Annotated in this window: 57 protein-coding genes (2 of these 57 only partly in view); 17 read left to right on the forward strand and 40 right to left on the reverse strand. The window is 70.2% G+C overall.

Annotation, left to right across the window (positions count from 1 at the left end; genetic code table 11):
- The 7 genes from carB to A5730_RS11410 all read right to left on the reverse strand — a co-directional run.
- Positions 1-481, reverse strand: the start of a protein-coding gene (gene carB, locus A5730_RS11380; RefSeq protein WP_067899826.1) for a carbamoyl-phosphate synthase large subunit. Its footprint begins 2,885 nt before the window's first position; the window shows 481 of its 3,366 coding nt (coding positions 1-481); the start codon lies at positions 479-481; its stop codon lies off the left edge, out of view.
- Positions 481-1,614 carry a glutamine-hydrolyzing carbamoyl-phosphate synthase small subunit gene (gene carA / locus A5730_RS11385; protein WP_067899829.1) on the reverse strand — a complete coding sequence of 378 codons (1,134 nt, stop codon included), beginning with the start codon at positions 1,612-1,614 and terminating at the stop codon, positions 481-483. Before carA ends, carB begins: the two co-directional genes overlap by 1 nt.
- Complete coding sequence (locus tag A5730_RS11390; RefSeq protein WP_067899974.1) at positions 1,611-2,120, reverse strand: transporter; 510 nt, start codon at positions 2,118-2,120, stop codon at positions 1,611-1,613. Before A5730_RS11390 ends, carA begins: the two co-directional genes overlap by 4 nt.
- Positions 2,117-3,409 carry a dihydroorotase gene (locus tag A5730_RS11395; RefSeq protein ID WP_067899834.1) on the reverse strand — a complete coding sequence of 431 codons (1,293 nt, stop codon included), beginning with the start codon at positions 3,407-3,409 and terminating at the stop codon, positions 2,117-2,119. The genes A5730_RS11390 and A5730_RS11395 overlap by 4 nt, the downstream gene beginning before the upstream one ends.
- Complete coding sequence (locus A5730_RS11400; protein WP_067899837.1) at positions 3,406-4,350, reverse strand: aspartate carbamoyltransferase catalytic subunit; 945 nt, start codon at positions 4,348-4,350, stop codon at positions 3,406-3,408. The genes A5730_RS11395 and A5730_RS11400 overlap by 4 nt, the downstream gene beginning before the upstream one ends.
- The gene (gene pyrR / locus A5730_RS11405) at positions 4,347-4,919 is read right to left on the reverse strand and encodes a bifunctional pyr operon transcriptional regulator/uracil phosphoribosyltransferase PyrR (RefSeq protein WP_067899838.1); all 573 of its coding nucleotides are present in this window, start codon (positions 4,917-4,919) and stop codon (positions 4,347-4,349) included. The genes A5730_RS11400 and pyrR overlap by 4 nt, the downstream gene beginning before the upstream one ends.
- 150 nt (positions 4,920-5,069) lie before the next feature.
- Positions 5,070-5,495, reverse strand: a complete 426-nt coding sequence (locus A5730_RS11410) for a cellulose-binding domain-containing protein (protein WP_067899842.1) — start codon at positions 5,493-5,495, stop codon at positions 5,070-5,072.
- Between the two features lie 170 nt (positions 5,496-5,665).
- Between A5730_RS11410 and A5730_RS11415 the strand changes: the two genes are divergently transcribed.
- The 3 genes from A5730_RS11415 to A5730_RS11425 are packed head-to-tail and all read left to right on the forward strand — an operon-like array spanning position 5,666 to position 7,786.
- A complete protein-coding gene (locus A5730_RS11415; RefSeq protein WP_067899977.1) occupies positions 5,666-6,031 on the forward strand; it encodes an STAS domain-containing protein in 366 nt (121 codons plus the stop codon).
- 5 nt (positions 6,032-6,036) lie between these two features.
- Entirely contained in the window at positions 6,037-7,242 is a 1,206-nt protein-coding gene (locus A5730_RS11420; RefSeq protein WP_067899845.1) for a serine hydrolase, read from the forward strand.
- Between the two features lie 4 nt (positions 7,243-7,246).
- On the forward strand, positions 7,247-7,786 hold the full coding sequence (locus A5730_RS11425) for a GNAT family N-acetyltransferase (protein ID WP_067899846.1): 540 nt from the start codon (positions 7,247-7,249) through the stop codon (positions 7,784-7,786).
- 13 nt (positions 7,787-7,799) lie between these two features.
- On the opposite strand, the gene A5730_RS11430 is transcribed toward A5730_RS11425, so the two are convergent.
- The 7 genes from A5730_RS11430 to A5730_RS11460 form a co-directional block, all read right to left on the reverse strand.
- Entirely contained in the window at positions 7,800-10,499 is a 2,700-nt protein-coding gene (locus tag A5730_RS11430) for a fumarate reductase/succinate dehydrogenase flavoprotein subunit (protein WP_067899849.1), read from the reverse strand.
- Positions 10,496-11,233 carry an ABC transporter ATP-binding protein gene (locus tag A5730_RS11435; protein WP_067899851.1) on the reverse strand — a complete coding sequence of 246 codons (738 nt, stop codon included), beginning with the start codon at positions 11,231-11,233 and terminating at the stop codon, positions 10,496-10,498. Before A5730_RS11435 ends, A5730_RS11430 begins: the two co-directional genes overlap by 4 nt.
- Entirely contained in the window at positions 11,230-12,087 is an 858-nt protein-coding gene (locus A5730_RS11440) for an ABC transporter permease (RefSeq protein WP_055403689.1), read from the reverse strand. Before A5730_RS11440 ends, A5730_RS11435 begins: the two co-directional genes overlap by 4 nt.
- Positions 12,084-13,472 carry an ABC transporter substrate-binding protein gene (locus A5730_RS11445; protein ID WP_067899853.1) on the reverse strand — a complete coding sequence of 463 codons (1,389 nt, stop codon included), beginning with the start codon at positions 13,470-13,472 and terminating at the stop codon, positions 12,084-12,086. Before A5730_RS11445 ends, A5730_RS11440 begins: the two co-directional genes overlap by 4 nt.
- Positions 13,473-13,486: 14 nt before the next feature.
- Positions 13,487-13,717, reverse strand: coding sequence for a ferredoxin family protein (locus A5730_RS11450; RefSeq protein WP_067282619.1), 231 nt, complete (start codon positions 13,715-13,717; stop codon positions 13,487-13,489).
- Positions 13,714-14,448 (reverse strand): GntR family transcriptional regulator, encoded by a 735-nt coding sequence (locus A5730_RS11455; RefSeq protein WP_067899857.1) that lies wholly within the window; start codon positions 14,446-14,448, stop codon positions 13,714-13,716. The genes A5730_RS11450 and A5730_RS11455 overlap by 4 nt, the downstream gene beginning before the upstream one ends.
- 123 nt (positions 14,449-14,571) lie before the next feature.
- Positions 14,572-15,846, reverse strand: coding sequence for an MFS transporter (locus tag A5730_RS11460; protein WP_082946801.1), 1,275 nt, complete (start codon positions 15,844-15,846; stop codon positions 14,572-14,574).
- 290 nt (positions 15,847-16,136) lie between these two features.
- Here A5730_RS11460 and A5730_RS11465 point away from each other — a divergent pair, with 290 nt between their 5' ends.
- Together A5730_RS11465 and A5730_RS11470 are read left to right on the forward strand one after the other, a co-directional pair.
- A complete protein-coding gene (locus A5730_RS11465; protein ID WP_067899860.1) occupies positions 16,137-16,913 on the forward strand; it encodes a hypothetical protein in 777 nt (258 codons plus the stop codon).
- A 46-nt stretch (positions 16,914-16,959) separates the two neighbouring features.
- Entirely contained in the window at positions 16,960-17,220 is a 261-nt protein-coding gene (locus A5730_RS11470) for a hypothetical protein (protein ID WP_231994673.1), read from the forward strand.
- Position 17,221: 1 nt separating this feature from the next.
- Here A5730_RS11470 and A5730_RS11475 read toward each other — a convergent pair whose 3' ends face one another.
- The 6 genes from A5730_RS11475 to A5730_RS11500 all read right to left on the reverse strand — a co-directional run bounded on the left by A5730_RS11475 (position 17,222) and on the right by A5730_RS11500 (position 23,109).
- Entirely contained in the window at positions 17,222-20,077 is a 2,856-nt protein-coding gene (locus tag A5730_RS11475; protein WP_067899864.1) for an aminotransferase class I/II-fold pyridoxal phosphate-dependent enzyme, read from the reverse strand.
- A 78-nt stretch (positions 20,078-20,155) separates the two neighbouring features.
- The gene (locus tag A5730_RS11480) at positions 20,156-20,554 is read right to left on the reverse strand and encodes an antitermination protein NusB (RefSeq protein ID WP_067899867.1); all 399 of its coding nucleotides are present in this window, start codon (positions 20,552-20,554) and stop codon (positions 20,156-20,158) included.
- A complete protein-coding gene (gene nusB, locus A5730_RS11485; protein ID WP_067899870.1) occupies positions 20,551-21,033 on the reverse strand; it encodes a transcription antitermination factor NusB in 483 nt (160 codons plus the stop codon). The genes A5730_RS11480 and nusB overlap by 4 nt, the downstream gene beginning before the upstream one ends.
- Positions 21,030-21,593, reverse strand: coding sequence for an elongation factor P (efp, locus tag A5730_RS11490; RefSeq protein ID WP_067899875.1), 564 nt, complete (start codon positions 21,591-21,593; stop codon positions 21,030-21,032). Before efp ends, nusB begins: the two co-directional genes overlap by 4 nt.
- Before the next feature lie 104 nt (positions 21,594-21,697).
- A complete protein-coding gene (locus A5730_RS11495) occupies positions 21,698-21,955 on the reverse strand; it encodes a hypothetical protein (protein ID WP_082946802.1) in 258 nt (85 codons plus the stop codon).
- Positions 21,956-21,999: 44 nt separating this feature from the next.
- Complete coding sequence (locus A5730_RS11500; protein ID WP_055403675.1) at positions 22,000-23,109, reverse strand: Xaa-Pro peptidase family protein; 1,110 nt, start codon at positions 23,107-23,109, stop codon at positions 22,000-22,002.
- A 33-nt stretch (positions 23,110-23,142) separates the two neighbouring features.
- Here A5730_RS11500 and A5730_RS11505 point away from each other — a divergent pair, with 33 nt between their 5' ends.
- On the forward strand, positions 23,143-23,835 hold the full coding sequence (locus A5730_RS11505) for a B-4DMT family transporter (RefSeq protein WP_197506231.1): 693 nt from the start codon (positions 23,143-23,145) through the stop codon (positions 23,833-23,835).
- 7 nt (positions 23,836-23,842) lie between these two features.
- On the opposite strand, the gene aroQ is transcribed toward A5730_RS11505, so the two are convergent.
- From aroQ to A5730_RS11555, 10 genes are all read right to left on the reverse strand, one after another.
- The gene (aroQ, locus tag A5730_RS11510) at positions 23,843-24,283 is read right to left on the reverse strand and encodes a type II 3-dehydroquinate dehydratase (RefSeq protein ID WP_067899989.1); all 441 of its coding nucleotides are present in this window, start codon (positions 24,281-24,283) and stop codon (positions 23,843-23,845) included.
- Positions 24,284-24,291: 8 nt separating this feature from the next.
- The gene (aroB, locus tag A5730_RS11515) at positions 24,292-25,383 is read right to left on the reverse strand and encodes a 3-dehydroquinate synthase (RefSeq protein WP_067899882.1); all 1,092 of its coding nucleotides are present in this window, start codon (positions 25,381-25,383) and stop codon (positions 24,292-24,294) included.
- Complete coding sequence (locus tag A5730_RS11520) at positions 25,380-25,925, reverse strand: shikimate kinase (RefSeq protein WP_067899884.1); 546 nt, start codon at positions 25,923-25,925, stop codon at positions 25,380-25,382. Before A5730_RS11520 ends, aroB begins: the two co-directional genes overlap by 4 nt.
- Positions 25,925-27,130, reverse strand: a complete 1,206-nt coding sequence (gene aroC / locus A5730_RS11525) for a chorismate synthase (protein WP_067899888.1) — start codon at positions 27,128-27,130, stop codon at positions 25,925-25,927. The genes A5730_RS11520 and aroC overlap by 1 nt, the downstream gene beginning before the upstream one ends.
- Positions 27,131-27,162: 32 nt before the next feature.
- Positions 27,163-27,582, reverse strand: coding sequence for an A24 family peptidase (locus tag A5730_RS11530; RefSeq protein ID WP_067899892.1), 420 nt, complete (start codon positions 27,580-27,582; stop codon positions 27,163-27,165).
- Between the two features lie 11 nt (positions 27,583-27,593).
- Entirely contained in the window at positions 27,594-28,400 is an 807-nt protein-coding gene (locus tag A5730_RS11535) for a shikimate dehydrogenase (RefSeq protein ID WP_156745768.1), read from the reverse strand.
- A complete protein-coding gene (gene mltG, locus A5730_RS11540; protein WP_067899894.1) occupies positions 28,378-29,619 on the reverse strand; it encodes an endolytic transglycosylase MltG in 1,242 nt (413 codons plus the stop codon). Before mltG ends, A5730_RS11535 begins: the two co-directional genes overlap by 23 nt.
- On the reverse strand, positions 29,612-30,121 hold the full coding sequence (gene ruvX, locus A5730_RS11545) for a Holliday junction resolvase RuvX (protein WP_067899897.1): 510 nt from the start codon (positions 30,119-30,121) through the stop codon (positions 29,612-29,614). Before ruvX ends, mltG begins: the two co-directional genes overlap by 8 nt.
- Complete coding sequence (alaS, locus tag A5730_RS11550; protein WP_067899900.1) at positions 30,122-32,827, reverse strand: alanine--tRNA ligase; 2,706 nt, start codon at positions 32,825-32,827, stop codon at positions 30,122-30,124.
- Positions 32,828-32,911: 84 nt separating this feature from the next.
- Positions 32,912-33,301, reverse strand: a complete 390-nt coding sequence (locus tag A5730_RS11555) for a secondary thiamine-phosphate synthase enzyme YjbQ (protein WP_197506233.1) — start codon at positions 33,299-33,301, stop codon at positions 32,912-32,914.
- A 175-nt stretch (positions 33,302-33,476) separates the two neighbouring features.
- Between A5730_RS11555 and A5730_RS11560 the strand changes: the two genes are divergently transcribed.
- Positions 33,477-34,100, forward strand: coding sequence for a hypothetical protein (locus tag A5730_RS11560; protein WP_055404772.1), 624 nt, complete (start codon positions 33,477-33,479; stop codon positions 34,098-34,100).
- An 82-nt stretch (positions 34,101-34,182) separates the two neighbouring features.
- Here the strand turns inward: A5730_RS11560 and A5730_RS11565 are convergent, their stop codons facing one another.
- Together A5730_RS11565 and A5730_RS11570 are read right to left on the reverse strand one after the other, a co-directional pair.
- A complete protein-coding gene (locus tag A5730_RS11565; protein ID WP_067899906.1) occupies positions 34,183-34,518 on the reverse strand; it encodes a hypothetical protein in 336 nt (111 codons plus the stop codon).
- Complete coding sequence (locus A5730_RS11570; RefSeq protein ID WP_067899910.1) at positions 34,515-35,867, reverse strand: replication-associated recombination protein A; 1,353 nt, start codon at positions 35,865-35,867, stop codon at positions 34,515-34,517. Before A5730_RS11570 ends, A5730_RS11565 begins: the two co-directional genes overlap by 4 nt.
- Positions 35,868-35,958: 91 nt before the next feature.
- Here A5730_RS11570 and A5730_RS11575 point away from each other — a divergent pair, with 91 nt between their 5' ends.
- The 3 genes from A5730_RS11575 (at position 35,959) to A5730_RS11585 (ending at position 43,030) form a co-directional block, all read left to right on the forward strand.
- Complete coding sequence (locus tag A5730_RS11575; RefSeq protein ID WP_067899913.1) at positions 35,959-36,939, forward strand: hypothetical protein; 981 nt, start codon at positions 35,959-35,961, stop codon at positions 36,937-36,939.
- Between the two features lie 89 nt (positions 36,940-37,028).
- Positions 37,029-40,349 carry a DUF2126 domain-containing protein gene (locus A5730_RS11580; protein ID WP_067899916.1) on the forward strand — a complete coding sequence of 1,107 codons (3,321 nt, stop codon included), beginning with the start codon at positions 37,029-37,031 and terminating at the stop codon, positions 40,347-40,349.
- Positions 40,349-43,030 (forward strand): circularly permuted type 2 ATP-grasp protein, encoded by a 2,682-nt coding sequence (locus A5730_RS11585; protein ID WP_067899918.1) that lies wholly within the window; start codon positions 40,349-40,351, stop codon positions 43,028-43,030. The genes A5730_RS11580 and A5730_RS11585 overlap by 1 nt, the downstream gene beginning before the upstream one ends.
- A gap of 39 nt (positions 43,031-43,069) precedes the next feature.
- Here A5730_RS11585 and A5730_RS24685 read toward each other — a convergent pair whose 3' ends face one another.
- The 4 genes from A5730_RS24685 to A5730_RS11605 form a co-directional block, all read right to left on the reverse strand.
- Positions 43,070-44,434: an HNH endonuclease signature motif containing protein gene (locus A5730_RS24685; RefSeq protein WP_067899921.1), complete on the reverse strand. Its 1,365-nt coding sequence runs from the start codon at positions 44,432-44,434 to the stop codon at positions 43,070-43,072.
- A 75-nt stretch (positions 44,435-44,509) separates the two neighbouring features.
- Positions 44,510-45,193 (reverse strand): DUF6629 family protein, encoded by a 684-nt coding sequence (locus A5730_RS24690; protein WP_067899924.1) that lies wholly within the window; start codon positions 45,191-45,193, stop codon positions 44,510-44,512.
- Between the two features lie 8 nt (positions 45,194-45,201).
- Positions 45,202-46,257, reverse strand: coding sequence for a putative zinc-binding metallopeptidase (locus tag A5730_RS11600; protein WP_067899927.1), 1,056 nt, complete (start codon positions 46,255-46,257; stop codon positions 45,202-45,204).
- Positions 46,250-47,191: a transglutaminase family protein gene (locus tag A5730_RS11605; RefSeq protein WP_197506232.1), complete on the reverse strand. Its 942-nt coding sequence runs from the start codon at positions 47,189-47,191 to the stop codon at positions 46,250-46,252. The genes A5730_RS11600 and A5730_RS11605 overlap by 8 nt, the downstream gene beginning before the upstream one ends.
- Before the next feature lie 92 nt (positions 47,192-47,283).
- Here A5730_RS11605 and A5730_RS11610 point away from each other — a divergent pair, with 92 nt between their 5' ends.
- Positions 47,284-47,673 carry an MmcQ/YjbR family DNA-binding protein gene (locus A5730_RS11610; RefSeq protein ID WP_067899930.1) on the forward strand — a complete coding sequence of 130 codons (390 nt, stop codon included), beginning with the start codon at positions 47,284-47,286 and terminating at the stop codon, positions 47,671-47,673.
- A 6-nt stretch (positions 47,674-47,679) separates the two neighbouring features.
- Here A5730_RS11610 and A5730_RS11615 read toward each other — a convergent pair whose 3' ends face one another.
- Genes A5730_RS11615 through aspS form a run of 3 tightly spaced genes read right to left on the reverse strand, consistent with a single transcriptional unit; the run spans position 47,680 to position 50,961 of the window.
- Positions 47,680-48,747 (reverse strand): aromatic acid exporter family protein, encoded by a 1,068-nt coding sequence (locus A5730_RS11615; protein ID WP_067899933.1) that lies wholly within the window; start codon positions 48,745-48,747, stop codon positions 47,680-47,682.
- A gap of 4 nt (positions 48,748-48,751) precedes the next feature.
- Positions 48,752-49,183: a nitroreductase family deazaflavin-dependent oxidoreductase gene (locus tag A5730_RS11620; protein WP_067899938.1), complete on the reverse strand. Its 432-nt coding sequence runs from the start codon at positions 49,181-49,183 to the stop codon at positions 48,752-48,754.
- The gene (gene aspS, locus A5730_RS11625; protein ID WP_156745769.1) at positions 49,180-50,961 is read right to left on the reverse strand and encodes an aspartate--tRNA ligase; all 1,782 of its coding nucleotides are present in this window, start codon (positions 50,959-50,961) and stop codon (positions 49,180-49,182) included. Before aspS ends, A5730_RS11620 begins: the two co-directional genes overlap by 4 nt.
- A 56-nt stretch (positions 50,962-51,017) precedes the next feature.
- On the opposite strand from aspS, the gene A5730_RS11630 reads away from it, so the two are divergent.
- The 4 genes from A5730_RS11630 (at position 51,018) to A5730_RS11645 (ending at position 55,001) form a co-directional block, all read left to right on the forward strand.
- Positions 51,018-51,905: an oxidoreductase gene (locus tag A5730_RS11630; RefSeq protein ID WP_197506234.1), complete on the forward strand. Its 888-nt coding sequence runs from the start codon at positions 51,018-51,020 to the stop codon at positions 51,903-51,905.
- 9 nt (positions 51,906-51,914) lie between these two features.
- Positions 51,915-52,418, forward strand: a complete 504-nt coding sequence (locus A5730_RS11635) for an SRPBCC family protein (RefSeq protein WP_067899942.1) — start codon at positions 51,915-51,917, stop codon at positions 52,416-52,418.
- A gap of 9 nt (positions 52,419-52,427) precedes the next feature.
- Complete coding sequence (locus A5730_RS11640; protein ID WP_067899944.1) at positions 52,428-53,300, forward strand: neutral zinc metallopeptidase; 873 nt, start codon at positions 52,428-52,430, stop codon at positions 53,298-53,300.
- A gap of 87 nt (positions 53,301-53,387) precedes the next feature.
- The gene (locus tag A5730_RS11645) at positions 53,388-55,001 is read left to right on the forward strand and encodes an MFS transporter (RefSeq protein WP_067899947.1); all 1,614 of its coding nucleotides are present in this window, start codon (positions 53,388-53,390) and stop codon (positions 54,999-55,001) included.
- A 43-nt stretch (positions 55,002-55,044) separates the two neighbouring features.
- Here A5730_RS11645 and A5730_RS11650 read toward each other — a convergent pair whose 3' ends face one another.
- Positions 55,045-55,488 (reverse strand): hypothetical protein, encoded by a 444-nt coding sequence (locus A5730_RS11650; protein ID WP_067899951.1) that lies wholly within the window; start codon positions 55,486-55,488, stop codon positions 55,045-55,047.
- A 63-nt stretch (positions 55,489-55,551) separates the two neighbouring features.
- On the opposite strand from A5730_RS11650, the gene A5730_RS11655 reads away from it, so the two are divergent.
- Together A5730_RS11655 and A5730_RS11660 are read left to right on the forward strand one after the other, a co-directional pair.
- The gene (locus A5730_RS11655) at positions 55,552-56,397 is read left to right on the forward strand and encodes a patatin-like phospholipase family protein (RefSeq protein WP_067899954.1); all 846 of its coding nucleotides are present in this window, start codon (positions 55,552-55,554) and stop codon (positions 56,395-56,397) included.
- A gap of 36 nt (positions 56,398-56,433) precedes the next feature.
- A protein-coding gene (locus A5730_RS11660) for a metallophosphoesterase family protein (RefSeq protein WP_067899957.1) crosses the window boundary here: on the forward strand, positions 56,434-56,548 show its 5' portion. It continues 1,454 nt past the right edge of the window; only the first 115 of its 1,569 coding nucleotides appear in the window; its start codon is at positions 56,434-56,436; its stop codon lies beyond the right edge, outside the window.

The following is a 56,548-nucleotide window of genomic DNA, read 5'->3' on the forward strand; positions in this document are numbered from 1 at the left end:
GCACCTCTTCCATGGTGAAACACACTCGGCTGCGGGCGGATTCACCGCCCACCTTGGCCACGATGTCCTTGAACATCTGTCGATCCTCGCCGCGCTGGATGGCGTCGATGTCCGCCCCGATCAGCTCGACACCGTGGCGCTCGAGCGCCCCGTTCTCGAACAGCGCGACCGCGGTGTTGAGCGCCGTCTGCCCGCCCAGCGTGGCCAGCAGCGCGTCGATCTTGTTGCCGCGCTCGGCCTGCTGGGCGATCACCCGCTCGACGAACGCCGGGGTGATCGGCTCGACGTAGGTGTGGTCGGCGTACTCGGGGTCGGTCATGATGGTGGCCGGGTTGGAGTTGATCAGGCTGACCTGCAGCCCCTCCGCCCGCAGCACCCGGCAGGCCTGGGTGCCCGAGTAGTCGAACTCGGCGGCCTGGCCGATCACGATCGGCCCCGAGCCGATCACCAGCACGTGGTTGAGGTCGGTGCGACGTGGCACTAGCGGCCCCTTCCGCTTTCTCGGGAAGCCATCAGCTCGATGAATTGGTCGAACAGGTATTCCGCGTCGTGCGGACCGGCGGCGGCCTCCGGGTGGTACTGCACCGAGAACGCCCGGCCGTCAGCGAGTTTCACGCCCTCGACCACCCCGTCGTTGGCGCACGTGTGGCTGACGACGGCCGCGCCGAACGGCGTGTCGAAGGACTGGCCCGCCTCGCCTTCCAGCGCGAAGCCGTGGTTCTGGGCGGTGACCGCCACCCGCCCGGTGGCGTGGTCCATCACCGGGATGTTGATGCCGCGGTGCCCGAAGACCATCTTGTAGGTGGACAGCCCCAGCGCCCGGCCCAGGATCTGGTTGCCGAAACAGATGCCGAACAACGGGATCCCGGCCCCCAGCATCTCGCGGGTGAGCGCGACGACCTGATCGGCGGTGGCCGGATCGCCGGGGCCGTTGGACAGGAACACGCCGTCGGGGGAGATGTCGGCGATCTGCTCGAAGCTCGCGGACGACGGCAGCACGTGGCTGCGGACGCCGCGGCGGGCGAAGTTGCGCGGCGTGTTGGTCTTAATCCCCAGGTCCAGCGCGACCACCGTGAACCGCTGCGGCCCTTCGGGTTCCACGATGTAGCGCTCCGGCGTGCTGACCTCGCCGGCGAGGTCGGCGCCCAGCATCGACTGCTGGCCCCGCACCCGCTCCACCAGCTCGGCCGGGTCGGCGAGCGCGTTGCCGGAGAACACCCCGGCCTTCATCGAGCCGCGGGTGCGCAGGTGGCGCACGACCGCCCGGGTGTCGATACCGGCGATCCCGACGATGTGCTGGCGCACCAGCTCGTCCTCCAGGGTGCCGGTGGCGCGCCAGTTGGAGGCGCGCGGCGACGGGTCGCGCACCGCGTAGCCGGCGACCCAGATCTTGTCGCCCCGGCTCTCGGCGTCCTCGGTGTTCCAGCCGGTGTTGCCGATCTGCGGCGCGGTGGCCACCACGATCTGCCGGTGGTAGCTGGGGTCGGTCAACGTTTCCTGGTAGCCGGACATGCCGGTGGAGAACACGGCCTCGCCGAGCGTTTGGCCGACCTTGCCGAACGGCGTGCCGGTGAAGACGCGGCCGTCCTCCAAGACCAGTAGCGCCTTGTTCACGCGGCTCCCTTCTCGTCGGATTTCAGCCAGGGGTCATAGTCGTCGCGGTGGTTGGCCCGAAAGCCGGTGTCGATCTCGGCGCCCGATGGCAGCCGCCACCGAATCGCCAATATCCCGATCCGGGCCACCGCCCTGCCGCCCATGCTGCGCTCCATCCGGATGCCGGTAATCGAGTCTTTCGGAATCCAAATCGGTTGGGCGCGTACGCGTTCCACCATAATTCCGCCGGCATAGCGGGTCAGCACCCCCTTGCTGCGGAACCCGAGATCGCCGGCCGCGATCCGTTCGTGCCAGCCCGGCGCCAGCATGGAACCGCAGTAGTGTCCGCGGGTGGTGATCAGGGCCGCGCCCACCTGGTCGGGAATGTCGGGCAGGTCACCGACCAGTTCATCCTGCCGCTCCGAGCGCCGCCGCCAGCTGCGCATCATCAGCTGGATCACCACCGCGATCACCACCACCAGCACAGCCGCGAAGATCAGCGATCCCACCAGCGTGCCCGAATTCATGCCGGGCACTTCCCGTCTCGAGCGGTGAGCTTGCCGCGCAGCAGCGTCGCCGTCACCGTGGCCGGCAGGGCCATCGACTCGAAAGGCGTGTTCGCCGACCGGCTGGCCAGATCGGAGCCGGCGACGGTCCAGGTGGCGTCCGGGTCCACCACCGTCAGGTTGGCCGGCTCCCCCACCTCCAGCGGGCGGCCGTGATCGGGCAGGCCGACGATCCGCGCCGGGTTCTCGCTCATCACCCGGGCGACGTCGCGCCAGCTCAACAGGCCCGGCGTCACCATCGTCTGGACCACGACGGACAGGGCGGTCTGCAGGCCCAGCATGCCGGGACGCGCGGCGGCGAACTCCACGCACTTCTCGTGCTCGGCGTGCGGGGCGTGATCGGTGGCCACGCAGTCGATGACGCCGTCGGCCAGGGCCTGCCGCAGCGCCTCGGCGTCGGCGGCCTCGCGCAGCGGCGGGTTGACCCGATTCACCCCGTCATAGCTGGCCAGCCGGCCGTCGTCGAGCAGCAGATGGTGCGGGGTGACCTCGGCGGTGATCGAGATGCCTTGTCCCTTGGCCCATTTCAGAAGCTCGACGGTGCCGGCGGTGGACGCGTGGCAGATGTGGATGCGGGCGCCGGCGTCACGGGCCAGCAGCGCGTCGCGGGCGACGATCGATTCCTCGGCGGCCCGCGGCCAGCCCGAGAGCCCCAGCCGGGCGGCGTTGGGTCCCTCGTGCGCGACGGCGCCGACGGTCAGCCGGGGCTCCTCGGCGTGCTGGGCGATCAACACGCCCAGGCCGGTCGCGTACTCGAGGGCGCGGCGCATCACCAGCGGGTCGTGCACGCAGACGCCGTCGTCGGAGAACATCCGCACCTGTGCGGCGCCGGCCGCCATCATGCCCATCTCGGTCAGCTCGACCCCGCCCAGCCCCACGGTGACGGCGCCGACGGGGTGCACGTCGACCACCCCCACCTGCTGGCCGCGGTGCCAGACGTGGTCGGTCACCACCGGGCTGTCGGCGACCGGATTGGTGTTGGCCATCGCGAACACCGCGGTGTACCCGCCCAAGGCCGCTGCGGCCGAGCCGGTTTCGATGTCCTCGGCGTATTCGCGGCCCGGCTCGCGCAGGTGGGTGTGCAGGTCGACGAACCCGGGCAGCAGCACCTGGCCGGTGGCGTCGATGACATCGGCCGTATCCGGGATGGCGAGGCCCGCTCCGATTTCGGCGATCTGGCCGTCATCGACCAGCACGTCGACGCGATCCCCCTCGCCGTACAACCGGGCCCCGCGGATGAGCACGCTCACGCTGCGATCTCCTCTGCCCCCACCAGCACATGGAACAGCACCGCCATCCGCACGTGCACGCCGTTCGAAACCTGTTGCAGCACCGCCGATTGCGATGAGTCGGCGACCGAGGAGGAGATTTCCATGCCACGCAGCATCGGACCCGGGTGCAGCACCACGGCGTGGCCGGGCAACATCGCCTGGCGGCGATCGGAAAGCCCGTAGCGGGACGAGTATTCGCGCACCGACGGGAAGAAGCCGCCGTTCATCCGCTCGGCCTGCACGCGCAGCATCAGCACCGCATCGGCGGCGGGCAGCTCGGCGTCGAAGTCGTTCGAGACGGTGACGGGCCAGCCCTCGACGCCGACCGGCAACAGCGTGGGCGGCGCCACCAGCACCACCTCGGCGCCCAGCGTGTGCAGCAGCATGACGTTGGAGCGGGCCACCCGGCTGTGCAGGATGTCGCCGACGATCACGATGCGCCGGCCCTCGATGCCGCCGAGGCGCTGGCGGATGGTGAGCGCGTCGAGCAGCGCCTGCGTCGGATGTTCGTGCGTGCCGTCGCCGGCGTTGATCACCGAGGGGCCGTCGTTGGCGGTGCCGGTCCATTCGGCCAGCAGGTGCGCGGCGCCCGAGGCCGGGTGCCGGATGATCAGCGCGTCGGCGCCGGCCGCGCGCAGCGTCAACGCGGTGTCGCGCAGCGACTCCCCCTTGCCGACCGAGGATCCGGCCGCGCTGACGTTGATCACGTCGGCGCTCATCCACTTGCCGGCGACCTCGAACGACACCCGGGTGCGGGTGGAGTTCTCGTAGAACATCGTGATGACGGTGCGCCCGCGCAGGGTCGGCAGCTTCTTGATCTCGCGGCCGACCAGGGCCTGGGCGAACCGGTCGGCGTCGTCGAGGATGGCGGTGGCGTCGTCGCGGGTCAGGTCGCCGGCGGCGAGCAGGTGCCGTGTCATCGGGAGATCACCACCGCGTCGCGGCCGTCCTGCTCGCTCAGCAGCACGTGCACGCTCTCGCTGCGGGAGGTGGGGACGTTCTTGCCCACGTAGTCGGCGCGCAGCGGCAGCTCGCGGTGGCCACGGTCGACCAGCACCGCCAGCTGCACCACCCGGGGGCGGCCGACGTCGCGCAGCGCGTCCAGCGCGGAGCGCACCGATCGCCCGGAGTACAGCACGTCATCGATGAGGATCACCAGCGCGTCGTCGATGCCACCGGCCGGAATCGAGGTGGCCTCCAGCGGCCGCGGCGGCTTCTGCATGAGATCGTCGCGGTAGAGGGTGATGTCGAGGGCGCCGTGGCCCACTTCCACCCCGCTGTACTCGGCGATGTTGGTCGCCAGCCGCCCGGCCAGGGTGACGCCGCGCGTCGGGATGCCCAATAGGACCACCCGCGGCGCGTCCGGCCCGTCCAGCGCGGTCTTTTCGATGATCTGATGCGCGATGCGGGAAATGGTGCGACCGACGTCGGCCGCCGACATCAGTTCCCGGGCTCCGCGGTCCACGCCGCTCTCACCCACAGCACCCATGCGAGACTTGACCTCCTTCTCCGCCTCGCCGGACGGATCGTTAAAGGATGTCGACTGCCCGGCAGCGTAGCACCTATCTCACGCGGGGTCGGATGCGAGGCACGCGCGCGCCGCCGTCGGGGCGCGCCGAAGGTCAGTGCGCCGTAGCGGCTACGTGCACGGGATCTGCCCGTTGAGCACGCAATTCGACGGCGGCGTGAAGGAACCGATCACCACACCCCGCATGCCACCCGTGGCCGAACCACCGGGGGGAATGCTGCGATTCCAGTTGGCGGGGGTGAGCACGTAGTGCGTGCCCGATTGGGTGATGGTGCTGTTCCACGTGTGCAGGACGGATTGTCCCGCCGGCATGTCGAAGTCGATCCGCCAATCGGTGAGCGGCACCATGCTCGCGTTGGTGACGGCGAAGTTGGCGATGAAACCGGTCTGCCACGCATGTTCCACCGACAACGTCGCCGAGGCCGCGGCCGCCTGGGCCGCGGGGGCGACGGCGAGGCCCGTGGCGACCAGCAATGCCGACACGGTGACGTGCAGCGCCGTGCGCCAGCGCTGCACGCGATTGATCAGTGCGGCCATGGCAGCCACATTAGGGGCGTACAGGCGGCGCGGGCCCTCGCGCCGCGGGCACGCTGCAGGACCTTTGCCCAACCGAAACCGTCGTGAAATTTTGCCCTCGGCACACCGGGGCGCCGCCGGTGTGTCGGACCGGGTGTCGGCCGCCGCGGAGCAGAAAGTAGGTTCGGGTGGTGAGCGAGGAGTTCTGGGTCAACCGCCGCGACGCCGGGGATGCGGTGGTGCTGCAGGTCAGCGGCGTGGTCGACATCATCACCGCGCCCTCGCTCGCCACGCACATCGACGTCGCGCTGGCCGGCACACCCGCGGTGCTGGTCATCGACCTCACCGAAGTCGATTTCCTATCGTCCGCGGGCATCACCGTGCTGGTCGAGGTGCATCGCCTGACCGAGAACAGCCCGACGTCATTGCGGGTGGCGGCCGACGGCTCGGCCACCAGTCGGCCGCTGCGGATCGTGGGCCTCGACGAGTTCATCAACCTCTACCCGACCGTGGACGAAGCCTTGGCCGGAGCTCCCCCGGGCCCGACGCTAACCTGATTCGGGTGAATCTCGACGCCAACGCGGCCTCCATCCGCGAAGTCTGCGACGCGGGCCTGCTAGCCGGTGCGCTGACGGTGGTGTGGCAGCGCGGAGAAGTGTTGCAGGTCAACGAGATCGGCTATCGCGATGTGGACGCGCACCTGCCGATGCGGCGGGACACGCTGTTCCGGATCGCGTCGATGACCAAGCCGGTCACCGTCGCGGCCGTGATGAGCCTGGTGGACGAGGGCAAGCTGACGCTGAAGGACCCCGTCGTGCGCTGGGCGCCGGAGCTGGCCGACCTGCGGGTGCTCGACGACCCGCGCGGCCCGCTGGACCGGACCCACCCGGCGCGGCGCGCCATCCTGATCGAGGATTTGCTCACCCACACCAGCGGAATGGCCTACGGGTTCTCGGTGTCCGGGCCGATCGCCAAGGCCTACGTGCGGCTGCCCTTCAACCAGGGCCCGGACGCGTGGCTGGCCGAGCTGGCCAAGCTGCCGCTGGTGCACCAGCCCGGCGACCGCCTCACCTACAGCCACTCCATCGACCTGCTGGGCGTCATCGCCTCGCGTATCGAGGACAAGCCGTTCCACGAGGTTCTCGACGAACGGGTGCTGGGCCCGGTGGGCATGCCCGACACCGGGTTCTTCGCCTCCCCCGACACCCGCCGCCGCGCCGCGACCATGTACCGGCTCGACGACCGGGGGCAGCTGCACCACGACGTGATGGGCCCGCCCCACATCAAGCCGCCCTCCTTCCCCAACGCGGGCGGCGGGTTGTGGTCGACGGCCGACGACTACCTGCGGTTCGTGCGCATGCTGCTCGGCGACGGAACGATCGACGGCGTGCGGGTGCTCTCGCCCGAGTCCGCCCGCCTGATGCGCACCGACCGGCTCACCGACGAGCAGAAGCGCCACGACTTCCTGGGGGCGCCCTACTGGGTGGGCCGCGGCTTCGGGCTGAACCTGTCGGTGGTGACCGACCCGGCGAGGTCGGCGCCGCTGTTCGGGCCCGGCGGGCTCGGGACGTTCAGCTGGCCGGGCGCGTACGGGACGTGGTGGCAGGCCGACCCGACGGCCGACCTGGTCCTGCTGTATCTGGTGCAGAACCTGCCCGACATGTCCGCGGACGTGGCCGCGGCGATCGCCGGCAACACCTCGTTGGCGAAACTCCAATCGGCGCAACCCAAATTCGTCCGCCGCACCTATTCCGCGCTCGGCCTCTAGCACCGTGGCCGACTACCCGCCCGATCGCATCACCGGCCCCCGGCTGGTGCTGCGCCGGCCCGTGCTCGACGACGCCGGCGCGCTGTACCAGCGGGTCGCCCGCGATCCCGAGGTCACCAAGTATCTGATGTGGGCGCCGCATCCCGACGTGGCGGCGACGCGGCGGGTGATCACCGAGAAGCTCAACGCCACGCCCGACGAGCGAACCTGGGCGATCGAATTGCGCCACAGCGGCGAGGTGGTCGGCCTCACCAGTTGCCGCCGCCCGGTGCCGCATTCGGTCGAGATCGGGTACTGCCTGGGCCGGCGGTGGTGGGGCAAGGGCTTAATGCGCGAGGTGCTCGAGATGCTGCTCGACGCGCTCGACGGCGACCGGGCGGTGTATCGGGTGTGGGCCACCTGCAACGTCGACAACGAGCGCTCCGCGCGGCTGCTGGAGCGCGCCGGCTTCGTGCTGGAGGGCCGGCTGGCCCGCCACGCCGTCTACCCCAACCTGGGCCTCGAGCCGCAAGACAGCCTGCTCTACGCCAGGATCCTGCGGTGATCCTCGGCGAACCCTAGACCGCAGGCGACCCGGCCTCCTCCAGCGCCCGGCGCGCGTAGGCGCGCACGTCGGCGTCGGTGTCCTTGAGCGCGATACCCAGCGCGTCGCGCGCGGCGGGCTCGCCGGCCCAGCGCGTCAGGCTCAGCACGGCCGCCTTGCGCACGTCGAGATGCGCGTCGGCGAGCGCCTCGGCCAGCGCCGGCACCGCGACGCCGGCTGTGGCGCCCGCCAAGGCCCGCGCCGCGCCCTGGCGCACCTGCCAGGCCGGCGCCCGCAAGGCCGCTTCCACGGCGGCGACATTCTCTGGGCCACAGCCTATTTCGCCCAAGGCGGCCAGCGCCGCCGCGCGGACCAGCGGGTCCGGGTCGGCGGTCAGCGCGCCGACCGCCTCGGCGCCGCCGCGCAGCGTCGCCAGGCCGGCCGCGGCCGCGATCCGGACCTCCCGGCTCTCGTCCCCGGTCGCGGCGACCACCCCGGCCACGTCGTCGACCGACACCAATGCCCGCACGGCCTCGATCCGCACCCGGTGGTCGGGATCGCTCAGCGCGCGGCGGTAATCCTCGGCATCGCCGACCCGCCGCGCGGCCAGCACGTAGAGGGCGGCCGCGCGCACCACCACGTCGCCGGACTCCAGCCGCGGCTGGACGTCGGCGGGCTCGGGTAACACCTCGACGAGCTCGCGAATCCCGTCGGCGCCGGTGCGGCGCACGGCGGCGTCGGTGTCGTCCAGCGCGGCGATCAGGGCGGGCGCGTAACCGTCGGGGATGTGCTCGGTGAGCGTGGCCACCGCGGTGCGGCGCACCCCCGGGTCGGGATCGACCAGAAACGGCCGCAGTCCGGCGATCGTCGGCTCCTCGAGGGCGAGCACCTCGGCGATGCGCGGCGACGGTGGCTCGAACGCCGTTGCGCCCGAGCCGATCCGGGACCGGGTGGTCGCCGGGGCCTGGCCGCCGACCAGCGGCGGCTGCTCCACCCGCTGAATGGTCTGGTCGACGGGCGGCAGGCCGTCCAGCTCCGGGACCGGCACGAAGTACGGCGCGACCGGCCGCTTCAGGAACGCCATCCCGCCGTCGGCGTCCTTGCGCAGGTTGAGGTGATAACCCCACTGACCGTCGTCGCGGCCGGGCAGGTCGGCCCGGTCGTGGTAGAGGCCCCAACGGGATTCGGTCCGGGTGAGCGAGGACCGGGCGGCCATCTCGGCGCAGTCCCGGATGAAGGACACCTCTACGGCGCGCATCAGCTCGTGCGGATTGCGCGCCCCCATGTCGGCGATTTCGTCGCGCATCCGATCGAAGGTGCGCACGGCGATGGACAGCTTCGCCGCCGTCTTCGGTGGGGCCACGTAGTCGTTGACGAACCGGCGCAGCTTGTACTCGACCTGAGGTTGGGGTGGCCCGTCGGGATGCCGCAGGGGCCGGTAGATCAGCTCGTGCGCCTCGCGCAGCTGGTCGTCCGGGAGTTGTTGCGGCGCATCCACGCCCGCGCAGGCGGTCGCCGCGTCGCTGCCGGCGAGGTCGCCGAAGACGAACGCCCCGATCATGTAGTTGTGCGGGACGCAGGCCAGGTCGCCGGCGGCATACAGGCCCGGCACCGTCGTGCGGGCGTGCTCGTCGACCCACACCCCCGACGCCGAATGGCCGCTGCACAAACCGATTTCGGAGATGTGCATCTCGATGTCGTGGGTGCGGTAGTCGTGACCGCGGTTGGCGTGGAAGGTTCCCCGGGTCGGCCGTTCGGTGGTATGCAGGATGTTCTCCAGCGCGGTCAGCGTTTCGTCGGGCAGGTGGGAGACCTTGAGATAGATCGGCCCGCGGGCGGAGTCGATCTCGCTTTTCACCTCGGACATCATCTGACCCGACCAGTAGTCGGAGTCCACGAACCGCTCGCCGTGCGCGTTGACCTGGTAGCCCCCGAACGGGTTGGCGACATAGGCGCACGCCGGGCCGTTGTAGTCCTTGATCAACGGATTCACTTGGAAGCACTCGATTCCCGAGAGTTCCGCGCCGGCGTGAAACGCCATCGCGTATCCGTCGCCGGCGTTCGTCGGGTTCTCGTACGTGCCATACAGATAACCCGATGCCGGCAGCCCCAGCCGCCCGCAGGCGCCGGTGGCCAGGATCACCGCCTTGGCGCCGACTGCGACGAATTCGCCGGTGCGCGTGTGCAGCGCGGCCGCGCCCACCGCGCGACCATCCTGAACCAGCACCCGCACCGGCATCAGCCGGTTCTCGATGCGGATCCGCTCCCGCATCGAGCGCTGCCGCAGCACCCGGTACAACGCCTTCTTGACGTCCTTGCCCTCCGGCATGGGCAGCACGTAGGAGCCGGAGCGGTGCACCCGGCGCACCGCGTATTCGCCGTGCTCGTCCTTCTCGAACTTCACGCCGTAGCGCTCCAGCCGCTGCACCATCGCGAAACCGCGGCTGGCGGTCTGATAAATGGTGCGCTGGTTGACGATTCCGTCGTTGGCGCGGGTGATCTCGGCGACGTAGTCCTCGGGTTCGGCCTTGCCGGGGATGACGGCGTTGTTCACGCCGTCCATCCCCATCGCCAACGCGCCGGAGTGCCGCACGTGTGCCTTCTCCAGCAGCAGCACCTGCGCGCCGCGCTCGGCGGCCGACAGCGCCGCCATGGTGCCGGCCGTGCCGCCGCCGATGACCAGCACGTCGCAGTCGAGGCGGACGGGCGTCGCCGGGTCCGGGATCTGGATCATGCCGCCACCGAATGGTTTAGGGCGGCAATGATTTCGGAGCGCAGTCGGTCCCTGGGCAGTTCGCCGCGGGGATCGGGCACGTCGATCGACGCGCGCAGCGGCTCGCCGGCGCGGCCGAGCACCACGATCCGGTCACCCAGCGCCAAGGCCTCGTCGACGTCGTGCGTGACGAAGACGATCGTCGTCGGATGCGTGCGCCAGGCGTCGATCAACAGCCGCTGCATCGCCGCCCGGGTCTGGGTGTCCAGCGCGCCGAACGGCTCGTCCATCATCACCGCGCGCGGCGCCCCGGCCAGGCCGCGGGCCAGCTGGACCCGTTGACGCATCCCGCCGGACAGGCTCTTGGGCAGGTAGTGGCCGAAGCCGGCCAGCCCGAGCTCGTCGATCCAGCGCTCCGCCTGCGCGCGCCGGGTGGCGCGCGGTTCGCCGCGCAACCGCAGCGCCAGCTCGATGTTGGACCGCACCGTGCGCCACGGCAGCAGGGCGTTGTCCTGGAACACCATGCCGCGGTCCCGGGAGGTGGCGGTGACCTCGGCCCCGTCGGCCAGCACCCGGCCCTCGTCGGGCCGCAGCAGCCCGGCGAGGGCACGCAGCAGCGTCGACTTGCCGCAACCCGACGGACCGGTCAGGACCAGGATCTCCCCCGGGCGCACCGTCAGGCTGAGCCCGTCGATCACCGGGGTTCCCGTGTAGGACAATCGAACTCGGTCCAGTTCGAGACCGACTGCTTTCATCGCGAGCCCTCCTGCGCGCGGGGCAACCAACGGGTCACCCGCCGGCCGACCACTTCCACGGCCGCCGACGTGGCGAACCCGAGGACGCCGATCGTGATGATGCCGACGAACACCTGCGGATAGGCCAGCATCGTGTAGTCCTGCCAGGTGCGGTAGCCGACGCCGAGACGGCCCGAGATCATCTCGGCGGAGATGACACAGATCCAGGCCACCCCCATGCCGACCGATAGCCCGCCGAAGACGCCGGGAAGGATGCCCGGCAACACCACCTGGGTCAGCACCTCCCAGCGTCCCCCGCCCAGGGTGCGCACCGAGTCCTCCCACAGCGTGGGCAGCGCACGCACCGCGTGCCGGGTGCTGACCATGATCGGGAAGTAGGCCGCGAGGAAGGTGATGAACACGATGCCCGCCTCGTCGGTGGGGAACAGCAGGATCGCCACCGGCACGATCGCGATCGCGGGAATCGGTCGGGCCAGCTCGGCGAGCGGCCCGAACAGGTCGGCGAACAGCCGGGAGCGGCCCAGCAGCACACCGGTCGCCACCCCGACCACCGCGGCCAGGCCGAAGCCGGTGAGGATGCGGATCAACGACTGGGCCAGGTCGAGCCAGTACTCGTACGCGCCGAGCCGGCGCTGCAGCGCGTGCACGATCTGGGTGACGGTGGGCAGCGTGTCGAATCGAAGCAGCAGTCGCACCTTGCCGGCGGTGAGCAACTGCCACAACCCGATTGCGGCCGCGACCGACGCCAGCCGCAGCAGCCGTGACCGCCACGGCGAGGGCAATTGCCGCGGCCGGGTGAGCGTGGGCGTCGAGACCACGCCCAGGACCTGGTCGGCCACCACTTCGGCGGTCATACCGAACCTCCCAATGCCTGTTGATAATTCACGACGACGCCGTCCGGGTGCGCGGCCAGATAGCGCCGCGCCCCGGCCTGGGTGCCGAATGGCAGATAGTTCTGGCCGTATTTGACCCAGACCGCCTTGTCGGCGAACCATCGGGTGCCGAGCTCGGCGTCGGGGACGTAGGCCGCGCGGACCTTGCCGCCGCGGGCGGTGGCGTCGGCGATCGCCCGCAGCAGCGCGGTGGGGCTGGCGACCGTCTGGGTCGTGTCGGCCCCGTCCAGCCACAGCTCGCCGGCCAGCGCGGGGTCGCCGGCGAGGGCCGACGGGTTGGTGGTGCGCGCGCGGGTCGCGGCGTAGTCCAGCCCGCGGGCGGCGAACACCGCGCGCAGCGGGTCGTCCACGGTGAACTTCGTGACGTCGAGGTCGGCGAAGTCGCCGATCGACTTCAGGTACGGCACATCGCTTTTCAACGCGTCGACGAGCGACGGCTTGAGCGTGGTGTCGAACGACGTCCCGCCCGGCCCGTTGTAGAGGTACACCACCTCCTGCGGCAGCCCGCTGGCCTGCGCGACGATGCGCGCGGCCTCCAACGGCTTGTCGTTCAGGAGATCGGTGGCGTCCAGTTGCGCCTGCAGGAACGCCGCCAGCACCTCCGGGTGCGCGGACGCGTACGAGCGCCGCACCACCACACCGTGCAGCGTCGGAAAATTCAGCTCGGCCCCGTCGTAGAGCAGCTTGGCCTTGCCCTGGTACACCAGCAGCCCCGGCCACGCGACGAACTGCGAAAGGCCGTTCACCTGACCGGATTCCAGCGCGGAGGCACCCACCTGCGGCTGCTGGTTGAGCACCTCGACGCCGGTGATCCCGGCCCGGCCCAGCGCGCGCACCAACGTGCCGTGGCCCGCCGAGCCCACACTGGCCGACACCTTGCTGCCGGCCAGGTCGGCCAGCCCGGTCGCCGACGAATCGGGCGCCACCACCACCATGTTCAGCGCGCCCTTGGGGTTGTAGCCGGTGATCGACACCAGCTCGGTGCGGGCCAGCGGGTTGGCCTGCGTCTTGGATCCGTTGATCAGCATCGGGTAGTCACCCATCGACCCGATGTCGATCTTCTCCGCGAGCATCTGCGCGGTGATCGGGGCGCCGGTGTCGTAATCCTGCCAGCGCACCGCGTATTTGGTGCCGGTGCGCGCGGTGATGTCGGCCAACCGGTGCTCGAGGTAGCCCTGCGCGCGCAGCAGCGTGCCGGCGGTGACGGTGTTGATGGTCTTGGACTGGTATCCGACCACGACGTTGACCACACCGGAGGATTGCGAGAACGATTCCAGCGAGCACCCGGTGGCGAACACGACGACGGTGAACGTCACCGAAAGCAGCCGGAGGGCATGCTTTTTCATGATGGCTTCGGGTTTCAGCGGAGTAGATAGGGCATGTTGACCGTCACGGCGCCGGTCGGACAGCGGGCCGCGCACGGGCCGCAGTACCAGCACTCGTCGACGTGCATGTACGCCTTGCCGGTGTCGGGGTTGATGGCCAGCGCGTCGAGCGGACAGACCTCCACGCACAGGGTGCAGCCGTCGATACACAACGACTCGTCGATCGTCACCGGCACGTCGGCGCGAGTGTTGTTGACCAGCGTCATGTATCGCTCCTTATCAGGCTGCCGCGCATGGTGATTCGATCACCGCGCATGCGGATGTACTCCAAATCGACGGGCGTGCCGTCAGCGAGGCTGGTGAGCCGCTCCAGCATGAGCAGCGCCGCGCCGTCGGGCACCTGCAGGGTGGCCGCCGAATGCGCGTCGGCGGGGATGGCCTCCAGGGCCAGCGCCGCCGACCCCAGCCGCTGGCCGCTGACCTGTTCGATAAGCGCGAACAGATCGTTGGTCTCCAGCGGGTGGTCCAGCACCCGCGCTCCGATGTCCGGGGTCAGGTAGGTCAGGTCGAGGCTGAGCGGCAGATCGCCGAGGTATCGCAAGCGTTCGATGAACACCGCCTGCTCGCCGGGTTGCAGCCGCAGCCGGCGGGCCACCGACGGCGGCGCGGTGACGGCCATCGCGGCGCGCACCTCGTTGCGCACCTCGCCGCGGTTCTTGAACGTCTCCTTCAACCCCAGCAGCGTGTCCAGGCCGTGGTCGTACTTGCGCTGGGCGACGTGCGTGCCGACCTTGGGTCCGCGGTCGATCAGCCCCTCATGCTTCAGCACCGCGAGCGCCTCACGAATCGTGTTGCGCGACACCAAGAATTCGGCCGCTAACTCGTGTTCGGCCGGCAGTCCGCCGGGGTAGGCGTCGGCGTGGATCTGCTGGCGCAACACGTCGGCCACCCGCCGGGCGCGGTCGGCCCGTGGTCGGCTGCTGATCGGTTGCGCCACGCGGCCACGCTAACGCAGCTCAGGGGCGTTATTTGGGTGCCCGAAAACGGTCCGCCGGGGCGTCCGCGCGCATTGCGCCGGGGCGTATTCGAAGACGACCAGCGCAAACAACGGCCGCCGGCGCTATTGCGCCACCCCGGACACGACGCCGTCTTTCCAATCCCCGTGAGCGGAACGGTGCTCGGGCTCATGGGGCGCCGCCGTTCGGTGCCCGGACTCGAGCGGCACCAGCGACACGGCCGCCAACGGGAACAGCGCGCAAAGCGCCCATGCGGCCGGGTATTCGGCCGCCGTGATGAGTGCACCGAAGACCGGGGGCGCGGCGGCGGCCGTCAACCGTTGGGTGGTGTTCTGCAGCCCCAACGCCCGGCCGCTCCAGAACGGCCCGGCGTACTCGGTGATGGCGGTGGCCTCCAGCCCGTTGTCGAGCGCCGCGATAACCGCGATCGCGACCATGAGCAACACGTCGTAGCCCGAACCCGTGTTGTCGGTCAGGGCGAGCAGGAACAGGGCCAGCGCGGCGGCGATGGCGATTATGCGGACCGGTCGCATCCGCGAGCCGACGAGATCCGACCAGCGCCCGACCGCGATCCGCCCCGCCGCGCCCAGCAGCTGGCACAGGGTGACGAGCCCGCCGGCGGCCGCGACCGACCAGCCGTGGCGATTGATCAGCCAGACGAGCATGAACGTCACGGTCAGCGCCTGCGGGATCATCAGCAGCGCGCTCACCGCGTGGATCCGCCACAGCACCGACGATCCGCGATAGGGACTGGCCAATTCCGCGCCGGTGGCCAGTGTGCGCGGTTTCCGCGGCGGATCGGCGATCCCCAGCACGGCGGCCACCGCGGCCACGGTGCACATGAGGGCCAGGAACATCAGCCCGCGGCGGGGGCCGCGCTCGGCCAGCTCCGGTATCACCAGCGCGCCCAGGGCGATGCCCAGGGGTTGCGCGGTCTGCCGGATCCCCATCGCCAGGCCCCGTTGATGCGACGGGAACCAGGCGGACACCAGCCGGCCGCCGGCGGTGTTGCAGCCGGCCGCCGCCATCCCGCCGAGAAACAGGAAGACGCCGATCTCGGCCATCGAATGGGCGGACGCCGCGGCGTAGGCCGCCGCCGCCGTCAGGGCCGATCCGGCGGTCAATACCACCCGCTCACCGACCCGGTCCAACATCCAGCCCCAGAGCACGAGCGTGACGACCATGCCCCAGCTCGGCATCGACGCCAGCAGGCCGGCTTCGATCAACGTGATGCCGCGGCGCGCCTGCAGCGAAGGGATGAGGAACGCAACGCCATTGATGAAGAGGAAGGACGACGCCGTCACCCCCAAGGAGACGACCATGACCGACCAGCGCGCGCCCGCGCCGAGTTGGCCGGCGCCGCTGACCTCGGGATGCATGCAATCCATAGTGGCACGGCGATTGCCGTGCACCGGGCGCCGTGACGCGTCCGAAATCCGTAACTTATTGAATGCTAAGGTATTTCATACTTCATGTTAAGTGCGGCAACGCCTCTTGTCGCCGCTTACGGCTCGGAATACGTTGTGCGCGTGCCGTTTTAGCGATTCGGCAAAAGGGCTCCGCGAGAGTACGATTCACAGCCGGCGCATAACGAAAACTTATGCGCATACTCAGAGTTTCTCAGCGCCGCTACCCTGGAGCGCATCGGCAACCGGACCGGGGGGTGCGCATGAGTGACGTGTCGCGGCAGGCGTTGACCAAGGTGCCCGCGGTCACCCTGGGTTTCTGGATCATCAAGATCTTGGCCACCACCCTGGGCGAGACCGGCGGCGACACCGTCACCATGACCCTGAACTGGGGCTACGCGGCGGGGGTCGCGCTGTTCGGCGTCGCGCTGGTGGTGTTGGTGGCCGCCCAAATCCTGGCCAAGCGTTTCCACGCCAGCCTCTACTGGGCGACGATCGTGGCCTCGACGACGTTCGGCACGACGCTGGCCGACTTCGCCGACCGATCGCTCGGCATCGGCTACACCGGCGGGTCGCTGGTGCTGCTGGCCTGCCTGCTGGCCACCCTGGGCCTTTGGCGCTGGTCGCAGGGCACCGTCTCGGTCACCACCGTCTCGACGCCGAAAGTCGAGGCCTTCTACTGGGCGACCATAACCTTCTCGCAGACCCTGGGCACCGCGCTCGGCGATTGGCTGGCCGACACCCGCGGATTCGGTTACGAGCGTGGGGCGTTGGTGTTCGCGGCCGGTCTGGCCGTGGTGATCGCCCTGTACTACTGGACCGCCATCTCGCGCGTCGCGTTGTTCTGGGTCGCGTTCATCCTGACCCGGCCGCTCGGCGCGACGATCGGCGACTTCATCGACAAGCCGGTGGCCGACGGCGGCCTGGCAATGAGCCGCCCGCTGGCCTCGGCGGTGCTCGCCGCGGTCATCGTGGCCCTGCTCGTCGTGCTGCCGCAGCGGCCGGGACGCCACCCCGGCGCGGCCCGGGAAGACGCCTGACCGCTCTCAGCGGGTTCCCAGCGACGCGACCTACGCTGAAGTAGTCATGTCTGATACCGCACGCCCCGCGCGTCGTCAGAACGGCGCGCTCACCCCACTGCTGATTTTCGCCGCCACGGTCCTCGGCTCCGCCCTACTGGCGGCCGCGCCGGCCAACGCCGATCCCAGCCCGTTCAACACCCTCAATTGCACCTGCCCGACGACCGCTCCGGCCGGCAGCCCGGCCCGGCACGACGCGATCGCGAATGGGATCCGGCTGGGTGAGCTCGGCTGGCCGCCGCCGACCACGCCGGAGCAGGCCGGCTAGCTCAAGCGTCCTCGCTGACGACCTGCGCGGCGCCGTCGCCGTTGAGCGCCCCGTTCAGCCCGGAGGCGTCCGAGGGCAGCTCGAAGGAATGGAACGCCGAACCCACCGCGGCCAACGCCGCGTTGCGCTGGGCCTCCATCCGCGCCAGCGCGGCCTCGGTGAACACCGACAGCCCGAGGTCGGGGTTGTACCCGTGGATCTCTTTGACGTCGAGCTGGGCCAGGAAGTAGATGATCTCCTTGGAGACCACCTGGCCGGGAACCAGCACCGGGAACCCCGGCGGGTAGGGCACCACGAACGTGGTGGACACCAGCGTCTTGCCCTCGGCCAGCCGTCGTCCCGCCATGCCGATCAGGACGTGCTCGCGGTCGGACTCCTCGTATCCGGCGTAGAAGGCCGACCGCATGTCGCCGAACATGCACGCGTCGACGGGCCGGAAGGCCATGTCGAACTCGCTGAAGTCGGGCAGGTGCGGCAGGTCCTGGGTGATCTCCTCGACGTGCCGCTCCTGCAACGCCCGGTCGGCGACGCTGGCCGCCTTCTCGACGCGATCGAAATCGATTGCCACCCTGCGCAACACGTCGAGCAGGTAGTGCACGCTCGACCACGTGACCCCGATGGTGAAGATCAACAGCACGCTGTTGATCGATGTCTTGTTGATCTGGATGCCGAACCGCTCCATCAGGATCTTTTCGCGGAAGTCGTAGCCGTTCATCCCGGTCTTGCCGACGAACAGGGTCACCCGCGTCGCGTCCAGCACGAACTGATCCGACCGCCACGCCTCGTTCCACTCGGCCAGCGCACCCTGCCTGACCTCCCGGTACGAACTCACCGACGACGCCCGGAACTCCTCGGGCACCAGGTCGGACTCGTCGAGAATGCGAAACCACCTGCTGATCAACCGGTCTCGGCGCACCCGGTGCCGGAAGACCAGCGCCATGTCGTAGGTCTGCCGGACCAGCTGGAAGCCCTCGATGTCGACCTGACGGCGGGCCAGGTCCAGCGAGGCCAGCAGCTGCTGGTTGGGCGAGGTCGACGTGTGGGTCAAAAACGCCTCACCGAACGCGTCGCGCGTCAGCGCGTTGAAGTCCTGGTCGCGGATGTGGATCATCGACGCCTGGCGAAGCGCCGACAGCGACTTGTGCGTCGAGTGCGTCGCGTAAACGCGGACCCGCGCCTTGGCGGGGTCGGGCAACAGCGGTCGCTCCACCCACTCCGACCGTTCGACGCCTTCCATCTCCGCCGCCCAAACCCGGTGCTCCGCAGCGTATTCCGACGAGGCCAGCATCTTCTCGAGACGCTCGGCCGCCACCATCGCGGTCCGCTGCCGGGCCCACGGCACGGCCGTGGCGAACGCGTACCAGGCCTCGTCCCACAAGAAGACGATGTCCGGCTTGATCGCCAGCACCTCCTTCATCACCTGCAGCGGGTTGTAGACCACGCCGTCGAAGGTGCAGTTGGTCAGCAGCAGCATCCGCACCCGGGACAACTGACCGGCGGCCTCGAGATCCAGCAGCGTCTGCTTGATCGTCCGCAGCGACACCGCCCCGTAGATGGCGAACTGCGGCAACGGATACGCGTCGAGGTACAGCGGGTACGCGCCTGCCAGCACCAGCCCGTAGTGGTGCGACTTGTGGCAGTTGCGGTCGATCAGCACGATGTCGCCCGGCCGGGTCAGGGATTGGACGACGATCTTGTTGGCGGTCGAGGTGCCGTTGGTGACGAAATACGTGTGGTCGGAATTCCACGTGTGCGCGGCCTTGTCCATCGCCTTCTTGATGTTGCCGTGCGGGTCGAGCAACGAGTCCAGGCCGCCGGACGTGGTCGAGGTCTCGGCCATGAAGATGTTGCGGCCGTAGAACTCGCCCATGTCCTGCAACGACTTCGAGTTGAAAATGCTGGCACCACGCGCGACGGGCAGCGCGTGGAACTGGCCCACCGGCGCCGCCGCGTACGCACGCAGCGCATCGAAAAACGGTGTGGCGTAACGGTTCCGCAGCCCGGCAAGCACCGTGCTGTGCAGGTCGGTGACGTCGTTGAGCCGGTAGAACGTCCGGTCGTAGACGTCGGGCTCGGTGTCGTCGCCCGCCGCGATCGACTCGTCGGTGAGCAGGTACAGGTCGATGTGGGGCCGCAGCTCGCGGATCCACTCGCCGCACTCCACCCAGTCGTTGGCGTGGTCGGGAATGGCGCCGCCCTCCGCGGCCTCATTGGGCCCGAGCAACGTGTTCATCAGCGGCAGCCGGTCGCGGGACCGCAGCGGCAGGTCGTCGCGGATGATCGCGGCCTGAATCTCGCCGTTCAGCGCGACCGCGGTGATGGCGTCTTCGACGCTGGGCACCACCAGGATTTCGAACTGCACGTCGTCGGACGCGTTGCGCAGGGCCCGCAGGCACTCGGCCAGGCAGTCGGGCGCCGTGGCCGGCGCGTCGTCGGCGAGCAACACGGTGTAGAACTGCTGCTGTTTGGCCTGGGCCACCAGCTCCTGGTCGCCCAGCGGTGCCGAGGTGTCGAAAAGCCCTGCCCGATCCCCGTATTCGCTCAGCAGTCGCACGGCCATGGACACCTCTTCGGTAAGCCGCACCGTGGAAAGGCTCTCGAGGTGCGCCCGGAAGCTCGCCAGGTTCGCCGCGCCGGGATACAGCCAGTACCGCTCGTAGGCCGCGATTCGGTCCATCAGCCGCTTGACCCGGGCCACGTCGTGCGTCTTGTCGAGCCCGGCCAGGTCGACCTCGGCGAGGTGACGGCACGCGTCGTCGAGCAGGTTCCAGGTGTCGACGCGGGCGTAGGACGGGTTGGCCACCGCCGCCAGCGCGGAGACCCGGAGGCGTCGCGGCTGGGTGGTGTATCGAGTCATGATCTCACCTGTTCTTCTGGGCGACTTGTATTCTCACCCCGCCGCACCGCACGCGTCATCGTTTCGCGTGAGGTCCCCTCAGCTGTTCAACTCGTCGTCATCCTCGTCGGCGTCCACGACGCGCCGGTTGCCGCGCGTGGTTTCCACCCAGCGCAGCACCGGAAGCTCCCAGCGGCGGGCCGGCAGCTCGGTCACGTCGGACAGCGACCGCACCACGGATTGCGTCAGGCCCATCAGCGCGGCCATCACCGGCAGCAGCGGTTGCAGCGGCTTGGCGGCCTGCCGCACGGTGCTGATGCGGTTGGCCATGATCACCCGCTCGACGCAGTGGTACAGCCAGGCGCCGACGCCCAACGCGAAGATCGCGAGCACCGACGCGACGATGGCGAGCCCGAACGCGGCGCACACCACGGCGCCCACGACGACCGTCGCGGCCAGAATGGCGGCGACGAGGAGACGCGCCTCCAACCGGGTCACGGCTCGGGGGCTTTGTTGGCGGTCGCGCGCACCGCCGCGGCGGCCGCCCGGATCTGCGGTGTCACCAGCATGACCTGGCCCAAGACGCCGTTGACGAAGGCCGGTGAGTCGTCGGTGGACAGCTCCTTGGCCAGCTGGACGGCCTCGTCCACGGCGACCGGCTCGGGGACGTCGTCGGCGTAGAGCAGCTCCCACACCGCGACGCGCAGGATGGCGCGGTCGACGGCGGGCAGCCGGTCCAGCGTCCAGCCCTGCAGATGCGAGCTGATCAGTTCGTCGATGTGGGCGGCGTGCTCGCCGACCCCCCGCGCCGCCGCGACCGAGTACGGCTGCAGCGGTGCCACATCCGGGTTCGCCGCGGCCAGCGACGCGCGCCCGTCGACGACCTCGGCCGCGCCCAACCCGCGGGCCTCGGCCTCGAACAACAGGTCAACGGCACGCTTGCGGGCCTGATGGCGCCCCCTGACGGGCCTGCTCACGCGTTGACGCGCCCCAAGTAGCTGCCATCGCGCGTGTCCACCTTCAGCTTGTCGCCGGTGTTGATGAACAGCGGTACCTGGATCTCGGCCCCGGTTTCCACGGTGGCGGGCTTGGTGCCGGCGCTGGACCGGTCGCCCTGCAGGCCCGGCTCGGTGTGGGTGACCTCCATCTCGACCGACACCGGCAGTTCGATGTACAGGGGCGCCCCGTTGTGGAACGCCACCTGCACCGGCAGGCCCTCGAGCAGGAAGGGGGCGGCGTCGCCGACCAGCGACTCGGGCAGCGGGTGCTGCTCGTAGTCCTGGCTGTCCATGAACACGAAGTCCGACCCGTCGCGGTACAGGTAGGTGGTGTCGCGCCGGTCGACGGTGGCCGTCTCCACCTTCACGCCGGCGTTGTACGTCTTGTCGACGACCTTGCCGGAGAGCACGTTCTTCAGCTTGGTGCGCACGAAGGCCGGGCCCTTGCCGGGTTTGACGTGCTGGAACTCGACGATCTGCCAGAGCTGGCCGTCGATCACCAACACCAGTCCGTTCTTGAAATCGGCGGTGCTTGCCACGGTTCGGTGTATCTCCTAGGGGAATGGACGGTCGTTCGCCGACCGCCCGCAATTTGTCCGTCAGTCTAGAGCGCGGCGCGACCCGGCCTCGCGCGTCGGGGGACCTAGGACCGGCGGGACGCCGGCCGGTCCGTGCCCTGTTCCGGGCGGCCGCCGGCGGCCTCGCTCGGCGAGGACGGCAGCTGCTTGATCATCGTCAGGAAGGGGACGTTCAGCTTGGCCCCGCCGGCGAAGGGCACCGGGACCGCGAAGTAGACGATCTGGAGCTCCAGCCGCAGCTCCCGCAGGGGCTGGGCGTGCAGTTCCCACCGAAAATCCCGCAGGCGCGCCAGGCCGCGTTCGATTGGCTCCACCCCGTTCACGCACCCGACTGTACCCTCGGCGGCGCGCCGCCGATCGGCGCGGCCTAGCTCAGAACCGCCAGCTCCTTGGGGAACCTGGTCAGCAGCTCGGGTGTCCGTCCGCGCTTCTCGTCGGGCACGACCAGCGTGTCCTCGATGCGGACGCCGCCGCGGCCCGGCAGGTAGACGCCGGGCTCGACGGTCACCACCGAACCCGCCAGCAAGGTGCCGGTGGAGGTGGCGCCGATTCCCGGCGCCTCGTGGATCTGCAACCCCACGCCGTGCCCCAGGCCGTGGCCGAACTGCTCGCCGTAGCCCGCGTCGACGATCAACTGGCGCGCCGCGCCGTCGACGTCGCGCAGGCTCGCACCCGGGGTCAGCGCCTCCCGGCCGGCCCGCTGCGCGTCGGCGACCAGCTGGTAGATCTCCAGCTGCCAGTCGGCGGCCTTGCCGAGCACGAAGGTGCGGGTCATGTCGGAGTGGTAGCCGGCCACCAGCGCGCCGAAGTCGATCTTGACGAAATCGCCCGTGGCCAGCGCCGCGTCGGTGGGCCGGTGGTGCGGGATCGCCGAATTCGGCCCGGCGGCCACGATGGTCTCGAACGAGATCGCGTCGGCGCCGTGGTCGAGCATCAACGCCTCGAGCTCCCGGCTCACCTCGCGTTCGGTTCGCCCGGGCCGCAGCCCGCCGCGCTCCACCAGGTCGGCGAGCGCGGCGTCGGCGGCCTCGCAGGCCAGCCGCAGCAGCGCCACCTCGCCGTCGTCCTTGACCTCACGCAGCGCCTCGACGGTTCCGGCCGCCCGGACCAGCTCGGTGGCGGCCTTGCGCTCGCCCAGTTCGCCGGTCAGGACGTCGAAGGCGTCGACGGTCACCACGTTGCTTTCGAAGCCCAGCCTGCCCACGCCCGCCTCGGCGGCCCGGCCGACCAGATGGCGCCCGAGGGCGCGTTCGATGGCGATCTCGAGGCCGGGCGCCTGCTCCGCCGCCTGGGTGCGGTACCGGCCGTCGGTGGCCAGCACGGGGCCGCGATCGTCGGCGAACACCAGCAACGCGCCGTTCGAGCCGGTGAAACCGCAGAGGTAGCGCACGTTGTTCAGGTCGCTGACCAGCATCGCGTCCAGTCCACTGGCACTGATTTGCGCTTTCAGGTTGTCCCGGCGCTGAGAATGTGTCACGACCCTTGACGGTACTCGCTACGCTGATTGCCCATGAGGAGCTGGATGGTGCGCGGATTGGTCTATGCCGCCGTGATGATCGTCGTCCGTTTGGTGCAGGGGGCGCTCATCAACGCGTGGCAGACGCAGGCAGGACTCTTCAGCGTGGTGCTGCTGCTGTTGTTCATCATCGCCGTGGCCGTGTGGGGGGTGTTCGACGGCCGGGCCGACGCGATCGCCAACCCGGACCCCGACCGCCGCGGGGACCTGGCGATGACCTGGTTGCTGGCCGGGCTGGTGGCGGGCGTCCTGTCCGGCGCCGTCTGCTGGCTCATCGCGCTGGTGTACAACGGGCTCTACACCGGTGGGCTGATCAACGAGGTGACCACGTTCGCCGCGTTCACCGCGCTGTGCGTGTTCCTGCCCGGGATCATCGGCGTGACCATCGGCCGCTGGCGGGTGGACCGCAATCCCCCGCCCCGGCGGCAGGGAACCGACGAGGAGCGCGCCGACACCGACGTCTTCTCCGCGGTGCGCGGTGACGACGCGCCGACCGGGGAGATCCCCGCGGCGGGTGCGCAGCACGAGGAGCGGACCGCAGCGGTCGCCACGGCCGAGCGGGAACAGGCCACGGACAAGGTGTCGACCGCCGAAGCCGAATCGCCCACCGAGACGATCCCCAAGAGCGAGGACGACCCCAAGACCGAGGTGATCCGTAAGCCGGGCACCGAGGCCGGCAAGGACTAGCGCGGGACTACTTCGGGGCGGCTTCCGCCAGGTAGCGCAGGGCGAGCATATAGCCCTGGACACCCAGCCCGACGATCACCCCGGTCGCCACCGGGCTGAGGTATGAGTGGCGGCGAAACTCTTCGCGGGCATGCACATTGGAGATGTGCACCTCGATCAGGGGCGCGCGCAACTCGGCGCACGCGTCGCGCAGCGCCACCGAGGTGTGGGTCAGGCCGCCGGCGTTGAGGATCACCGGCTCGCCCGCGTCGGCGGCCGAATGGATCCAGTCCAGCAGCTGGGCCTCGTCGTCGCTTTGGCGCACAACGGCTTTCAGGCCCAGCGCGGTGGCCTCCCGCTCGATGAGCGCGGCCAGCTGGTCGTGCGTGGTGTCGCCGTAGACGTCGGGCTCGCGGCGGCCCAGCCGGCCCAGGTTGGGGCCATTAATGACTTGCACGTTGACTTGCATGGCCACGGTCATCGGGCCCCCTCTTCGCCGGACACTCCCGCGTACGCGGCCGCCAGCAGCGCCGGGTCGGGGCCGGCCAGCCGTCCCGGCTTGGCCAGCCCGTCGAGGACCACGAACCGCAGCACGCCGGCCCGCGACTTCTTGTCCTGCGCCATGTATTCCAGCAGCTGCGGCAGCGCGTCGGCGTCGTAGCTGACGGGCAGGCCGAGCGCCGACAGCACGGTGCGATGGCGCCGCGCGGTCGCGTCGTCGAGCCTGCCGGCGAGCCGGCCCAGCTCCGCGGCGAACACCAGGCCGACCGACACCGCGGCGCCGTGGCGCCACTCGTAGCGCTCCCTGCGCTCGATCGCGTGCGCCAAAGTGTGGCCGTAGTTGAGGATTTCGCGCAGCTCCGACTCCTTCTCGTCGGCGGCGACGACGTGTGCCTTGACGGCGATCGAGCGCCGGACCAGTTCCGGCAGCACGTCCCCCGCGGGGTCGACGGCGGCGTCGGGGTCGGCCTCGATGAGATCGAGGATCACCGGGTCGGCGATGAATCCGGCCTTGACCACCTCGGCCATGCCGGCGACGAGTTCGTTGTGCGGCAACGTTTCCAGGGTCGCCAGGTCGACCAGCACTGCCAGCGGTTGGTGGAACGCGCCGACCAGGTTCTTGCCCGCGTCGGTGTTGATGCCCGTCTTGCCGCCGACGGCCGCGTCGACCATCCCGAGCAACGTGGTGGGGACGTGGACGATGTCGACGCCGCGCAGCCAGGTGGCCGCCGCGAATCCGGCCACGTCGGTGGCCGCGCCGCCGCCGAGGCTGACCACCGCGTCTTTGCGGTCAATCCCGATGCGGCCCAACACTTCCCAGAGGAACCCGACGACGGGCAGGTCCTTGCCGGCTTCGGCGTCCGGGATTTCGATGCGGTGGGCGTCAACACCCTTGTCCGCCAGGCGGCTTCGAATCGCCTCGGCGGTGTGCGCCAGGGCCGGTTGGTGCACGACGGCCACCCGGTGCCGGTCGCAAAGCAGTTCGACGAGCTGGTCGCCCAGGTCGGTGCCGATGACCACCGGGTACGGCGGGTCGACGGCCACCTGCACGGTGACCGGCGCGCTCATGTGGCGGCCTCCGCGTGCGCGTTCTCCGGCGTCTGCAGCCGGGACACGATGTAGCGCACCACCGCCCCGGGATTGCGGCGGTTGGTGTCCACCCGGATCGTCGACACCCGCCGGTACAGCGGGGCCCGCTTGGCCATCAGCGCCTTGTATTTCGAGTATTTCTCGGCGTCGTCCGCCGCGGCGAGCAGCGGGCGCACCGTGTTGCCGCCGGTGCGGCGCACGCCTTCGTTGGCGCTGATCTCCAGGTAGATGACCGTGTGCCCGGCCAGCGCCTCGCACACCCCCGGGCTGGTGACGGCGCCGCCGCCCAGCGACAAAACGCCGTCGTGGTCGGCCAACGCGGCACGCACCGTGTTCTCCTCGATGCGGCGGAACTCCTGCTCCCCGTCGGTGGCGAAGATGTCGGCGATGCTGCGCTGAGTCTGCTGTTCGATGGCGGTGTCCGTGTCGAGGAATCCGACGCCGAGCGCCTTGGCCAGGCGCCGCCCGATGGTGGATTTGCCCGACCCCGGCAACCCGACGAGTACCGCCCTGGGTGCCATCAGGCGGTACCCCGGGCGGCCGGCGCTTCGCGGTCGGCGACCGCGCGCTGGTACGCCTCGATGTTGCGGCGGGTCTCGGTGAGCGAATCGCCGCCGAACTTCTCCAGGGCCGCCCGGGCCAGCACCAGCGCCACCATCGCCTCGACCACGACGCCGGCGGCCGGCACCGCGCACACGTCCGAGCGCTGGTGGATGGCGACGGCCTCGTCGCCGGTCGCCAGGTCGACGGTGGCCAGCGCCCGCGGCACCGTGGAGATGGGTTTCATCGCGGCGCGCACCCGCAGCGGCTGGCCGTTGGTCATGCCGCCCTCGAGCCCGCCGGCGCGGTTGGTCGAACGGACCACGCCGTCGGGTCCGGGATACATCTCGTCGTGGGCGCGGCTGCCGCGGCGGCGCGCCGTCTCGAAGCCGTCGCCGATCTCCACGCCCTTGATGGCCTGGATGCCCATCACCGCGGCGGCGAGCTGGCTGTCGAGCCGGTTGTCGCCGCTGGTGAAGGAGCCCAGCCCGACCGGCAGGCCCAGCGCCACCACCTCGACGACGCCGCCGAGGGTGTCGCCGTCCTTCTTGGCGGCCTCGATCTCGGCGATCATCGCCTCCTCGGCGGCCTTGTCGAACGCGCGTACCGGGCTGTCGTCGATCGCGGCCAGGTCCTCCGGCCGCGGCGGCGGGCCGTCGTAGGGCGCCGACGGCCCGATCGCGACGACATGAGAGAGCACGTCGACGCCCAGGGCCTGGCGCAGGAACGACCGGGCGACCGTGCCCACCGCCACGCGGGCGGCGGTCTCGCGCGCGCTGGCCCGCTCCAGAACCGGGCGGGCGTCGTCGAAGCCGTACTTGAGCATGCCGGCGTAGTCGGCGTGGCCGGGCCGCGGCCGCGTGAGCGGTTCGTTGCGCGCGACGTTGGCCAGCTCCGCCGGGTCGACCGGGTCGGTGGCCATCACGGTTTCCCACTTGGGCCACTCGGTGTTGCCGATCTCGATGGCGATGGGGCCGCCCAGCGTGACGCCGTGGCGCACCCCGGACAGCACGGTCACCGCGTCGCGCTCGAACTTCATCCGCGCGCCGCGGCCGTAACCGAGCCGGCGGCGGGCCAATTGGTCGGCGATGTCGGTGGAGTTGACCTCCACGCCGGCGACCATGCCCTCGAGCATGGCCACCAACGCGCGGCCATGCGACTCCCCGGCGGTGATCCAACGCAACACCCGGACATTCTCCCATGGGGTCCGGCGCGGGCTTAAATCCCGAGAACCAGGCCGATCGCGCCGGCGGTGGCCACGCACATCGACGGGCCGTGCGGCACCGCCCGCGCACCGCACAGCGCGGCGAGCAGCGCCGTCAGCAGCGGCGCGGCCAGCGCGGCCAAAAACCACGCCCCCACCCCGAAACAGCCCGCCAGCGCGCCCAGCCCGATCGCCAGCTTGACGTCGCCGCCGCCCATCCCCGCCGGGGCGATGCAGTGCACCAACAGGTAGACCGCGGTCAGCGCCGCCGCCCCGGCGAGCGCGGGCCCGCCGCGCCCGCTCGCCGCGGCCGCCAGCAGGATCGCGCCGGCCCCGGGCAGCGTCAGCAGGTTGGGCAGCCGGCGTTCGCGGACGTCGTAGCCGCTCAACGCCGCCAGCCAGGCGAGCACTGCCACGGCCGCTCCAAGCCGCATGCCGCGAAACGCTAACGCAGGGCGGCGGCCATGGCCTCTCGCGGCGCCGGCAGCCCTGTGAACAACTCGACTTGGGTGAAGGCCTGGTGCAGCAGCATCTGCAGGCCGCCGATCACCCGGCCGCCGGCCGCGGCGACCGCGGCGGCCAGCGGCGTGGGCCAGGGGTCGTAGACGGCGTCGAGCAGCACCGGGATGGGCGCGAAGGTGTCCGCGTAGCGCGCCGCGACGTCCGCGGGGATGGTGCTGACCAGCACCTGTGCCCCGCGCACCGCACCGGCCAGCTCGTCGCTGTCCAGGGCCACGAACCGCGTCGGCAGCCCGGCGCCCGAGCCGAGCTGCACCAGCCGGGCCGCCTTGTCCGGGTCGCGCGCGACGACGGCGATATCGCTGACGCCCAGTTGGGCCAGCCCGAGGATGGCCGCCGGCGCGGTGCCGCCCGATCCACAGACCAGCGCGCGTCCCGAGGCCGACCCGAGCGCCCCGCTCACCCCGTCGATGTCGGTGTTGTCGGCCCGCCACCCCGAGGGCGTGCGGACCAGGGTGTTGGCCGACCCCACCCGATCGGCGCGCTCGGTGCGCTCGTCGGCGAACCGCAGCGCGGCGAACTTGCCCGGCATGGTCACCGACACCCCGACCCACTCGGGCCCGAACCCGCCGACCAGGCCGGGCAGTTGCTCGGCGTCGCATTCGATGCGCTCGTAGGTCCAGCCGTCCAGGCCCAGCGCCCGGTAGGCCGCCAGATGCAGTTGCGGGGATTTCGAGTGGGCGATCGGCTTGCCGAGGACGGCCGCCCTTCTAGCGCGTGCTGTCGAGGACACCGTTGCGCTTAGCCAGCTCGATGTTGGCCAGATGCTGCTGATAATCCTTGGTGAACAGCGTCGTCCCCTGGGCGTCGATGGTGACGAAGTACAGCCAGTCACCGGGCTCGGGGTGCTCGGCGGCGCGCAGCGCGTCGACGCCGGGCGAACAGATCGCCGTCGCGGGCAGACCCTGCGACACGTAGGTGTTCCAGGGCGTCTTCTGGGCCCGGTCGGCGTCGGTGGTGGCCACCTCCCGGCGGTCCAGCGGGTAGTTGACCGTCGAGTCGAATTCCAGCGTGTGGTGCGCGTGCAGGCGGTTGTAGATGACCTGGGCCACCTTCGCGAAGTCCTGCGACTTGGATTCCCGCTCCACCAGCGAGGCCACCACCAGGATGTCGTAGGGCGACAGACCCATGGCCTGGGCGGTGTCCACCAGCCCGGACTTCACGTACTCGACCGCGCCGGCGCTGATCAGGCCGGACAGGATCGTCTCGGCCGGCGCGGAGGGGTCGACGTTGAAGGTTCCAGGCGCGATCAGCCCCTCGATCCGGCGGTGGTCCTTGCCCAGCTCGGTGAACGGTTCGACGGCCCAGGGCGGGACGGCCAGTGCGGCGGGCGTGCCGTTGGTGGCCGCCGCCCGCAGCTCCTCCACCGCGACGCAGTGCTGATCCCCGTCGAGGGTCACGCAGGTGGCGCGGGAGATCAGCGTGAGGATCCCCGGGGTCACCACGTTGGTCTTCATGTCGGTGGTGTCGTCGAGCTGGCGGCCCTCCGGAATGACCAGCCGGCCCACGCGGCTGTTCGGGTCGGCCAGCCGCGCGACGGCATCGGCCGCCGGGATCTCGGTGCGCATGCGGTAGAAGCCGGGCTGGATCGAGGAGATCTTGCTGTTGCCGTGCGCGGCGTTGACGAATGCGCGGACGGTCTTGATCACCTGTTCGTGCTGCAGCGTCTCCCCCACCATCGTGGTCGAGTCGCCGTCCTTGATCTGAATCACGATGTCGCGCTTGCCGTTTCCGGTGTAGTCATCGCCGGCCCCGAAGACCGTGTGCCACAGCTTGGCCCCGACGAAGACCCCGACCAGCACGACGACGGCGACGATCGCGAGCACGATCTTGCCGGCGAACCGCCGCCGGCGACGGCCCCGCTCGGACTGATTCCGCGCCACGCGACTGCGCTTTCGCGATGGGCCGACGGCCTCGGGCTCGGCGCGTTCCCGCCGTGCGCTGTCAACCATCGGCCGGCTCCCGCGCGGTCAGGGTGGCGCGGCGTTGGTCGAGCCAGCTCTGCAGGATGGCGACCGCGGCCGCCTGGTCGATCACCGCCCGCTGTTCCCGGGCGCGGACGCCCGCGGCGCGCAGCGATCGCTGCGCGCTGACCGTGGTCAGGCGCTCGTCGGCCAGCCGCACCGGCGTGGGGGCGATCCGCTGGGAGAGCTCGTCGGCCAACCCGATCGCGTCGATCGCCGACGGCCCGGTCCGGTCGGCCAGCGTCCGCGGCAACCCGACGACCACCTCGACCGCCCCGAGCTCGGCGACCAGCTCGGCCAGCCGCCGCACGTGTTTGCCGGAGCGGTCACGGCGCACGGTCTCGACCGGGGTCGCCAGGATGCCGTCGGGGTCGCTGCAGGCGACGCCGATGCGCACGCTGCCGACGTCGATGCCGAGCCGTCGCCCCCGCCCCGGATCCTGATCGGGGTCGCCGGGCCGGTCGGGCGCGCGATGCTGGGTGGGGACCACTCAACCGACCCGCGCTATCTGGGAGCGGATCGCCTCGAGCGCCGCGTCGATGCGGCTCGGATCCTTGCCGGAACCCTGCGCCAGGTCGGGCTTGCCGCCGCCGCGACCGTCGACCGTCGCAGCCAGCTGCTTGATCAGGTCGTTGGCGCGGATTCCGAGGTCTTGGGCGGCCGGGTTCGCGGCGACCGCGTACGGCACGCTGCCGCCCTCGCCCTCCGCGATCAGCGCCACCACGGCGGGTTCGCTACCCAACTTGCCGCGGATGTCGCCGACCAGGGAACGCAGGTCACCGGCCGTCATCCCCGCCGACATGCGTTGCGCCACCACACGGACGTTACCGATCCGCTCCGCGCCGGCCGCGGCGTTGGTCGCGGCGGCCCGCGCGCCGGCCAGGCGCACGCGTTCGAGTTCCTTCTCGGCGGCCTTGAGCCGCTCCACCAGGCCGGCCACCCGGGCCGGCACCTCTTCGGACGGCACCTTCAGCGACGACGCCAGCCCGGCCATCAGCGCGCGCTCCTTGGCCAGGTGGCGGAACGAGTCCAGCCCGACGTAGGCCTCGACCCGGCGGACCCCCGACCCGACCGACGATTCGCCCAGGATGGTCACCGGCCCGATCTGGGCCGAGTTGTGCACGTGCGTTCCCCCGCAGAGCTCCAGCGAGAACGGCCCGCCGATCTCCACCACCCGCACCCGGTCGGGGTAGGCCTCGCCGAACATCGCCATCGCGCCCATCGCCTTGGCCTTCTCCAGCTGCTCGGTGAACGTGTGCACCTCGAAGTCGGCCTGGACGGCCTGATTGGTGACCTCCTCGACTTGGGTGCGCTGCTCGTCGGACAGCGCGCCCTGCCAGTTGAAGTCGAAACGCAGGTAGCCGGGCCGGTTCAACGATCCCGCCTGAACGGCGTTGGGCCCCAGGACCTGTCGCAGCGCGGCGTGCACCATGTGGGTGCCCGAGTGCCCCTGGGTGGCGCCGCGGCGCCACTGAGGGTCGACGGCCGCCACGACGGTGTCGCCCTCCACGAATTCCCCGGATTCGACGTTGACCCGGTGCACCCACAGGGTTTTGGCGATCTTCTGCACGTCGGTGACCGCCGCGCGGGCGCTCTCGCCGGTCCCGGTCCCGCTGATCGTGCCCTCGTCGGCGATCTGCCCGCCGGACTCGGCGTAGAGCGGGGTGCGGTCCAGGACCAGCTCGACCTGTTGGGCCCCGGCCCCTTCCGTTTGCGACCCGTGGGCGACCACCGGCACCCGCTTGCCGTCGACGAAGATGCCGAGAATCCTTGCCTCGGAGGATAATTCGTCAAAGCCGGTGAATTCGGTGGGACCGGCGTCGACCAGTTCCCGGTAGGCGCTCAGGTCGGCGTGCGCGTGCTTGCGGGCCGCGGCGTCCGCCTTGGCGCGACGGCGTTGTTCGGCCATCAATTCCCGAAAGCCGATCTCGTCCACCTGCAGGCCGGCCTCGGCGGCCATCTCCAGGGTCAGCTCGATCGGGAAGCCGTACGTGTCGTGCAGCGTGAAGGCGTCAGAGCCCGAAATCGATTTCGCCCCAGCGGCTTTGGTGGTTCCCGCCACCTCGTCGAACAGCTTGGATCCGGCCACCAGCGTGCGGTTGAACGCGGTCTCCTCGGCGACGGCGATGCGCCTGATCCGGTCGAAGTCGTCGACCAGTTCCGGATACGACGGCCCCATCGCGTCGCGCACCGTGCTCATCAGGTCGCCGACGATGGGGCCCTCGATGTCGAGCAGCTTGGCCGACCGGATCACCCGGCGCAGCAAGCGGCGCAACACGTATCCACGCCCGTCGTTGCCGGGGGTGACGCCGTCACCGATCAGGATCGCAGCGGTGCGGCTGTGGTCGGCGATCACGCGGTAGCGCACGTCGTCTTCGTGGTTGCCGACGTCGTAGGGACGGGGCGCCCGGCTGGCCGCGGTGTCGATGACGGGCCGCAGCAGGTCGGTCTCGTAGACGTTGTGCACGCCCTGCAGGATGAACGCGACCCGCTCGACGCCCATGCCGGTGTCAATGTTCTTGCGGGGCAACGGCCCCAGGATCTCGAAGTCGGTTTTACCGGTGCCCTCGCCGCGTTCGTTCTGCATGAACACGAGGTTCCAGATCTCGATGTAGCGGTCCTCGTTGGCCACCGGGCCGCCGCCGACCCCGAACTCCTCCCCGCGGTCGTAGTAGATCTCCGACGACGGGCCACACGGCCCGGGGATCCCCATGGACCAGTAGTTGTCCTCCATGCCGCGGCGCTGGATCCGCTCGGCCGGCAGCCCGGCGATCTCCTGCCACAGCTGCACGGCCTCGTCGTCGTCGAAATAGACCGTCGTCCAGATTCTTTCGGGATCCAGCCCGTAGCCGCCCTCGGACACGGGGTTGGTCAGCAGGGTCCACGCCAGCTCGATCGCCCGGCGCTTGAAGTAATCGCCGAACGAGAAGTTGCCCGCCATCTGGAAGAAGGTGTTGTGCCGGGTGGTGATGCCCACCTCGTCGATGTCCGGCGTGCGGATGCACTTTTGGATGCTGGTGGCCGTCGGGTACGGCGGCGTGCGCGCGCCCAGGAAGTAGGGCACGAACTGGACCATGCCGGCGTTGACGAACAGCAGATTGGGGTCGTCGAGGATCACCGAGGCGCTCGGCACCTCGGTGTGGCCCGCCTTCACGAAATGATCAAGAAACCTCTTCCTGATCTCGTGTGTTTGCACTGTTGAGTCCGCTTCTTCCTGTCGCGTGTTGGCGTAAAGGTCCGTTCCAGCCTATTCGCTCCGAGTAGCCGGGCTATCGGGCCGCTAGCCCTCCACGAAGCTCAGCCGCACCGAGCGCTGCGGGTTGTCCCGGTTCAGATCGACCAGCACGATGCTTTGCCAGGTGCCCAGCATCGGCTCGCCGCCGGAGACCGGCACCGTCACCGACGGGGCGATCAGCGCCGGCATCACATGGTCGGCGCCGTGGCCCGGGGAGCCGTGCGCGTGCCGGTACCGGTCGTCGCGCGGCAGCAGCCGTTCCAGCGTTTCGATCAGGTCGTCGTCGGAGCCCGCGCCGGTCTCGATGATGGCGACGCCCGCCGTCGCGTGCGGGACGAACACGTTGCACAGGCCGTCGCCCCGCGACCAGCAGAAGCCCCGCACCGCCTCGGTCAGATCGACGATGCGGCGGCGCGAAGTGTCCACGTCCAGCACATCGGTATGCATTCCGACCAGCCTACGGCGCGCCCGCGGGGCCTGCTCAAGGCCGGCCAATCGTTTGTGAGCGCCGCCACATCAAGGCATTGCGGCGCGCACCGCGCAGGAGGAAGGTAACTGGTGAGACCGGTGGCGCCACCGGGGCGCTGCCCTCGACAGAGGGGGGTCGGCCGTGTACGCACGCTCTACCACCATTCAGGCGCAACCCTTGTCGGTGGACATCGGAATCGCGCACATGCGCGATGTCGTGATGCCGGCCCTCACCGAGATCGACGGGTGCGTCGGGCTATCCCTGTTGGTCGACCGGCAGTCCGGAACCTGCATCGCCACCAGCTCGTGGGACGGCATCGAGGCCATGCGGGCCAGCGCCGAACGGGTCGCCCCGATTCGTGACCGGGCCGCGCTGATGTTCGACGGCAGCGCCCGCGTCGAGGAGTGGGACATCGCTTTGCTGCACCGCGACCACCCGTCCCGTCAGGGGGCGTGCGTGCGGGCCACCTGGCTCAAGGTGGTGCCGGATCAGCTCAACCGGTCGCTGGACTTCTACCGCTCCTCGGTGCTGCCCGAGCTCGAGGAGCTCGACGGGTTCTGCAGCGCCAGCCTGCTGGTCGACCACCCCGCCTGCCGGCGGGCGGTGGCCTGCTCCACGTTCGACTCGATGGACGCGATGGCCCGCAACAGCGACCGGGCGAGCGAGTTGCGCAGCAGGCGCGTCCGGGAGCTGGGCGCCGAGGTGATCGACGTCGCCGAGTTCGAGCTGGCGATCGCCCACCTGCGGGTGCCCGAGCTGGTCTAGGGGCCGCGGCTTTCCGCGCCGAGTGTGCGGCCAGCCGCACAGCGGGCGTCGAGCGTGCGGCCAGCCGCACACTCGATGCGCTTTACGGCAGCGCGTCGCCAGGGAATCCGCGGCAGGGGTGCACCTGGTAGGTGAAGACGCCCGCGGCGACGCCGGGGTCGTCGGCCATGATCGCGGCGGTGTCGTCGACCGTGGCGGCGAACACCCCGATGCCGCATACGTCGGACTCGTCGGCGACGGGCAGCACCACCGCCAGGATGCCGTCGTCGCGTAGCCCGAAGTTGCGCCGCCCGTGTTCCCAGATGAGCCCCGGCGACGACTCGTCGCCGAATCGGGGGCCGCGCTTGAGGATGACGACGCTGTACTCCTTGGTGGTGGCCAGCAGCCGGCCCATCTCCTCGTCGGTGAAGGTCTTCATTGCCGTCCTCGCTTCCCGCGGATGATCGCGCGCAGCCGTTCCAGCCGCCCGGCCAGCTCCCGCTCGGCGCCGCGGCCGGTCGGCCGATAGTAGTCGGTGCCCACCAGCTCGTCGGGTGGATATTGTTGTGCCGCAACGCCATCCGGCTGGTCATGGGAATACCGGTAGCCCTGCGCGTGGCCCAGCGCCGCCGCGCCGGAATAGTGCCCGTCGCGCAGGTGGGGTGGCACCAGGCCCGCCTTGCCCGCCTTGATGTCGTCCATGGCCGCGGCCAGCGCGGTGGTGACGGAGTTCGACTTGGGCGCGGTGGCCAAATGGATGGTCGCGTGCGCGAGCGTCAGCTGTGCCTCGGGCATGCCGATCAGCGCCACCGTCTGCGCGGCCGCCACCGCGACCTGCAGCGCGCTCGGATCGGCCATGCCGATGTCCTCGCTGGCCAGGATCATCAGCCGGCGCGCGACGAACCGCGGGTCCTCCCCCGCGACGAGCATGCGGGCCAGGTAGTGCAGCGCCGCGTCGACGTCGGAGCCGCGCACCGACTTGATGAAGGCGCTGATGACGTCGTAGTGCTGGTCGCCGTCGCGGTCGTAGCGCACCGCGGCCTTGTCCAGCGACTGCTCGATGGTCTCGACGCCGACGGAATCGGTGGCTTCCGAGGCGACCTCCAGCGCGGTCAGCGCCCGCCGGGCGTCGCCGGCGGCCAGCCGCACCAGCAGCTCGACGGCGTCCGGCGTCACCGCGACCCGGCCGCCCAGGCCGCGCGGATCGTCGATCGCGCGCTGCACCACCGTGCGGATGTCGTCGGCGCCCAGCGGCCGCAGTTGCAGGATCAGCGACCGGGACAGCAGGGGCGCCACCACCGAGAACGACGGGTTCTCGGTGGTCGCCGCCACCAGCAGCACCACCCGGTTCTCCACGGCCGACAGCAGGGCGTCCTGCTGGGTCTTGGAGAAGCGGTGCACCTCGTCGATGAACAGCACGGTCTGCTCGCCGATGAGGAGCGCCTTCCGCGCGTTTTCGATGACCGCGCGCACGTCCTTGACCCCGGCCGACAGCGCCGACAGCGCCTCGAACCGGCGGCCGGTCGCCTGCGAGATCAGCGCGGCCAGCGTGGTCTTGCCGCTGCCGGGCGGGCCGTAGAGGATGGCCGACGCCACGCCCGAGCCCTCGACCAGGCGGCGCAGCGGCGATCCGGGCGCCAGCAGGTGATCCTGCCCGACCACCTCGTCCAGCGAGGCCGGGCGCATGCGCACCGCCAGCGGCGCGCCGGCCGACACGCCCAGCCCGTGGTCGCTCGCCGGCGCCGCGCCGGGCAGGTCAAAAAGACCGTCGGACACGGCTTCAGGCATACCACGAAAACGAATCCGGGCGCCGCCCCGACATCTTTGCTAAGTTCCCGTGTGCGCGTGCCCACAGGTTGAGTCAACAGCTAGGACGGACATGAGCCAGCCTCCCGAATACCCAGGCACCCCGCCCGATCCCCACGGGAGCGAGCAGAATCCCCCGGGCTATCCACCGCCCCCCGGCTACGGCGCCCCGCCGTCCGGCTATGGCACACCGCCGTCCGGTTACGGCGCAACGCCACCGCAGGCGCCGGGCTACGGCCCCCCTTCCGGCTACGGCGCACCGCCGCCGCCGCCCCCGGGCTACGGCGGCTACCCCCAGCCGGGCTACGGGTCACCGACGACGCCCGCCTTCAGCATCGGTGACGCCTTCGGTTGGGCCTGGAACACCTTCACCAAGAACGCCCTGACGCTGATCGTGCCGGCGCTGGTCTATGGCCTGCTGTTCGCGGCGGCCTCCGCGGTGAGCTTCGTGGGCCAGAACATGTCGCCGGACACCACGACCAGCGATAACTACGGCTTCTATTTCACGACGAACCTCACCGGGCCCGGGCTGGGCGTCTTCATCCTCGGCACCCTGCTGACTTACCTCGTGACGGCCTTCGCGCAAGCCGGCTTCCTGTCCGGCTGCCTGGACATCGCCGACGGACGCCCGGTGACCATCGGCTCGTTCTTCAAGCCGCGCAACCTGGGCATGGCTTTTCTGGCCGCGCTGATCGTGGGCGTGCTCACCTCGATCGGCTACTCGCTCTGCTTCGTGCCGGGCCTGGTGCTGAGCCTTTTCGTGCAGTTCACCATCCTGTACGTCGTCGATCGCTCCGAGTCGGCCATCGGCGGCTTCACGTCCAGCTTCTCGCTCGTCGGATCGAACTTCGCGAACGCGCTGCTGGTGTGGCTGGTGGTGCTGGCCCTGACCATCGCCGGCTTCGTCACGTGCGGCCTCGGCCTGCTGGTGGCCGCTCCGCTCGACGGCCTGATCCTGACCTACGCCTACCGCAAGCTGACGGGCGGCCAGGTCGTCTCGCCGCAGCAGCCCGGGTACCAACCGGGCCCGCCGCCGGGGCCGCAGCCGGCATAAGCGCCGGTCAGCGTCCGAAGTTACAGCACGGTAAGCGCTGGCTGCGGTGCGCTGCGGCCTTGTGCCGCTTGTGATGAGATCACCTTGTTATGAGCATCAAAGTCGCGCTGGAGCACCGCACCAGCTACACCTTTGACCGGGCGGTCCGGGTGTATCCGCACGTCGTGCGGCTGCGCCCGGCGCCCCATTGCCGCACGCCGCTCGAGGCGTACTCGCTGCGCATCGAGCCCGACGAGCACTTCATCAACTGGCAACAGGACGCCGTCGGCAATTTCCTTGCGCGCCTGGTGTTTCCGAATCCGACGCGGCGGCTGACCATCACGGTCGGCTTGATCGCCGACCTCAAGGTGATCAACCCGTTCGACTTCTTCATCGAGGACTGGGCCGAGACGTGGCCCGCCGGCGGGCTGACCTACCCCAAGGAGCTGGCCGCCGACCTCGAGCCCTACCTGCGGCCGATCGACGAAGAGGGCGACGGGTCGGGCCCGGGCAAGCTCACGCGGGCGTGGGTGGAGAACTTCTCGGTGGGCGAGGGCACGCGCACCATCGACCTGCTTGTCGCCCTCAACCACGCCGTCAACGCCGACGTCGCCTACAGCGTGCGGATGGAGCCCGGCGTCCAGACGCCGGACCACACGCTGCGCACCGGGGTCGGCTCGTGCCGCGATTCGGCGTGGTTGTTGGTGTCGATCCTGCGCCAGCTGGGGCTGGCCGCGCGCTTCGTGTCCGGGTATCTGGTGCAGTTGGCCTCCGACGTGGAGGCGCTCGACGGGCCGTCGGGGCCCGCCGCCGACTTCACCGACCTGCACGCCTGGACCGAGGTGTACATCCCCGGCGCGGGGTGGATCGGGCTGGACCCGACCTCGGGTCTGTTCGCCGGCGAGGGCCACATCCCGTTGGCGGCCACCCCACACCCGGCGTCCGCGGCGCCGATCAGCGGCGGCACCGAACCGTGCGAATCGGTGCTGGAGTTCTCCAACACCGTCACCCGCATCCACGAGGACCCCCGCGTCACGCTGCCCTACACCGACGCCGCCTGGGAAACGATCTGTGAGGTCGGGCGGCGCGTCGACGAGCGGCTGGCCGCCGCCGACGTGCGGCTGACCATAGGCGGTGAGCCGACCTTCGTCTCCGTCGACAACCAGGTCGCCGAGGAGTGGACCACGGCGGCCGACGGACCGCACAAGCGCCAGCGCGCCTCCGACCTGGCGGCGCGCCTGAAACAGGAGTGGGCTCCCAACGGGTTGATCCAGCGCGGGCAGGGCCGCTGGTATCCGGGAGAACCGTTGCCGCGCTGGCAGATTGCGTTGTACTGGCGCACCGACGGGCGACCGCTGTGGACCGACGACGCGCTGCTGGCCGACCCCTGGGGCGACCGGCCGGCCCCCGTCGACGAGGAGGCGGCGTATCAGGTGCTCGCCGGGGTCGCCGACGGTCTGGGGCTGCCCCTCACCCAGGTGCGGGCCGCCTACGAGGACCCGCTGCACCGGCTGGCGGACAAGGTGCGCCAGCCCGAGGGTGAGCCGGTGCATCCGGCCGACGATCTCGACCGCGACTCCCCCGGCGAGCGCGCCGCCCTGCTGGCACGGCTCGACGAATCCGTCACGGCCCCCGCGGCTTTCGTGTTGCCGCTGCACCGCCGCGACGACGGCATGGGCTGGGCCAGCGCCGACTGGCGGCTGCGCCGCGGTCGAATCGTGTTGCTGCACGGCGATTCTCCGGCCGGGCTGCGGCTGCCGCTGGATTCCATCAGCTGGCGGCCGCCGCGGCCGACGTTCGACGCCGATCCCCAGACCGCCGGGGACGCGTTGTCGACGGAGTCGGACGCGGCGGTGGTGGAGGACTCCGACTCTGCGCCGCCCACCGCGATGGTCGCCGAGGTTCGCGACGGGCTGCTCTACATTTTCATGCCGCCCAGCGAGGCGCTGGATCACTTCGTCGATCTCATCGCCCGTGTCGAGGCGGCCGCGGCCAAGGCCGACTGCCCGGTGGTGATCGAGGGCTACGAACCTCCGCCGGACCCGCGGCTGCGTTCGACGACGATCACCCCCGACCCCGGCGTCATCGAGGTCAACGTCGCGCCCAGCGCCAGCTTCGCCGAGCAGCGCCAGCAGCTCGAAACCCTTTACGAGCAGGCGCGATTGGCGCGGCTTTCCACCGAGTCCTTCGACGTCGACGGCACCCACGGCGGCACGGGTGGCGGCAACCACATCACCCTGGGCGGCGTCACGCCCGCGGACTCGCCGCTGCTGCGGCGGCCGGACCTGTTGGTCTCGCTGCTGACGTACTGGCAGCGGCACCCGTCGCTGTCGTATCTGTTCGCCGGCCGGTTCGTCGGCACCACCTCGCAGGCCCCCCGGGTCGACGAGGGCCGCGCCGAGGCGCTCTACGAACTCGAGATCGCGTTCGCCGAGATCGCCCGGCTGGCCGGGCCTTTCGGCGGCAACGCCCCCCGGCCCTGGATGATCGACCGGGCGCTGCGCCACCTGCTGACCGACATCACCGGCAACACCCACCGCGCCGAGTTCTGCATCGACAAGCTGTACAGCCCCGACAGCCCCCGCGGCCGGCTCGGCCTGCTGGAGTTGCGCGGGTTCGAGATGCCGCCGCACCTGCGCATGGCGATGGTGCAGTCGCTGCTGGTGCGCTCGTTGGTGGCGTGGTTCTGGGACGAGCCGCTGCGCGCCCCGCTGATCCGGCACGGCGCCAACTTGCATGGCCGATACCTGTTGCCGCACTTCCTCATTCACGACATCGCCGACGTCGCCGCCGACCTGCGCGCGCACGGCATCGCGTTCGAGACCAGCTGGCTGGATCCCTTCACCGAATTCCGCTTCCCGCGCATCGGCACCGCGGTGTTCGACGGCGTGGAGATCGAGCTGCGCGGGGCGATCGAGCCGTGGAACACCCTGGGCGAGGAGGCCACCGCCACCGGCACCGCCCGCTACGTCGACTCGTCGGTCGAGCGCATCCAGATCCGCATCATCGGCGCCGACCGGCACCGCTACGTGGTGACGGTCAACGGCTACCCGGTGCCGCTGCTGGCGACCGACAACCCCGATATCCACGTGGGCGGGGTGCGGTTCAAGGCCTGGCAGCCGCCGAGCGCGCTGCACCCGACGATCAGCACCGACGTGCCGCTGCAGTTCGAGCTCGTCGACCTGACGACGGGCACCTCGCGCGGCGGGTGCACCTATCACGTCGCGCATCCCGGCGGGCGGGCCTACGACGAGCCGCCCGTCAACGCGGTCGAGGCCGAGGCGCGCCGCGCCCGCCGCTTCGAGGCCACCGGCTTCACCCCCGGCAAGCTCGACCTGTCCGACATCCGGGAAAAACAGGCGCGCATCTTCACCGACATCGGCGCGCCGGGCATCCTCGACCTGCGTCGCGTGCGTACCGTTTCGCGGTAATGGCGTTTGCGGACATGACATTCGGCACCGGCGCACCCGCGGCGGCCGCTGGTGGCCGTCACGAAGACCGCTACGAGGACCGTTACGACGCCGACCGCCTCCTGGCCGGCTACCGGGCCGCGCGCGCCCAGGAGGCGCTCTTCGATCTTCGGCACGGGCCGGCCGCAGGTTACGACGAATTCGTCGACCAGGACGGCAACGTGCGGCCGGCCTGGGCCGAGCTGGCCGACACCATCGCCGAACGCGGCCGGCCGGGGCTGGACCGGCTGCGCTCGGTGGTCCGCAGCTTGATCGACAGCGACGGCATCACCTACACCGACGTCGAACCCGGCGGGCACGGGCTCGAGCCGCGGCCGTGGATCCTGGACACCCTGCCGATCGTGCTGTCCGCCGCCGAATGGGAGGCGCTGGAGGCCGGGCTGGTGCAGCGGTCGCGGCTGCTCGACGCCGTGCTCGCCGACCTGTACGGGCCGCGCAGCCTGCTCACACAGGGTGTCCTGCGGCCGGAGCTGCTCTTCGCCCATCCCGGTTACGTGCGCGCCGCCAACGGCATCGAAGTGCCCGGGCATCACCAGCTTTTCCTGCACGCCTGCGACGTCAGCCGGCTGCCCGACGGCACCTTTCGGGTGAACGCCGACTGGACGCAGGCGCCGTCGGGCGCCGGTTACGCGTTGGCCGACCGGCGCGTGGTCGCGCACTCGATTCCGGACCTGTACGAGAGGATCGCCCCGCGCCCTACGACGCCGTTCGCCCAGGCGTTGCGCCTGGCGCTGATCGACGCCGCGCCCGACGACGCGCAGGATCCGGTGGTGGTGGTGCTCAGCCCGGGCATCTTCTCCGAAACCGCCTTCGATCAGGCGTATCTGGCCACGCTGCTGGGCTTCCCGTTGGTGGAGAGCGCGGACCTGGTGGTGCGCGACGGCAAGATGTGGATGCGCTCGCTGGGCACGTTGAAACGGGTGGACGTGGTGCTGCGCCGGGTGGACGCCGACTACACCGACCCGCTGGATCTGCGCGCCGACTCCCGGCTCGGGGTGGCCGGTCTGGTGGAGGCGTCGCGCCGCGGGACCGTGACCGTGGTCAACACGCTGGGCAGTGGAATCCTGGAAAACCCTGGGCTGCTGCGGTTCCTGCCGCAGCTGTCCGAGCATCTGCTCGCCGAGGCCCCGCTGCTGCAGACGGCGCCGGTCTACTGGGGCGGCATCGACGCCGAACGCTCGCACCTGCTGGCGAACCTGTCATCGCTGCTGGTGAAGTCGACCGTCGGCGGGAAAACCCTTGTCGGGCCCACCCTTTCGTCCTATGAGTTGGCGCAGTTGGCCGGGCGCATCGAGAAGATGCCCTGGCAGTGGATCGGTCAGGAGCTGCCGCAGTTCTCGTCGGCGCCCACCGACCACGCCGGGGTGCTGTCGTCGGCCGGCGTCGGCATCCGGTTGTTCAACGTGGCCCAGCGCAGCGGGTACGCCCCGATGATCGGCGGCGTCGGCTACGTGCTGGCGCCCGGGCCGGCCGCGTATACGCTGGAAACCGTTGCGGCGAAGGATGTTTGGGTGCGTCCGACCGAGCGCGCGCGGGCCGAGGCCGTGAGCCTGCCAGCGCCGCCTGCCCCGGCGAAGACGGCCGCGGGAACCTGGGGCGTCAGCTCGCCGCGCGTGCTGTCCGACCTGTTCTGGATCGGCCGGTACGGCGAGCGCGCGGAGAACATGGCGCGGCTGCTGTTGGTCGCCCGGGACAGGTTCCACGTCTACCGGCACCAGCAGCACACCGAGGAAAGCGAGTGCGTCCCGGTGCTGTTGGCCGCACTGGGCCGGATCACCGGGACCGACACCGCCGCCGACGGCAGTCCCGTTGATGGGGCGGAGATGATCGCCGTCGCCCCTTCGACGTTGTGGTCTTTGACGGTGGATCCGGACCGGTCCGGGTCCCTGGTGCAGTCGGTGGAGGGCTTGGCGCTCGCGGCCAGGGCGGTGCGCGACCAGATGTCCAACGACACCTGGATGGTGCTGGCCGGGGTGGAGCGCGCGCTGGCCCAGCGGCGCGAGCCGCCGGACTCGCTGGCCGAGGCCGACGCGCTGCTGGCATCGGCCCAGGTGCAGACGCTGTCCGGGATGCTGACCCTGGCCGGGGTGGCCGGCGAGTCGATGGTTCGCGACGTGGGCTGGACGATGATGGACATCGGCAAGCGCATCGAACGTGGGCTCTGGTTGACCGCGCTGCTGCGGGAAACGCTGATCGCGGTCCGGCGCGCGGCCGCCGAACAGACGATCATCGAGGCGACGCTGGTGGCATGCGAGTCCTCGGTCATCTACCGGCGCCGCACCGTGGGCAAGGTCAGCGTCGCCGCGGTGACCGAGCTGATGCTGTTCGACGCGCAGAACCCGCGGTCGTTGCTGTATCAGGTGGAGCGACTGCGGGCCAACCTCAAGGACCTGCCCGGCGCGTCGGGTTCGTCGCGCCCGGAGCGACTGGTCGACGAGATCGGCACCCTGCTGCGCCGCTCGCATCCCGGCGAACTGGAGGCCGTCAGTGCCGACGGGCTGCGCGCCGAGCTGTCCGATCTGCTCGGTTCGGTGCACGCACAGTTGCGCGAACTGGCCGACGTCATCACCACCACGCAGCTGGCCCTGCCGGCGGTACAGCCGCTGTGGGGGCCGGACGTTCGCCGGGTGATGCCGGCCTAGCGTCAAGCGGCTTCGTCGTCCTCCCGGTTCGGCGGCGCGTCAAACGGGGTCATCGTCATCTCCGTCGCGCAGGAATCTCTCGGGGTGGTGAAAACTGTTGGTTCGGGGTTGGCCGCGGTCCAGGTGTGCCGGGGGTAGCCATTCGGTTTCGCCTCGGGCGTTGGTCCTTGTGGTCCAGCCTTTTTCGGCGAGTCGGTTGTCCGGGCCGCAGGCCAGGGTCAGGTCGTCGACGTCGGTGCGGTGGGTGGCGGTCCAGCCGCGGACGTGGTGGACCTGGCTGTGGTAGGCCGGCGCATCACATCCCGGCCGCGTGCAGCCACGATCCTTGGCGTACAACATGATTCGCTGCGCCGGCGAGGCGAAGCGTTTGGTGTGGTGCAGCGTTAGCGACCGGCCCTTGTCGAAGATCGCCAGGTAATGGTGGGCGTGGCCGGCCCAGCGGATCACATCGGCCATCGGCACCAGGGTGCCGCCGGCGGTCAAGGCCTTACCGGCGGCGGCCTCGAGGTCCTGCAAGGTGGTGGTCACCACGATCGACACCGGCAGCCCGTTGTGCTGACCCAGATTGCCCGACGCCAACAACCCGCGCAGGCCGGCCACGAACGCGTCATGGTTGCGTTGGGCGGTGCTGCGGGTGTCACGGCGCACCGCCTCCTCATCGGGAGTCGCATCGACCACCGGGGTCTCGTCGTCGGGGTTGCACGCCCCGGGGGCCGCCAGCTTGGCCAGCATCGCCTCGATGGCGGCCCGCAACTCCGGGGTGAGCAGGCCGCTGAGGCGCGACATGCCGTCGAAGTCCTGCTTGCCCAACGTGATTCCGCGCTTGCGGGCCCGCTCGGCGTCGCTGAATTCCCCGTCGGGGTGCAGCCAGTCCATCACCCGCCGGGCGTATTTGGCCAACTCGTCGGGCCGATACCCGGCGGCCTTGGCGGCCAGGTCGGCTTCGGCGGCCTGGCGGGTCAACGCGTCGACCTCGGCCGGCAGCTGGGCCAGGAAGCCGCGGATCACGTTGACGTGGCCGTCGCCGATCAGTCCCGCGCGCTGGCCGGCCGCGGTCGCGCTCAATTTCGGCGGCAACGGCTCGCCGGTCAGCGCCCGGCGCTGCCCGAGTTCGCGGGCTTCCCCGATGCGCCGGGCGGCCTCGGCCTTGGTGATGCGCAACCGGTCGGCCAGCCCCGTCGGCAGCGAGCCGCCCAGCTCCTCGGCACTGCCCTGCGCGTCGAGCTGGTTGATCAGCGCGTGCTGGGGCGTGCGCAGCTGGCGGGCCACGCTTTCCACCCGCTCCAAGACGCGCAACCGCTCCGGCGTGGTGAGCACGTCAAACGACAACTCGCACAAGCGGTCCGCATCGTCGCCGAGCGCGTCGATGACCTCGACGATCTCCTCACGACTGCTCGCACCCATACCCACACACTAGGAACACCCACCGACAAAAATGCCCGCCCTGTGACTCTTGGAACTAAAGTGACACAAGGGATTTCAAGAGCGAACGGGCACCGGCCGGTCCGGGCCGACACCCCGGTACCGGTGCGGATCGGGCATCCGGCGCCGGCGCACCATGTGCACCAGCACCAGCACCGACATCACGGCGGCGTAGATGCACCACACCGACGCGAACGCCTCGAAATAGAACATAGCGACGAGCACCAGCCCCACCAGGTTCGCCAAACCGAACACCACGATGGAGCGATAGCCCGACATCAGGGCCGGCCCGATGACGGCGAGGATGTAGAGCACCGCCCACAGATAACTGTCGCGGGAGGCGGTCTGGTATTCCAGCACGTGCGGGCACCTCGTCACCCCGACCGGTTTGGCCAGGACGACGACGGCCAGGTAGGCCGACACCACCGCGCCGAGCACCGCGAAGGGCGCCACCCGTAACCGCGCCCCGCGCGGCTCGAGCATCAGGATCGCCACGGGCACCAGCAGTGGAAGCACCGGCAGCGCGATGAACACGTAGGCGTGCATGGCGAAGTTCGCGAACCCGGCCGAGACAACGCGATTGGGCCACACCGCCGCCTCGAGGAACTGGTGGACCGAGAACACCGCCGGCAGCGAAGCGAAAGGCACCTCACGCCAGTGCTTCACCTCGCGCAGGCTCGCCACCGCAACCGGCACGAGGGCGGTGCCCACCACCAGATCGGCGGTGATGGAAAAGCACATCGCCCAGCCTAACCCGCGATGGCTGCGGGTCCGCGCGCGTCTGAGGTCATCTCGTCGATCACGGTGTAGATGAACTTCATCTTCTCCAGCACCGCGACCGGCAACACGAACGGGTACAGGTCATCGTGGCCCATCGACCGGTTCACCATGTTCAACGACCACGACAGCGGCAGCCACATGTCGATGATCGTCTGAAAAGCGCTGGGCCCCAACGCCGGCCGGTCGAACGTCGCCGATGCCGACGCGAAGCCGCACCACGCCGAGGTGTCCAGGGTGTCGCGGATGTGCAGGTAGTGGGCGAAGGTCTCGGCCCAGTCCTCGGCGGGATGCATGGTGGCGTAGGAGGACACGAAGTCCTCTTGCCAGCCCTCGGGTGCGCCCTCGCTGTAATGGCGGTCGAGTGCCTCCTGATAGTCCGCGTCGGGATCGCCGAACAGCTCGTTGAAGCGCACCAGGTAGTCGCTGGACGGGGCGATCAGCCGGTAGAAGTAGTAGTGGCCGATCTCGTGCCGGAAGTGTCCGAGCAGAGTGCGGTACGGCTCCTCCATCTCGACCCGCAGCTGCTCGCGGTGCACGTCGTCGCCCTCGGCCAGGTCCAGGGTGATCACGCCGTTGTCATGGCCGGTGAACACCTTCTCCTTCGCGCTGGAGAGCAGGTGGAAGGCCAACCCCTGCTCGGGATCCTCCTCGCGCCCGATGATCGGCAGCTTGAGCTCGTGCAGCTCGGCGATCAGCCGCCGCTTGGCCGCCTCGGCGCGGGCGAACTCGGCCAGGCCGGCGGTGTCGGCGTCGTTGGGCCGCACGGTGGTCAGCGCGCAGGACGTGCACAGCAGCCGCGGGTTGTTGACGGGAACCAGCCAATTGCATTCGGCCAGTTGCAGATTGGCGCACAGCTGATACTCGGCGGCATCCACGAAACCGGCGTGCTCGCCGGCGTTCTCCTCGGCGATCACCAGCAGGGCCATCTGCTCGAGCGAAAACCCCAGCGCGCTGCCGCAATTCAGGCAGGTGGAGTTCTCGAACGTCAGGCGCTGGCCGCAGTTCGGGCAGTTGAAGTCACGCATGGAGCACATCTCCCTCGAAGGGCACCACGTCGACCGCGACGTCGATCACACTGTGTTCGGAGTCGGTGTAGATGATGCCCCGCAGCGGCGGCACGTCGGCGTAGTCGCGGCCGCGTCCGACGATGATGTAACGCTCGTCGACCAGCTGGTCGTTGGTTGGGTCGAGCCCGAGCCATTCGTACTGGCCGGGCTCCTGCGGTGTCCACACCGCCGCCCAGGCGTGGGTGGCGTCAATACCGATCATTCGATCCTTCCCCGGTGGCGGGTCGGTGGCCAGGTAGCCGGACACGTAGCTGGCTGCAAGACCGTTGGCGCGCAGGCAGGCGATTGCCAGCCGTGCAAAGTCCTGACATACCCCCTCCCGGGCCGCCAGAACCTCTTTTACCCCGGTGGAAATCGTGGTGGACCCCGAGCGGTAGGTGAAGTCGGCGAAAATCCGCGATGTGAGGTCGCGCAGCACATCGACCAGCGGGCGCTCCGGGGCGAAACTGGGCGCCGCGTATTCGCGGACCTCATCGGTGATCTCGGGCGGAATCAGGTCCAAGGTGAACTCGACGGCCAGCGCCCCCTTGCCCCCCGTCGGCCGGGAGGCCTCCCACGGTTGAACCGCCGGGCCGCTGGTGTAGCGCCCCGGTGCCGGCGGATACGCGTCGACGATGGAGTCGCTGGTGACGATCAGGGTGTGGTGCGGCTCGGTGACGTGGAAATACGAGCTGATGTTGCCGTACACGTCGAAGCTGGTGGAGACGTCGGCTGGGGCGGGGTCGATGGTCAGCCGGTGGGCGATGCAGCGCTGCCGTGCCGAGTCGCGCGGGGTGAGGAAGCCACGGCCGTAGGAGCTGGTCACGACGTCGGAGTAGCGGTACTCGGTGCGGTGGGTGACTCGATGGCGGCGGGCGCCCCCGGCATCAGCTTCAAGCACAAGGCTGATCACATCACACACCGGGCGGTTGCGCGCCGTTCGCGCCGCGAAACCGTTTGCCAATACAGCGGCACTCGTGGCCAAACCGGGAGCACAATCGAATTGTGGCCACGTGGTACGACGTCGCCCGCATCGTGAACGAGCTGGCACTCACCTCGGAGCCGTCACCGCATGACTGGCGGGTCGGCAAGAAGTTGCTGGCCTGGGAGCGGCCGCTGCGCCCGTCTGAGCGCGACGAGCTGGCGCGGGGCGGGTCGGAACCGCCCGAGGGCGACATCCTGGGCGTGCGGGTGTCCGACGAGGGCGTCAAGTTCGGGTTGATCGCCGACGAGCCGACCGTGTATTTCACCACCCCGCATTTCGACGGCTATCCGGCGGTGCTGGTCAAGCTGTCCGCGATCTCGGTCCGCGACCTCGAGGAGCTGATAACCGAGGCGTGGCTGACCCAGGCCCCGCGGAAGTTGGTCCAGGAGTTTCTGGCCGACTCCCGCTGAAGCTCCTCACACGCGCCGGAGGTCGATCACCCGCTGCAGGTCGTCGACGCAGGCGCTGACCACGTCGGCGAGGATCAGCTGCCTTTTCCCGGACGCGGTCGACTGCAATTCCGAAGCGTGTCGGCGCGCCGAGGCGGTGTAGGCGCATGCGCCGGCCGGATCGGAGTCGGCCAGGGCCGTCGCGGCGCCGAGCACCACCAGCACGGTGTGCACGGGCTGCGAAAGATGCTCGCGATGGCCGTCGGCGTCGGGGGCCACGGCGCGCGCGAGTTGCAGCACCGAGCCGGCCAGCAGGGCCACGTGCACGGCCTGGTGATCGGCGGCCTCGATGGTGCCGCGCAGGCGCCACCGCCGCGGGGCGATGGTCACGACGTGGCGGGCGGTGGTGCGCGCCTCGAGCAGTCCGCTGAGCTGCTCGTGCACCCGGTCGACGGCCGTCAGCGGCCAGTCCGGCGGCGGGTCTTTGCGCCCGGCGGCGACGTCCGCGGCCCGCGTCAAGACGTCGTGCAGCACCCCGAGCACGCCGACGCGCGCGTTGCGCAGCAGCGTGAGCGGGTCCGCGGGGAACAGCAGGACGGCGAAGACGATCGCCAGCGCGCCGCCGATCAGGGCGTCGAAGATGCGTTCCCAGCCCAGGCCGCTGCGGAAGAGCGCGAGCACCAGGATCGCCGACACGACGGTCTGGTTGGCGAACATCATCCCGTGCCCGATGAAGCCGCCCCCGATGAACACCGCGGCGCCCAGCGCGACGAAGGCGGCGATCGCGATGGGGACCGCCCCGGGACCCAGCAGGGCCTGCACCACCGAGCCGACCCCGATCCCGAGGGTGACCCCGACCATCATCTGGATGGCGCGTTGCGCGCGCAGCACGTTGCTCGTCGACAACGACACGGCGGCGGCGATCGGCGCGAAGAACGGCTGGGGGTGCGCCAGCACGTCGTGGGCGATGTACCAGGCCAGACCCGCCGCAACGGCGGTCTGCACCAGGTTGAACCACACCAGGCGCAGCCGCTTCCCGCCCGCCCGCGCGGCGGCGAGGAGAACCGATGGCCCCGTCCGCCGCGATGTGCCCACGGGCCTAGGTGCGCTGCAACTCGAACAACGGAATGACCCGGCTGGTCTTGGACTGGTACTCGGCGAAGCCGGGCGCGGCCGCGGTGATCTTGTCGAAGAGCGCGTCGCGCTCGTCGGACGGCAATTCGCGTGCGGTGACGGCGAATTCGTCGGTCCCGATCTCGACGCGCGCCTGCGGGTTGGCCCGCAGGTTGTGTACCCACGCCGGGCTGACGGGGGCGCCGGCGAACGAGCCGATGATGATCAGCTTGCCGTCGATGTCGAAGTACGCCAGCGGTGACACCCGCTGCGCGCCCGACTTGGCGCCGGTGGTGGTGAGCAGCAGCAGGTTGGCGCCCTCGAACTGGCCACCGACCTTGCCGCCGTTCGCGTGGAACTCGTCGATGATGCTCTGGTTGAACGCGTTGATGGTCTGGGTATCGGGCATTTCAGTCATGCCTGGTCAACCTTCTCCGGTTTAGCGTCTATTCCGGACTCCTTGCGCTGCTGCGCGGTGATCGGAGCCGGCGCGTCGGTGAGCGGGTCGACGCCGCCGCCGGTCTTCGGGAAGGCGATCACGTCGCGGATCGAGTCCACCCGGGACAGCAGCGCGTTGATCCGGTCCCAGCCGAACGCGATTCCGCCGTGCGGCGGCGCGCCAAAGGTGAACGCCTCCAACAGGAATCCGAACTTCTCCTCGGCCTCGGCGTGGTCCAGGCCCATCACGGCGAACACCCGCTCCTGGATGTCGCGGCGGTGGATACGGATCGAGCCGCCGCCGATCTCGTTGCCGTTGCAGACGATGTCGTAGGCGTCGGCCAGCACGTTGCCGGGATCGGTGTCGACCACGCCTTCGTACTCGGGCTTCGGCGAGGTGAACGCGTGATGCACCGCGGTCCACGCGCCCGAGCCGACGGCCACGTCACCGGCGGCGGTCGCCTCGTCGGCGGGCTCGAACAGCGGCGGGTCGACCACCCAGACGAACGCCCACGCCTCGGGATCGATGAGGCCGAGCCGGTCGGCGATCTCGTTCCGGGCGGCACCCAGCAGCGCGCGCGAGGACTTCGGCGGCCCGGCCGAGAAGAAGACGCAGTCCCCCGGCTTGGCCCCGACGTGCGCGGCCAGGCCGTCCCGTTCGGCGTCGCTCAGGTTCTTGGCCACCGGGCCGCCCAGCGTGCCGTCGTCGGTGATCAGCACGTAGGCCAGCCCGCGGTGCCCGCGCTGTTTGGCCCACTCCTGCCAGCCGTCCAGCGTGCGCCGCGGCTGCGAGGCACCACCCGGCATGACCACCGCACCGACGTAGGGCGCCTGGAACACCCGAAACGTGGTGTCTTTGAAGAACTCCGTGCACTCGACGAGCTCAAGCCCGAACCGCATGTCCGGCTTGTCGGAGCCGAAGCGGCGCATCGCGTCCGCGTAGCTGATCCGCGGGATGGGCGTCGGGATCCGGTAGCCGATCAGCGCCCACAGCGCGGACAGAATCTCCTCGGAGATCGCGATGATGTCCTCGGCGTCGACGAAGCTCATCTCCATGTCGAGCTGGGTGAACTCGGGCTGGCGGTCGGCGCGGAAATCCTCGTCGCGGTAGCAGCGGGCGATCTGGTAGTAGCGCTCCATGCCGGCCACCATCAGCAGCTGCTTGAACAGCTGCGGGCTTTGCGGCAGGGCGTAGAACGAGCCGGGGTGCAGCCGGGCGGGCACCAGGAAGTCGCGCGCGCCCTCCGGCGTCGAGCGGGTGATCGTCGGCGTCTCGATCTCGACGAAGTCGTGGGCCGCCAACACCGCGCGGGCGGCGGCATTCACGTTGGAGCGCAAGCGAATTGCCGCGGCCGGGCCGTCGCGACGCAGGTCCAGGTAGCGGTACTTCAGCCGCAGCTCCTCGCCGGCGGGCTCGTCGAGCTGAAAGGGCAGCGGCGCGCTCTCGCCGAGCACGGACAGCGACGCGGCGTTGACCTCGATCTCGCCGGTGGCGATCTCGGGGTTGGCGTTGCCTTCCGGGCGGATCTCGACGACGCCGGTCACCGCGACGCAGAACTCGGCGCGCAGCCGGTGCGCCTGGGCCAGCACGTCTTCGGCGCGGAACACCACCTGGGCGATGCCCGAGGCGTCCCGCAGGTCGATGAAGATGACGCCGCCGTGGTCGCGGCGGCGAGCCACCCAGCCCGCTAACGTCACCTGCTGCCCGGCGTCGCTGCTTCTCAGCGAACCGGCGGCGTGGCTGCGCAGCACAAACACTCCCTTTCAGCAGGCTTTGGACGAGTGACCAGTCTAGAGCAGGTAGTTTCGGTCCTATTGCCACCACCATCGCACTAGTCGGCCCCGGCGCCGTCGGCACGACGGTCGCCGCGCTGCTGCACAAGGCCGGACACCGGGTGGTGGTGTGCGGGCACACCCCGCGGGACGGCATCGAATTGCGGCCCGACGGGGCGGATCCGATCGTGGTGCCCGGCCCCGTGCACACCGACCCCGGCTCGGTTACCGGCCCGGTCGACGTCGTGGTGCTCGCGGTCAAGGCCACCCAGAACGACGCGGCGGCCGGGTGGCTGGCCCGGCTCTGTGACGAGCACACGATCGTCACCGTGCTGCAGAACGGGGTCGAGCAGGTCGAGCAGGTGCAACCGCACTGCCCGTCGTCGCCCGTGGTCCCGGGCATCGTCTGGTACTCCGCCGAAACCCAGCCGCAGGGCTGGGTGCGGCTGCGCACCGAGGCCGCCCTGGTGCTGCCCAGCGGGCCGTCCGCCCAGACGATCGCCGAGCTGCTGCGCGGCGCCGGGTGCCGGGTGGACTGCGACCCCGACTTCATCACCGCGGCCTGGCGCAAGCTGCTGACGAACGCGCTGGCCGGGTTCATGGCGCTGTCGGGCCGGCGGTCCGGGATGTTCCGCCGCGACGATATCGCCGAACTGTCGCGGCGCTACGTCGCCGAATGCCTGGCCGTCGCGCGCGCCGAGGGCGCCAAGCTGCCCGACGGCATCGTCGCCGAGCTGGCCGAGATGTTCCGTCACGTTCCCGAGGACATGAGCACCTCGATCCTGACCGACCGGGAGAACCGCCGCGCGATGGAATGGGACATCCGCAACAGGGTGATCATCCGCAAGGGCCGGGCCCACGGCCTGCCGACACCGATCAGCGATGTGGTGGTGCCGCTGCTGGCCGCGGCCAGCGACGGCCCCGGCTAGATTGATTTCATGTTCCCCTGCGAGCACGTCGACCTGGGCTTCATCGACAGCGCACCTTTCGTGTTCCGCAATAGCGTCGACCTCGCCATCACGCCCGAGCAGCTTTTCGAGGTGCTCGCCGACGCCGAGTCGTGGCCACGCTGGGCCAGCGTGATCACCAAGGTCACCTGGACCAGCCCCGAACCGCGCGGCGTCGGCACCACCCGCGTCGTCGAGATGCGCGGCGGAATGGTCGGCAACGAGGAGTTCCTGGCCTGGGAGCCGTTCAGCCACATGGCTTTTCGGTTCAACGAGTGCTCAACGCAGGCCGTCGCCGCGTTCGCCGAAGATTACCGGGTCGAGGTCACCCCGGGTGGCTGCCGGTTGACGTGGACCATGGCGCAGAAGCCCGCGGGCCCGGCCCGGCTGGCCATGTACGCGGTGGGGCCGCTGCTGAACCTCGGGCTCCGCCGATTCCTGCGCAACCTGCGCAGCTACACCGACGCCCGCTACTCCGCGACCCGGCAACCTTAGGAGCGCCCCATGTCCTTCAACGAGGGAATGCAGATCGACACCAGCACCGCGTCCTCGTCCGGCGGCGGCATGGGGATGGCCCTCGGGGGCGGCGGTCTGGGCCTGCTCATCCTGGTCGGGGCGCTGTTGCTGGGCGTCGATCCGGGCCGCGTGCTCAACACCCAGCAGAACACCGGCGGCTACTCGGCGCCCGGCTTCGACCTGAGCCAGTGCAAGACCGGCGCCGACGCCAACAAGTACGTGCAGTGCCGCGTCGTGGCCACCGGCAACTCCGTGGACGCGGTGTGGAAACAGCTGATGCAGGGTTACACCCGGCCCCACGTGCGGCTGTTCACCGGTTCGGTGGACACCGGCTGCGGGCCGGCCACCACGGCGGTCGGGCCGTTCTACTGCCCCGTCGACCAGACGGCGTACTTCGACACCGACTTCTTCCAGGAGCTGGTCGACAAATTCGGCGCCAGCGGTGGGCCGTTCGCGCAGGAGTACGTGGTCGCCCACGAATACGGCCACCATGTGCAGCAATTGCAGGGCGTCCTGGGGCGCGCCCAGCAAGGGGCGAAGGGCGCAGGCGGCAACGGCGTGCGCACCGAATTACAGGCGGACTGCTACGCCGGGATCTGGGCGCACTACGCCTCGACCGTCAAGCAGGAGAGCACCGGCGTGCCCTACCTACAGCCCCTGAGCGACCAGGACATCTCCGACGCCCTCTCGGCCGCGGCGTCGGTCGGCGACGACCGCATCCAGAAGGAATCGACCGGACGGGTCAACCCCGAATCCTGGACGCACGGCTCGTCGGAGCAACGGCAGCACTGGTTCACCGTCGGCTACCAGACCGGCGACCCGAAGAAGTGCGACACCTTCGCGGCCCCCGATTTGGGGTAGCCCCGACGGCGGCGCTCCGTCATGCGCGCGTCGGGTGTGTGCCCTAGACTTCTACCCCGCCGCATCGACGCGAAAGGCGTTGGCCGTATGCCGGAGTTGACCCAGCAGGGCACCGACGCCGCGGAAGTGTCGGTATGGGCGCCGTTGCGCAATCCGGTTTTCCGCTCGCTGTTCATCGCCCAGTTCGTCTCCAACGTCGGCACCTGGATGCAAAGCGTTGCGGCGCAATGGTTTCTGGTGGAGGCCCACAGCAGCGCCACCGTCGTGGCGCTGGTCCAGACGGCGAGCCTGGGGCCCACCCTGCTGCTGGGGTTGTTCGCCGGCGCGCTGGCCGACGTGTTCGACCAGCGGCGGCTGCTGATGGTGTTGCAGACGTACGCGGTGCTGGTCGCGCTGGCGCTGGCGGGGCTGACGTACTTCGGGCGGCTCACCCCGGCGGAGCTGCTGCTGTTCACTCTGGCCATCGGCCTGGCCTCCGCGCTGACCGCGCCGGCCTGGCAGGCGATTCAGCCCGAGGTCGTCCCGCGCGAGCAGATAACGGCCGCCGCGACTTTGGCCAGCGTCTCGGTGAACATCGCCCGAGTGGTCGGACCCGCCATCGGCGGTGTCGTGCTCGCGCTGGCCGGTCCGGCCGCGGTGTTCGCGATCAACGCAATCTCGTTCGTCGGCATCATCATCGCCCTGTCGGCGTGGCGGCGGCCCAAGCAGATCGCCCCCGTCGAACGGGAGCACCTCGGCCAGGCGATCATCACCGGGTTGGGTTACGCGGTCAACGGCCCGATCTTTCGCCGAATCCTGCTGCGCGCGGCCCTTTTCGTCTTCCCCGCCTCCGCCCTGTTGGCCCTGCTGCCGGTCAGCGCCGCCGACACCTGGCACCTGGGCGCCAGCGGATACGGTGTCGCGTTGGGCGCCATCGGTTTTGGCGCGGTGCTGGCCGTCGCGGTGCCCGCGCCGTTACGCCAGAAGCTGCCACCGAACACGCTGCTGGCGGGGTGCGCGGCCGCGTACGGCGCCGCCACGCTGGCCGTGGTCTGGTTGCCGTTCGCCACGGCCGCCCCCTTCCTTGTGTTGTCGGGGATGACCTGGTTGATCACGCTGACCACCCTGAACGCGGCGGCCCAGCTGCACTTGCCGCGCTGGGTCCGGGCCCGCGGGCTGGCGATGTACCTGCTGGTCTTCACGGGGTCTCAGGCGGTCGGCTCGTACCTGTGGGGTGTGATCGCCACGCGGGAGGGGCTCGGCGTGGCGTTGACCGTCTCCGCGGCGTTACTGGGCGTCACCGCCCTCAGCGTCGGCACGCTCGGGCTGCGGCCGGAAACCGGGAAGTTGAGCCGCGACATTTCGCGGGCGTGGCCGACGCCGATGGTCGTCTTCGAACCGTGCCCCAACGACGGACCAGTGCTGGTGACGGTCCGGTATCGAGTGGCCACCGACACCCTCGAGGACTTCGTCGAGTCGATGAGCGCCGTCCGGCGATCCCGGTTGCGGACGGGCGGCCACAGCTGGGGGCTCTATCACAGCCTGGAGCAACCGGACACGGTCCTCGAGAGGTTCACCGTGCCGTCGTGGACCGAGTTCGAACGTCAGCACACCGAGCGCTGGCTGGAGTCCGACCACGCCGGCGTGACCAAGGCGGTGGGCTACACCGTCGACCACGCCCGGCGGCACGAGTACTTCCTCGCATTGCGGGTGCATCGATGACCCGGGCGCCGTTCGCTCTCCGCGAAACCGCCCGAGCGGCCCGTTACCAGGGCCGCGTGGAGCAGGTGACCCCGGTGGTGGCGCTCTGCGTCACCACGACCTGGCCGTCGACGGCGATCTGGCACTGGATCTGCGGCGTGTTCGACGAGTCGCAGTCCGGCCAGTGGCACCCGCCGCTCGCGTTCACGAACGCCCACTGATTCGGGTTGGCCAGGGTCGTGTTGTACACCAGCGGCTGGCCCGCGGCGAACGCCGTCTGCACGCTGCTCAGAAACTGCGACGAGTTCGCGTCGAAGGCCGCCTGGCTGGGCGGATCGCTGTTCATGTAGCGGACGTTTCCGGTGAGGTTGCCGGTGGCGGTGATGGTGTAGGTGACCTGATGGCCGGCGGGATCCGCGGAGGAGGTCGCGGGCGTGACGGCCACCGCCGCGGCCGCCGCAAACGTCGCCACCGCGACCCCCGTCGTCACTATTCGCACGTTCGTCATATCGAAAACGCTACCCAATTCGTTACGGGGCTACGCGTGGGAAAAGGTCTCTACTATGCATCTGTGCCCACGGCCTTCGTGTTGTCCGGCGGGGCCAGCCTCGGCGCGATCCACGTCGGGATGCTGCTCGCCCTGGCCGACGAGGGGGAACGGCCCGACCTGATCGTCGGGACGTCGGTGGGCGCGCTGAACGGCGGATGGATCGCCTCACGGCCCGACCGGCAGGGGATCCTCGGGCTGGCCGACCTGTGGAGGTCGCTGACGAGAAAAGACATCTTCCCGACCCACCCGATCGCGGGCGCGATGGGCATACTGGGCCGGCGCTCGCACCTGGTGCCCAACGTCGGGTTGCGACGGCTGCTGGCCGAGAAATTGGAGTTCGCCCGGCTCGAGGACGCGCCGATCCCGCTGCACGTGGTGGCCACCGACGTGATCTCCGGCAACGATGTCCTGCTGTCGTCGGGAAATGCGGTCGACGCGATCGCGGCCAGCGCCGCCATTCCCGGCGTCTTCCCGCCGGTGCGGGTCGACGGGCGCGACATGATGGACGGCGGCGTCGTGAACAACACGCCGGTGTCGCACGCCGTCGCGCTGGGCGCCGACCGGGTCTGGGTGCTGCCGACCGGCTACTCGTGCGCCCTGCCCGAATCGCCGAAGACGGCGGTCAACATGGCGTTGCACGCCATGACCCTCGCCCTGAACCATCGCCTGGCCGGCGATATCGAGCGGTTCGAGCCGGCGGTGGACCTGCGGGTCATCCGGCCGCTATGCCCCGTCGCCATCTCCGGGGCCGACTTCTCGCACGGCGCAACGCTTATCGAGCGTTCGCACGCGGCCACCCGCGAGTGGCTGGCGGGCCGCCGCCCGTCCACCGGCCAGGCCGCGCTGCTCGAGTCGCACCGCCACTAGCGGGCGCCGTTCACCCCGCTCCGGTATGAAGCAGGGGTGGACGACCCCGAACAGCCCGCCCCCGGCATCAGCCGCCGTCGGTTGTTGGCGACCGGCGCGGTCTCGGCCGCCCTCGGCGCGGGCCTGGGCGGCGGGGCCGCCCTGCTGTGGT

Origin of the sequence: Mycobacterium sp. ACS4054 (genome assembly GCF_001667275.1) — a bacterium.
Lineage (GTDB): Bacteria > Actinomycetota > Actinomycetes > Mycobacteriales > Mycobacteriaceae > Mycobacterium.

Coding starts and splice junctions, on each gene's coding strand:
- A5730_RS11390 (WP_067899974.1), bottom strand. CDS start 2,120: ATGAATTCGGGCACGCTGGTGGGATCGCTGATCTTCGCGGCTGTGCTG.
- A5730_RS11400 (WP_067899837.1), bottom strand. CDS start 4,350: ATGACACGGCACCTGCTCGCCGCCGGCGACCTGACCCGCGACGACGCC.
- pyrR (WP_067899838.1), bottom strand. CDS start 4,919: ATGGGTGCTGTGGGTGAGAGCGGCGTGGACCGCGGAGCCCGGGAACTG.
- A5730_RS11410 (WP_067899842.1), bottom strand. CDS start 5,495: ATGGCCGCACTGATCAATCGCGTGCAGCGCTGGCGCACGGCGCTGCAC.
- A5730_RS11430 (WP_067899849.1), bottom strand. CDS start 10,499: ATGATCCAGATCCCGGACCCGGCGACGCCCGTCCGCCTCGACTGCGAC.
- A5730_RS11435 (WP_067899851.1), bottom strand. CDS start 11,233: ATGAAAGCAGTCGGTCTCGAACTGGACCGAGTTCGATTGTCCTACACG.
- A5730_RS11440 (WP_055403689.1), bottom strand. CDS start 12,087: ATGACCGCCGAAGTGGTGGCCGACCAGGTCCTGGGCGTGGTCTCGACG.
- A5730_RS11445 (WP_067899853.1), bottom strand. CDS start 13,472: ATGAAAAAGCATGCCCTCCGGCTGCTTTCGGTGACGTTCACCGTCGTC.
- A5730_RS11450 (WP_067282619.1), bottom strand. CDS start 13,717: ATGACGCTGGTCAACAACACTCGCGCCGACGTGCCGGTGACGATCGAC.
- A5730_RS11460 (WP_082946801.1), bottom strand. CDS start 15,846: ATGCATCCCGAGGTCAGCGGCGCCGGCCAACTCGGCGCGGGCGCGCGC.
- A5730_RS11465 (WP_067899860.1), top strand. CDS start 16,137: ATGAGTGACGTGTCGCGGCAGGCGTTGACCAAGGTGCCCGCGGTCACC.
- A5730_RS11470 (WP_231994673.1), top strand. CDS start 16,960: ATGTCTGATACCGCACGCCCCGCGCGTCGTCAGAACGGCGCGCTCACC.
- A5730_RS11475 (WP_067899864.1), bottom strand. CDS start 20,077: ATGACTCGATACACCACCCAGCCGCGACGCCTCCGGGTCTCCGCGCTG.
- A5730_RS11505 (WP_197506231.1), top strand. CDS start 23,143: ATGAGGAGCTGGATGGTGCGCGGATTGGTCTATGCCGCCGTGATGATC.
- aroQ (WP_067899989.1), bottom strand. CDS start 24,283: ATGCAAGTCAACGTGCAAGTCATTAATGGCCCCAACCTGGGCCGGCTG.
- aroB (WP_067899882.1), bottom strand. CDS start 25,383: ATGAGCGCGCCGGTCACCGTGCAGGTGGCCGTCGACCCGCCGTACCCG.
- A5730_RS11520 (WP_067899884.1), bottom strand. CDS start 25,925: ATGGCACCCAGGGCGGTACTCGTCGGGTTGCCGGGGTCGGGCAAATCC.
- A5730_RS11530 (WP_067899892.1), bottom strand. CDS start 27,582: ATGCGGCTTGGAGCGGCCGTGGCAGTGCTCGCCTGGCTGGCGGCGTTG.
- mltG (WP_067899894.1), bottom strand. CDS start 29,619: ATGGTTGACAGCGCACGGCGGGAACGCGCCGAGCCCGAGGCCGTCGGC.
- A5730_RS11565 (WP_067899906.1), bottom strand. CDS start 34,518: ATGAAGACCTTCACCGACGAGGAGATGGGCCGGCTGCTGGCCACCACC.
- A5730_RS11570 (WP_067899910.1), bottom strand. CDS start 35,867: ATGCCTGAAGCCGTGTCCGACGGTCTTTTTGACCTGCCCGGCGCGGCG.
- A5730_RS11575 (WP_067899913.1), top strand. CDS start 35,959: ATGAGCCAGCCTCCCGAATACCCAGGCACCCCGCCCGATCCCCACGGG.
- A5730_RS11580 (WP_067899916.1), top strand. CDS start 37,029: ATGAGCATCAAAGTCGCGCTGGAGCACCGCACCAGCTACACCTTTGAC.
- A5730_RS11585 (WP_067899918.1), top strand. CDS start 40,349: ATGGCGTTTGCGGACATGACATTCGGCACCGGCGCACCCGCGGCGGCC.
- A5730_RS24685 (WP_067899921.1), bottom strand. CDS start 44,434: ATGGGTGCGAGCAGTCGTGAGGAGATCGTCGAGGTCATCGACGCGCTC.
- A5730_RS24690 (WP_067899924.1), bottom strand. CDS start 45,193: ATGTGCTTTTCCATCACCGCCGATCTGGTGGTGGGCACCGCCCTCGTG.
- A5730_RS11600 (WP_067899927.1), bottom strand. CDS start 46,257: ATGCGTGACTTCAACTGCCCGAACTGCGGCCAGCGCCTGACGTTCGAG.
- A5730_RS11620 (WP_067899938.1), bottom strand. CDS start 49,183: ATGACTGAAATGCCCGATACCCAGACCATCAACGCGTTCAACCAGAGC.
- A5730_RS11635 (WP_067899942.1), top strand. CDS start 51,915: ATGTTCCCCTGCGAGCACGTCGACCTGGGCTTCATCGACAGCGCACCT.
- A5730_RS11640 (WP_067899944.1), top strand. CDS start 52,428: ATGTCCTTCAACGAGGGAATGCAGATCGACACCAGCACCGCGTCCTCG.
- A5730_RS11645 (WP_067899947.1), top strand. CDS start 53,388: ATGCCGGAGTTGACCCAGCAGGGCACCGACGCCGCGGAAGTGTCGGTA.
- A5730_RS11650 (WP_067899951.1), bottom strand. CDS start 55,488: ATGACGAACGTGCGAATAGTGACGACGGGGGTCGCGGTGGCGACGTTT.